The sequence below is a fragment of the Calothrix sp. FACHB-168 genome (genome assembly GCF_963889195.1).
Lineage (GTDB): Bacteria > Cyanobacteriota > Cyanobacteriia > Cyanobacteriales > Nostocaceae > Aulosira > Aulosira anomala_A.
In genome coordinates this window covers 1-56,113 of the sequence record NZ_CAWPNJ010000054.1, presented here as the reverse complement: position 1 = coordinate 56,113, position 56,113 = coordinate 1, and the positions used below count along the sequence as shown (strand labels likewise).

Below are 56,113 nucleotides of genomic sequence, written 5' to 3'. Positions count from 1 at the left end.
ACCACAATCTACTTAATTCGTTGATTTTTCCATTTTTGGGTGTAAAGCTTGTCACTCAGTTATCCTGAGTTACTTTGTCATGTGTTTAGTCTAAACTCCAGACCCTAACCCACCCCAATTTTTACACTTTTATAGTATATATGTACCATTATTTCTACTATCTAGAACAACTAAAAAACCCCTGAAAGTCTTTGCTCTCAAGGGTTTTACCTAGTAAGCGGGCGGCGGGAATCGAACCCGCATTAATAGCTTGGAAGGCTATAGTTTTACCACTAAACTACGCCCGCAGATTTATAACTTTATAATAATAGCACAGCGATCGCGATAATTCAAGTACTCAATCTCAGCTATCGGCGTTCTATTCGCAACCGCACAAATCGATTGGTGAATTCTGGCGGAGTTTTGCCGTCAGGATAATAGGCTGGCTGAAATTTCTCCCCTTGAAAAACATCATTAGCATATTGCTCATAATCACTTCTTTGTGCTTTGGGGATTGCTGGGTCTATTACCTTAGCTTCGATAAACTTACCAGTGTTATCAATGATTAATGATACTAAAAACTCGACTACAGGCAAATCCAAGTTGCTGTTGATATAAATTGATTCAACCTTTTTTTCGTTCGTCCCAATATGTTCAGCTAGTTTCAAATCCTCTGGTATGGGCGATCGCGATCGCATTCCTCTCTGTTCTGCTTCACTCAAAGGAACCCAACGCGCAAACAACCCTCCACTAGAATGAGGTGTAGGTGGAGGTGGTAGCTTTTCTTGACCTCCTTGTGGACTTTGTGAGGCTAATTCTTGTTGACGTTGCTGTTCAGCTAATTCTCTTTGGCGTTGCTGTTCGGCTAGTTCACGCTGTTTTTGTGCAGCTAATTCTTGTTGGCGCTGTTGTGCAGCTAATTCGCGCTGTTTTTGTGCGGCTAATTCTTGTTGGCGCTGTTGTGCAGCTAATTCGCGCTGTTTTTGTGCGGCTAATTCCTGTTGGCGCTGTTGTGCAGCTAATTCGCGCTGTTTTTGTGCAGCTAATTCTTGCTGGCGCTGTTGTGCGGCTAATTCGCGCTGTTTTTGTGCGGCTAATTCTTGTTGGCGTTGCTGTGCGATCGCTACAGCATTTTTCTCTTCAGTATTATTAGCGGTGGGTGTTGTTGTAACTGGTAATTTTTGCTTGCTAGATAAAGGCTTTGATGGTACTGATTTTGGTGGAGAGGTAGCAGGTTGTACTTTTACTCTTGGTTTAATTGTTGATTTCGGTTGCGGCGCAATTTCGACAATTTCAATCGGAATCGCGGCTTGACTTTGCTGTCGCCGCAATAAACTTGATTGATAAGAGAGAATCAACCAGAACGCTATTAAGTGCAGGCTCAATGAACCTATGACTACAGCCACCCACAAACCAGGTGGGTCTGTATGTCGTCTCCAGTCCTTTGCTAGAGTTGAAGTTTGATCTGCAACCGATGGTGTCATATTAAATTTCAAACTGGATCTGATTGGGCGCTATTATCCTTTACCAGAGTAACGCTTCCAAATCCAGTTTAATTTTAGCGATTAGCCATAACATCCGCCGAGACAGAGAAGGTAAGAACTGTTTCATCTACTCCTTTAAGTTCTAAGGGACTGACTTTGGTAATTTCTTCATCCTGTAAATAATCGGCTACAGCCGCAGAAACTAAGATTGTACCCGGAATAGCCGCAGCTTGTAACCGCGCTGCAATATTGACACTCGGCCCAATAGCAGTGTAATCAGCACGTTCAGCACTCCCAAACATACCTACCACGGCTGTACCTTGGTGGATACCACAACGGAATTTGACACCAGAATGTCCATTAGACTCAAAGATACCGCGATCGCGCCAGCGTTGATTCAACTGATCTAAAGAACGATGCATTGCTCTAGCTGTATTAATTGCACGGCGCACCTGCTCGTTGGGTGTTAATTCTTCTGGCGCTCCGTATAATGCCAAGATAGCATCTCCCATAAATTTATCTACAGTGCCACCATTATCAAACACAGCCTTGGTCATACCTTCTAAATACTCATTGAGCAACTCGGCTACTCTGCGAGATCTCAGAGTATTTGCTAATTGAGTAAAACCAACTATGTCACTAAACAAAACTGTGATTAAGCGTGGTTCTGGTCGCAAATCTAAAGTTAAATCTCCGGTTGCTGCTTTTTTCACCAATACAGGCGGTAAAAAGCGTTTTAATACAGATTCTGTGAGATAAGTATTTAACTCCAACACCCGACGTTCATTTTCCTTTAAAGCCAAGAGATTCCTAACTTCTGCTAGTAATTCCCTGTCATTAAATGGTTTAGCTAAATAAGCATCTGCACCATGTTCTGTACTTTCAATCCGGGTTTCTTCATCAACTTTAGCCGTCAGCAAAATGATTGGCGTTCCTTTGAGTTTATCTTCCTGACGAATCATCCGAATCATTTCTAATCCGGTCACCAAAGGCATCATTAAATCAGTGATAATCAAACTTGGTAACACTTTTTGCGCTATCTGTAATCCTTCTGCACCGTTACGCGCTGTATGGACTTGATAGCCATTGTTGCGAATAATCTCAGATACGTAGGTGCGCAAGTCTGGGTTATCATCTACTACCAGAATCGTATGTGCAGATTTAGGATGATGACCATTATTACCATTATTATTTACTGATGCTTCCTGAGTATCAGCACTGGGTAATGGTTCTAGTAGTAAATTGTCGATATTGTCTCCAATTGGCTCTACTAGTTCTAAATCAGCCAATTCTACGCTGGCGCGACTGGTATTGACTTCACAAGGTGTATCCTGCACTTGGTCTACTGGTAAGTGAATGCTACCAACCAACAACCGCAGTGTAAAAGTTGTACCTTCACCGTAAACTGATTCTACAGTGACTTTACCGCCGTGCAGTTCTACTAATTCCTTGACTAAAGCCAAACCCAAACCACTACCTTCATAAGAGCGATTTTCCGAACCTTCAGCTTGGCGGAATCGCTCAAACAGATAGGGAATTTGCTCTTTAACAATACCTATTCCCGTGTCTTGTACCTGTAAAATGCAACTATTACCTTGAGATATTAGCCTAACGCCGATTGTCCCTCCTTCGGGAGTAAACTTCATCGCATTTGACAGCAGGTTATAAACAACCTTGTCAAATTTTTCCATGTCTAAATAAACTTCAGGACATTTATCTAAATCAGTAATGAGATGCAGTCCTTTTTTCTCACAGTAGGGGCGAAAAGATTCAACAATTTGACTGACAAATTCGTCTAAATCGTAGGGACGGAAACTAGGCTGCATTCTTCCCGCATCTAGGCGTTGTAGATCTAGTAATTGATTTACTAATCTGAGCAATCGCCGGGAGTTACGCAAAGCGATCGCACTTTGCGCGTAAGATAACCCATCACCATTACTAACTGCTGATTCTAAAGGCCCTTGAATTAAGGTAATTGGTGTCCGAAACTCGTGAGATATATTTTGGAAAAATTCGGTTTTTTGTTTATCTAATTGCAACAAGCGTTCGGCTTGGTCACGGGTTTTTTGATATAAACGTGATTGTTGTACAGCGATCGCTGCTTGTGCAGCTACAGCCTTAGCCAGTTCAATCTCCGAAGCCAACCATCGGCGCGATTTGTTACCTTCTCTGAGGGTAATACTACCGATACATTTACCATCAGCCAATAATGGCACAACCATGAGCGATCGCGCCGGCTTTTTCAAAGGTAAATCAAATCCTCTAATTTCTACAGGGCAATTGCTCATATCAGCAATTACCACAGGTTCTTGTGTGCGCAAAATTTCTTGCAGAATCGGATTTTCCTTAATTGGCGTTTGGGAATTAGGTAATTCTTCCCCTACATAGTGATGGTTTTTACTTAATATTTGCTCCTGGGCAGACTTAATGCTACTGTCTAAATCTTGAGAACTGTCATACAATCCCACACATTGAACAAATTCATCTTCCTCAGTCCACAACGATAAAACACAGCCATTCACCTGTAAGGCTTGTCCTAGTTGTTCGGTAATCGCAGCAAAGATATCTTGCGGATCGAGGCTAGAGCGAATCGCCGTAGTAACTGTATTAATTAGTGCTTCTCGTTTAGCTAAAGCACGTACTTGCTCGTAAGTATAAGCTTGAGATAAAGCTAGCGCCGCCTGATCTGCTACCATCAACACCAACTGTACTTCCTCTTCCTTCCAAATTCGGGATTCGGAGCATTGGTGTAATGCCAATACTGCCATTAGTTCTTGTTGGCAAATCAACGGCACAATCAAACTAGAGTCAATTTTCGCCGCCGTAAAAGCCGCTCTACGTTGTTCTAGTTCAGCGCGATCGCCTTGGATGCGTTCATCATCAGCTACTTGATGAATTACTTGGACTTCGCGAGTTTCCCAGACAGTCTCAGCTAATAAAGATGGCGACAGCAAAGCATCACCAGATAAAGCAGAAGAATTATCTGCTTCCTGCTTTACTTGTGCAGAAGCAGTTTTCTGATAAATAAATCCTTCATCTACCAATTGTCCATCTTGAAAGGGACGCAACAAACATACATCCACTTCCAACATATGACCTACTGTATCGACAATCGCTTGCAAAATTTGCCGATAGTCTAAAGCACTACGAATTGTATTCGTAACAGTATTTAGTAGTGATTCCTGACGCAGTGTACGTGTGAGTTCGCGGGTACGCGCTTTGAGGACATTATGAGTGTCCAAAGCTTGGCGGACTACAGCTTTGAGTTCTTCTGCTTCCCAGGGTTTAGTAACATATTTGAAGACCTTACCAGCGTTGATGGCTTCCACTAAGTCTTCGACATCGGTGTAGCCCGTTAAAATAATCCGGATAATATCTGGATATTGAGTCGCTGTCAGGCTCAAAAATTCTGTACCGCTCATGATTGGCATTCGCTGATCGGAGATGATCACAGAGACCTCTCCCTCTTGTGCCAGCAGATCCAATGCGGCCGGGCCAGAAGTTGCCCTTAGCACCTTGTAATCGCGATAAAAGGTGCGGTAAAGCAAGTCAAGGTTGTCGGGTTCATCATCAACAACCAATATTTTCGGCTTACTGTTTGCTTGTTGGGATTTCATGCACCGCTTTCCTGCTGCAACGGCAGTTGGATAAAGAATAATCTGATCAGACAGGGATGTTTCTGAGTCAGGTAAGAGCAGAGCATTTTGACGAATAAGGCTGTATGGCTACTTGAGTGCTGAGTGTTAAAGCATTTACTCACAATAATTCGCCTCAATGACTGGTAATGATTGCCATTCACTCTGAAGCAAGGCAATTGCTTTGTGATTTAGTTTTAGTTTTACAGAGTCGATGCTTACCAAATCTTTCCTCACCTCCAGCGAGAAGCGTCAAAACACTATACACATACAGCACTCAAGGCTGGCTGAAAAATCCATCTGTAGCTGCATATTAAGTTTTCCCGTTACAGCAGTTGCACTAACACTTTTAGGTAAATTTTATTTATGATTCGCAGGGGAAAGTCAGCAATATTCTCAGAATCAGACAATGCTGATACTCTGATATTAATTTATACCTATATTTAGCATAATTCCTCAAGTTAGTCCCTGACGAGAAAATATCTCTGAAGAGTCAATAGTCAGTAGAGACGCGATTAATCGCGTCTGTACAATAGAGACGCGATCAATCGCGTCTGTACAATAGTCAACGCTATTTTCAAGCTAGTCCCTCATGCAATCAATCACACAACGAGGGCATGAAATTCTTTCTAGTCCCTAGGGACTGTTTTCAAACTCTAAATTAGACTTCAATGTAGGTTGGGTTGAGGAACGAAACCCAACATTTACGTCGCTTGGTTGAGTTGCTTTCACCTCAAGCAACCTACTTTTGTAGTTTGAAAACACGCCCTAGCCCCTAGCTACACTTACTGAAATTTCTGTATGATGGCGATCGCTGTAGTTGAAATATTCTATTTTGGTTAGGATACATTATATTGAGTAAGGAATATGTTCTCTAGTTGACCACTACAATTGATTAGTGGCGAGCTTACAGCAGAATTTGTCCTGTCTTGTGCATCAAAGCGATCGTTTGCTGAGAGTTTCCAGAAAGTTGTAAAGTATTTGAGGATATTTGAGAAAATTTCCCCTAAATGTAATTAATAGTAAACTAGCCTTGACATCCTGGTTTTTTAACACATACCGCCAAGAGCCAGTAATAATGCCTGCGGATCTGTCTGAGTGCCAATTTCAAATCCGTGCAGCGACACCTGCCGATTTATATGGAGTTGCCCAAATCATTACTGAAAGTTTCCACTCACAACAGGGTATCTGGGGATGGGCTTTTCCTTTACTACGTTTGGGTATTTATGAAGATTTGAAGCACCGCTTGGCATCACCTGCGCCCCATCATATTTGCCTAGTTGCTGCTGATACTACTAAAGATACAGTTAATAACCTGGTAGGAACTGTAGAATTAGGTGTACGGTTTAGTCATTCCTGGGCACATACTGGCAGAAGTTTTCCCTATCTGTCTAATTTAGCTGTTCGTCCACAATATCGTCGGCATGGCTTGGCATCAGGATTACTGAAAAATTGCGAAAAAGTTTCTCAAGAATGGGGATTCCAAGACTTATATTTACATGTTTTAGAAAATAATCATCAAGCAAGGCAACTGTATTGCAAGTTAGGGTACAGAGTTCATAAGGTAGAATCTAATTGGAATTTATTTTGGCCAAAATCTGTAAATCAGATTTTATTGCACAAACATCTGAGCAATGATGTTAGCGTTTGAGATTGATAATTAGGGGTTAGGGACTGTTTTCAAGCTCTAAATTAGACTTAATTGTAGTGGACTGACACAGCTAAAATGATGCATTAAGAAAACTGTTGTGGGATGGGCGTCTCGCCCGTCCTGGGCGGACAAGATGTCCACCCCACAAAAAAATTATATTGCAACATTTTAGGCGTGTCAGTCCAGTAGGTTGGGTTGAGGAACGAAACCCAACATTTAGGGAACTCCAAAAAATAAATTATTCCGTTAAACGTTGACAGTTGACAGTTCACTGTTGACGGTTAACAGTCAACCGTCAACAGTGAACAATAGCAATGGAATATTTTTTTACTTGGAAGTCCCTTACGTCACTTCGTTGGGTTGTGTACACTTTCTGCAACCCAGAGCGGCTTAAGGTAGGGTAGACGCAAAACAGAAGTCCAAAACTAATACTTTTGCCAGAAGTCTCATTGACAAATGCCTATCCTCCTTGTCTTCCTTGTCCTTTTTGTTCATCTATAGCTGTAGCCAGATAGATTAGGACATCCAGCTAAGATAAAACCCTGACCATAAAAGGCTTTTCAGTCTGTCAACTGTCAACAGTCAACTGTCAACAGCTATATCGAATAGGATTACTATAGATTTCATTTAGTTGAAACTAGGTTGGAAGCTGATAATTCTCAAGATTTTATCTGCAAATAAAGGTGTTTGCATTAACAATTAGAAACTCTATAATTAGAAATTTTATGATAAATCCTCGGTAATAAAGAGGTTATCAGTAAAATTTTAAAATAGAATTTCTTGATAGGTTCTATTAATTTACTAATAATTTTAAATTATCGTTATTCAAGTTATAGCCGTTAATTTGGGCAAATATCTACTAAAATAGGTAGAATAGACAACTAGCTAAGGTTGAAAATTTTAACTCTTCCTAACGGATAATTTCTTGACTATCTGTTATACTACATAATGGTTATATTAAGATAGATAAAGAATATAAACAGCAAGTTAATTTGACTAAAATATTATTTCCTCATCATAACTTTGTATTTAAGAGATTCATCTTTATAAAAACTTTAAAAAAAGTTCATTATAAACAGGAGACAAATCAAGTTAAATTTCATAGAATGTAATCACTCAATTGTTCAATCTGATTTATTTATTCATAATTTAGTCAAGGCTTCCTAATAATAAGAAAAATCAAAATTTCATTTGATTGAACAACAAGTTACGTTTTTTAGTGCATACTACTACTCAATTATTTGCCAATCTAAAAAAACATGGATAGCGAACAATGCCAACGCTATCAGATTCCTATGGTATCAACTTATTATCCTGAAACCACTTTCATTGACTATCTTGTCATGCCAGATGGAACTGAGCAATCGCAAGGCTCGGATATCCTCACACTACTGCATAGTGGAAAAGTGTTTATCGTCAATAGTCGCAAACGGAATGGTTTAATTCTTTTTAAACGCTATCACGCTGAGTTTGCTGGCCCTGGGGCTGCTGTTGGCGGAGAATATGATTGTGATTGCCAAGGGGTTTTAGCTATTGGTAATTTGTCTTTATTAACTCCCGAATCCTATGATGAGCGCCAGAAAGCTTATTTAATTAGGCGGCAATGGATTCGCTTAATTAAACAAATTACAGAAAATCCCGTACCTCATCAAAGAGTGCAAAAGATTCTCGATCAGTTTGAACAATACTTTCCTCTGGAAACTGTAGCTAGTTTACCAGATATTACTTTTGCTATGTTAGTAGGTGTGTTGCCACAAACGGTGAGTGTGGTACGCCGTTTGGGCGGTGGTATAGAAAGTAGATTAAATTACTAAGTAAGTTGATAATTAAAATGCAAGATTTGTCACAGCAGCCTGTATCCGATTGATGGTACGGGCGTTTTCATCTGGAGTACCGATTGTAATTCTTAATCCTTGGGGAAGTAAGCGAACAAGAGTACCAGATTGTCTCAACTTTTGATGAAGATTTTGTAAAGCTGTATCTTGAGCAATTTGCAGGTAGATAAAGTTAGCGGCGCTAGGTGTGATTTGGAAAGCTGGGTATTGTGACAACGCCTGGATTAATTTTTCGCGTTCAGTTAAGGTTTGAGAAATGGATGCGAGTAATATTTGGCGGTTTTGTAAAGCTACTAAGGCAGCAGCTATAGAGAAGCTAGGGAGATTATAGGGTAAACGGACTTTTTCTAAAATGGCGATCGCATCTGGATGAGCGACACAATAGCCGACACGCAAAGCTGCTAACCGAAAAGCTTTAGAAAATGTGCGTAATATAATCCAATTAGGACGCTGTAATAATTCTGCAACTAAGGTAGTTTGGCTAAATTCAAAGTAAGCTTCATCAATGACTACTAAAATTTCTGGACTCAAACTTCTTAACCAATCTAACTCTGCTGCTGTTAAACAATTGGCAGTGGGAGAATTAGGATGGACGACAAAAACTACACGAATGGCAGGGTTTTGGGTTTGAGCGATTGCAGATTTTGCGGCGGCTAAATCAATTTCAAAATTGGTTGCATTTCTGCCAACTTCTACTACAGAAATACCTAAGGTTTTTGCCAAAATACCATACATAGAAAAGGTGGGATTGGCAACTAAAATACTACCTTCTCCTTTTAAACAGGTAGCTATTAACAAAGAACGAATCAATTCATCCGAACCATTACCCACAGAAATATTCAAAGCAGTGACAGCAGATGAGGAAAGATTTGCTGACTCATTCACATAATCAGCGATCGCGGCTTTGAGTGTTTCATGTCCGCCATCGGGGTAACGATTTGTTTCAATTACTTGCTGATAAGTCCAAGCTAGTTTCTCTTTTAACTCTGGCGGTAAATCGTAAGGACTTTCATTAGTATCTAGCCGATCGAATTGTGTGGCGACTGCATCGGCTGTATCGCTGCTGGGGTGTGGTTTATAAGCTGTAAACTGAGCTAAATCTGACCGAATGAAGGGAAGCATAAGTTTAGTTTATGGGCATTGGGCATTGAGTAAGAGTCAAGAGTCAAAAGTCAATGGTCAATGGTCAATAGTTATTGCTGATGAGTAAAACAATTAACAACTGACAACTGACAACTGACAACTAACAACTGACAACTGACTAATTTTTCAAATTTTACAGCTTTCGGGTAATTGGCAAAAGCGGTGAATTGCTTGCCATATTTCTTCTGTGACATTTCCCAAACTGTGATCGCTGTGGAGTTCGATTAACTCTACCCAAGGACGCGATCGCGCATATTCACGACTAGCTGATATGGGAATGACTTCATCTTCGGTTCCATGCAAAATTAGGGTAGGAATTGGGCGTTTTAATCCATTTTCTTGGTATTGGGCGGCATCTATTAAAAAATCGTAGTGTAATGGCAGTTCTTGTCCTTCTCTATAGTGATACACCGGGAGATATTTCTCTTGTTGCCAACGCTGGATTTTTTCGTCTCCGAGTTTTGCTAACCAATGGGATAAAAACCCAAAGGCTGGTGCTAATAAGACTAAACGCTGTATTTGTAAGGATTTTTGCCCAATGTGGGCTGCGGTTAAACCGCCTAAACTGGAACCAATTAAGGTAATTGGCTGAGAATCAGGGGAAAATTCTGCCCAAATTTGATTTAGCTGACGAGTGATTGTGAGGTGAGAAAAATCACCAGCGTTGAGATCGGGAATTTTGATTGTAGTGTTAATTCTGGCAAAGCGATCGCGCATATCTCGTGCTTTGGCAGAATTTGGGCTAGAAGCAAAGCCGTGTAAGTAGATGTAATGCAAAATTTTGATTTTTGAGTATTTTATATACAGACGCGATCGCGTCTGTACAAAATTTACCGCATCGTGACAAATTCTTCGGCGGCTGAGGGATGGATACCCACAGTAGCATCAAAATCTTTTTTGGTTGCGCCCATTTTTACGGCGATGGCGATACCTTGAATAATTTCGGCGGCGCTATCTCCTACCATGTGTGCGCCCAGAACTTGGTCGGTGTTAGCATCGACTACTAACTTCATCATGGTTCTTTCTTGGGCACCAGTTAAACTGTAGTACATCGGCCGGAAGCGGGTACGGAAAATTTTCACACCTTCATCACCTAGCTTGGCTTTGGCTTCGGCTTCTGTTAAACCAACTGTAGCGGCTTCAGGATTAGCAAAGATGGCTGTGGCGACATTTTCATGGCTAAATTCGCGGCGATTATTGCCAAATTCGCTATCTGCAAAGGCGCGTCCTTCACCAATGGCGACTGGTGTTAAATTTAAGCGATCGGTGACATCACCCACAGCAAAAATATTGGGTTGATTAGTTTGACTGTATTCGTTAACTGCGATCGCTTGTGCGGTGCTGTATCCGGGGCCATCCATTTTACTGGTGACAACTTCTACCCCAGCCTTTTCTAAACCTAAGCCTTCTACATTGGGAATGCGACCGGTAGCAACGAGAAATACATCAGCAATTATTGGTTCTGTATTTTCGTCTGACAATGTTAACTTGATACCTTCCGGCACTTTTTCCACTGCGGTGACTACATTATTTTGGATGATGCGAATACCATGATTGACCATTCCCTCTTGAATTCCCGTGCGGATCTCTTCATCAAAACCTTTCAAAATTAGGTCTTTACGAATAATCTGCGTGACTTGGGAACCTAAACCGCGCATGATACAAGCAAATTCTGTACCAATATAACCAGCGCCAATAATGGCTATATGCTTTGGTTGTTCTTTGAGATGAAAGATTTCGTTAGAGGTAATAGCATATTCCATTCCTGGTAAATCTGGTTTAACAGGTCGCCCACCTACAGCAATTAAGATTTTATCGGCTGTAATTTTGCGATCGCCAACTTCTACAGTATGGGTATCTAATAAAGTAGCGCGATCGGGTATTAGGGTAACTCCGGCTTTTTCTAAAAAGCTGATGTGTAATTGGGATAGCCGCCGTACTTCCTGATCTATGGATGTAATGAAATGCTCCCAATTTAATTTTGTCTCACCGACTTGCCAACCATAACCAGCAGCATGATTAAACAGCGCCGGGAAATGAGAAGCGTACACCATGAGTTTTTTGGGAACGCAACCGCGAATTACACAAGTTCCGCCAACTAGATCGTTTTCTGCGATCGCCACTTTCGCCCCATAACTAGCAGCGCGCTTAGAAGCAGCTAAACCCCCTGAACCCGCACCAATAACAAACAAGTCGTAATCAAATGTCATAAATTTCTGTATCTCTTGGGCAACAATGAAGCTTCCAAAAACTTACACTAAGGATGTAATGTCACTACAACAGGACTTACGCAACTGGCATATTATTCTAAGTTCTTAGTTCTGAGTTTAGTCCGATCAGGGCTGAATCCAACGAACCTCTCCTACAAGGAGAGTTTGGATTAATCAAAATTACAATTTTTACTCCCTTCTAATAATAAAAGCTCCTTCGCAGATAAAGGAATCGCAGAGGATTTGTGATTCCTTTTTGATCTTTTGCTCAGTTAATTTACCAAAAACCTGGGTCTAAAGCCCCGTCCACTTCGGCAAGCTCAGTGCGCCGCTTTAAGGACGGCTTTTTGATAGAATTGTGCAAACAGGCAGGGCATTGTCTGTCGGGCGAGATAGTGTAAGACGGGCTATGCCTGCAACTGTTGTTTGAACCCAGAATCCCCACGCCTTTAGGCTGGGGAGTATGTCAAGTCAAATTTTTATGAGGTAGGTCTATCTGGATCGACCGGCGTTGGATCAATCGGAGTTGGATCGACTGGCTTTGGATCAATCGGAGTGGGATCGACTGGCGTTGGATCAATCGGGGTTGGATCGACTGGCGTTGGATCAATCGGGGTTGGATCGACCGGCTTTGGATCAATCGGGGTTGGATCGACTGGCTTTGGATCAATCGGGGTTGGATCGACCGGCTTTGGATCAATCGGTGTTGGATCGACCGGCTTTGGATCAATCGGTGTTGGATCGACCGGCTTTGGATCAATCGGGGTTGGATCGACTGGCTTTGGATCAATCGGGGTTGGATCGACTGGCTTTGGATCAATCGGAGTGGGATCGACCGGCTTTGGATCAATCGGTGTTGGATCGACTGGCTTTGGCTCAATCGGCGTGGGATTGACTGGCTTTGGATCAATCGGGGTTGGATTGACTGGCTTTGGCTCAATCGGCGTGGGATCGACTGGCTTTGGTGAAGTGTTGTTACTATTATTACCTAGTTGACCACTGACTTGGACTTCCCCTGTGTCCACAAGAGAGTCTACATTCAGATTCTCTTGACTTGGGTTGACGCTAGCTTCCTCTTGATTGCTACTGCTAGTATTTTCGTCATCTTTGCTGGCTGAAGATTCAGCTTCTGATGAAGACGTGGCTGTTAGCTGTAAGAATGCAGGATTTTCTAGGACTCCGTCACCCTTAGCTATTGGGGTTTGTGTAGCTAGGGCGGCTGAGGTTTCGGCTTGAACGCTGGCGATCGCAGGATCGGGAGTAGGTGCAAGATTTTGTCTAGTTAAATCAAGGCCTCTAACTAAATCGCTAGTGTCATAAAAAGTTCTTAAGTCAAAATCGTACAACCCCTGGATTTTGTCTTTGACAATCACCATCAGTTGTCCAGCTTCCAGTACCCGACCTTGAGAATGCTTATTAGATACTTCTATACCACTATTTGTCAATGCACCGATGATTGTGGTATCTGTGGCTTCGTCGTAGCGGACAAATAATGCTGAACCGCGAATTGCAGCAGCTGCATTTGGTGTGTGAATCCGTGTTTGTCCCCTTCCTGGGGGAATTAGCAGTAAAACTGTGCCATTAGATAAGCGAAAATTACGAGTTTTCGGTAAAAACCGAAATATCGCCTGTTCCCCAACTCTGGCTAAAGAACCATCGTTAAAGCGTAAATCTGCTAAGGATGCGCGTCCTGTAGATAATCCATCCCCAGGAGTCATGGGATCTAATTTGCGTGCTGGACGCCTCTTAGGACTATTTTTAGGAATTAGCTGGACTAAGTTTCGCAGGTCTCGAATTTCTGCTCTTGTCAAGGGTGTAGCTGCATTTACTGGTTGTGACCAAGGTAACACTACAACTCCCCATAAACTGATTGCTAAAAGTGGGAAAAATTTAGGCAACATAATTTAGGAACTCAAAAAATTTTCGCTATCAACTTAGTTAAAGACTCATTTTCCGCTGCAATCGATAATTTAGTGATTTTTTATACTTTACTTAAACTTTAAGTCAGTGGCAATGCTCAGTGGGATTAGCGGATTTTAATAAAACAAGCGCATATATTATCATGATAGTTTTAAGCTTAGTATATAAATATCTAGAAATATATAAAAAATTAATATCTTTAAATTTTGAGTTAAATAAGTATAAAGATAATATATAGTATTCTTGAATGTTGCAATTAAGTTTTGAAAACTATTACCGCTAGCTGGTGGTCAAGCCTTATGGGCAACTGCGGCAGTTTAAAGTCCCAAATCAAAACTGGAAAGACTTTGAGCGGCGGATTTTGTTAAGTGTTAAACGATCGGTGTACTTACATCTTGCTGTACTAAAAGCAATTGATTATCAGGGATGAGTTGGTCGGGAATTTAAAATTTAGTATTGGGAATTTCCGAGTCTGCTTGTGAATCTACGTTTGCAAAACGCGATCAACGCCATCAAAGATGCAACCCCAGGGCTGGAAAAGTTTTTTATTTGCGATTTTCTTCACTACTAATGGTGTGGTACAACTAGGCACCAAATTAGATACAGCATGGGCTGACAACACTTATGTAGAGTCGCCAACTGTAGGGAAATCTCCGCAGCTCTTAGCATTGGGAGAAAGCCCACAGAAAGCTGAAGGGCGATGTCAGCAGCAGGGACAAGAGGTAACTAATGTTCTGGGATCGGATTCAGAACTGCGGAATTTAGCACAGACAAATCGCATTTACTCATCTGTCAAGCTAGAACCTAACATTTCGCCTCCTGAGCAGATGAATATGGCAGGATTTAGTCAGGAGGAAAGCTGTTTTGAGCAAGATGATAGGGAGAGTGAGATATCCTTTCAGTCCAATCAGTCTTTAAAGTTGGCTGCTGCTAGCAACTGTCAGGATGATTTATGTCAACAATCTCTTGGCTTGAGAACTTTACTAACACAAAGGGTGAGTGATGAAACACTAGCACAAGCATCACCAGAGCCAAATAATCCCGAAGCAGGTAATCCTCAACCCAATAACCCACAACCCAATACACCCAACGAAGATAATAGTGGCGATTTGCAAAAGCAAAGCGATCCGCCACCGTTAGAATCCTTACCGGGTAATCTTCCTATTCCTTCCCCCGGACAAATAGAGCAACTTTTAGATACTCCCCAGATTGATTACAGTCAAAGACTCCAGAATTTAATCCAGGTATTGCAACAACAAACACAGTCAGTAGCTGATCTAGGGAATTTAGAATTGGGATTGCGGGTAAAACCCAGACAAATACCAACTCCACCACCTTTAGAACAACAGCCACCGCTACCACAGGAAAAGCCTGTAGTTCGGTTTAAACCGATAGGTTCTCTACAAGCCCGTGTGGGTTATTTTTATTCGAGTAATATTTTTTCTGCTAGTGTTGACCCGATACAAGATAGCTTAATTTTTTACGGGCTAACTTTAGCTTCTACTTATTTACCTTTAAATCCTAAGACTTTTATTAGTGGATCGATTGATGCTAATCAGATTCATTACTTTGACCAATCAGTTTATGATTACAATCAATTGCGATTTAACGTGAGTTTGTATCGCCAGCTATCGCGGCGGATGTATGGCGAACTCAGTTGGAGTAATCAATCTTTGTTTTATGCCAAAAATGGGAATAACTTTCAGGCAGGCGATCGCTTTTTGAATGAAAATGCAGTCAGGCTGTCTTTAGGACGACGAGATCCCCTCAGTTCTAAATTATTCCTGGATAGCTTCTATGAATTGAGTTTCAACTTCTCCGATCCCGATAACCGCAGTCGGATCGTTAACTCTTTATGGTTATCTTTAAGCTACTACTTGCAACAACCGCTACAAGTCGGCGTTAACTATCAGTTCAACTTTTCTGATTTTACCAATCGCCCAGATGCGCGAGAAGACGAATTTCATCGGTTATTTGGGCATATAAATTATCGCGTGTCGAAGGATAGTAGTTTGAATCTCCAGGGCGGCGTGAGTTTTGGGGATTCTACATCACAAAATATTAATTTTGATGCTTGGTTCTTTAGTTTGAATTATAGATTGCAATTAGGTCAGTTTTGAAAGTTGTCAGTTGTCAGTTGTCAGTTGTCAGTTGTCAGTAGGGGCGGGTTTATTTAGATCGTCTTTGATCAGTGAAGATTTCTGTGAACCCGCCCCTACAGTTGTTAGTTGTAAAGAGTTTCCCCTAATCCCTAACCGAATTATGCTAGCTAACGCAGCCGCTTACCAAGTTACCTGGGAAAAGTTACCGGATGATTTTGTATTAGACGATGAACCTGTGGACAATATTAATCAGCCGCTTTTAGCCGCAGCGCTTACAGAAAGCTTAGAATTAGCTGGAAAATTATCAGCTAATGCTTTAACAACGACTAATTACGGTATTTGCGCCACTGTTAATGGGCGAATTGTCGTTAAAGCGCCAGATTGGGGGTATGTACCAGCAATTAGAGTACCGCGAGAGGAAATTAAGCGGAGTTATACGCCACAACTTCAGGGCGATATACCAGTAATTGTCATGGAATTTATCTCGGATACGGAAGGTAGCGAGTATTCCAGCAAACCAACCTATCCGCCTGGTAAATGGTTTTATTATGAACAAGTATTAAAAATACCAAATTATGCCATTTTTGAACCAGATGGCGGAGTGTTAGAATTTTATCGCCTTGATAATTCTGGACATTATCAACTGCAACCAGCAGATGCGAATCAGCGTTATTGGATTCCTGAAATGAGTCTGTTTTTGGGTATCTGGGAGGGAGTTCGGGAAAATCGCACGGGTTTCTGGTTGCGTTGGTGGGATGAAGCAGGGGAATTATTGCTTTGGGGTTCGGAGTTAGCAGTTAAGGAACGTCAACAGAAAGAGTTAGCTCAACAGCAAGCTGAACAGGAACGCCAAGAGAAAGAATTAGCTCAACAACGTTTAGAAAAATTAGCCGCCCAATTAAAAGCTTTAGGAGTTGAACCGGATATTTAAGTTGAGGGAAAGAGTTGCGATGTCTACGACAAGACAAGTCTACGCATTTTTCCAAATAAAAAGCCTCATCGAATAGCTTCGGAACAGGAAACTTCGAGTTCAGAACAGGAAACTCCGAGTTCGGAACATGAAACTCCGAGTTCAGAACAGGAACATTCTCGTTTAGAACAGGAACATTCTCATTTCAAACAGGAACATTCTCGTTTTCAGCAAGAAACTTCGAGTTCAGAACAGGAACATTCTCGTTGCAAACAAGAAACTCCGGGTTCAGAACAGAAATTGCCTTGTTAAATTACTAATCGATCGCCTTTTACTCTACATTTATATTCAAATACCCTTGGCGTTCCGACCAATTGTAGGGGCACGGCATTCATAATCTTTCGGTGCATCACATAATTTTATCGGTGCCGTGCCCCTACGACCTATTGCATCCGTGCTTTGCCCCCCTGTCCTCCTTGTCCTCTGTGTCCTCCTTGTCTCCCTCTTCCCCCTACCTCCCCTGACACACCTTCGCCTCATCAGGATGGGTAATAAAATAAACCTTCAGCCAACTGCAACCCTGCGCTAATAAATCATCAAGACTCAGATTCCACAATTTGATACTCCGATCAGAACTTTCCAAGAGAGAATTTTGAATTTTGAATTATGTATGTTTAGCGATAAAAAATGATGAGTGTGAAATTTGAGATAAATCAATGCATGATTTTACTAACTGTAAAAATATTAATAAACTTGAAAATTAGTTAAAAATTTGTATTGTCTTTATTTTTTATTTTGTTGTAAACAGAAACATTAACTATTGATCTATCAGCAAATATTAACAGTGTTTATTACAAAATAAGTCAGTAAAGAAATTGAAATTGCAGTTATTGTATACTATATTTAGCATTGTAACAAAAGGAGCTTGTGATTACTGTGACTCAAGGAATCAACTCACCATTTAGATATGCAGGTGGAAAATTTTATGCACGTAAGTTAATACTAGATTTTATTCCCAAACACAACAGTTATTTAGAACCATTTGCAGGTGGTGGCTCAATCTTTTTTGCTAAAGATAAAGTTAGTAGTAATTGGCTCAATGATATAGATAATGAACTAATTAATTGTTATATGACAATTCGGGATTATCCCGAACTTTTAATTGATAATTTGAAAGACGAAAAAGCTACTAAAGAAAGGCATACATATTATAAAAAAGAGTATAAACCAACTAACAATATAGAAAGAGCTACTAGATGGTACTACCTCAACAGAACTTCATATTCAGGAATAATGAATATGGTTAACTGTTATTGGGGATATGGAGAAAAGTATAGTATGAGACCTGAAAATTGGTCTCGTAATATAATTCGCACATCGGAAAAACTTCAAGGTGTAAATATTACTTGTCTTGATTTTGAAAAAGTAATTTCAGAAGTAGTTGATGGGTCATTTTTATTTATAGATCCGCCATATTATAATGCGGATCAAGATAAGTTTTATACTCATTTTTTTACTAAAGAAGACCACTTTAGACTTTGTAATTTACTAAAGAATAACAGTAAAAGAATAAAGTTTTTGCTGACTTATGATAACACGGAGGATATTAAAGAATTATATAACTGGGCAACAGGTATTCATGAAATGGAATGGAATTATACAATTAATAGAACTGATGACCAGAAAAAAACAAATAAAAAAACAGAAAAAGAAAAAGGTTCCAGATATAAAGGTAAAGAAATATTTATTATAAACTACAACATTGAACCCCTTGAAGATTATGAGCAACTAAGTATAGATTATAATTCAATACTACAAATCACTTAGTTTGGGAGTAAAAAGTTGATTTAATAACTTATTAAATCAACTTTTTACTATGAAAGATGAAAATAAATTAGGGCAATCCTCAATTTCATACCAAGGTTGAAAAGGTTTATAAGTTTCAGGGTTAAACTTAATAATAGGATAATTAGGAATAAAATTACAATCGGTTTTATTTGTACATTTCTTACGAGTACAAGTAATTCCGTTGGTACTATTAATAGTTAAATCTTTAGATTTAGCTATATAAATTTTCCGAAAAGCTAAATCTCTTTGAAAATCAGGATTATTAAAATCTTCACTTAAACTGGGATAAAGTGCTTTTAAAAACTTTAATTCATTTTCTGTCGGTTTCCACTCATATAGACCAGTACTTGTATCTGTTCTGTAAAAAGCATTACCTATTGATGTAACAACAAAGTCAAAATTACTATCTACATATTGATCGTTGTGGGTCTTGAGAACTGCTTCACTTAAACCCAACCTTGGTGCAAGATTTTTAATTTTTTCATCTCCTAAAGTTCGACTACGCATACATTTTACTTTAATACTCTTTCCATCCCTAGAAGAATAACCTTGTTTCTTTGCTAACTTACATTCAATTCTAATTCTTGCAGAACTTGCTATATGAGTAACAGTAATATCCTCATCATGAAGCTCATACTGAGCATTCATTGGAACTTTATTAACCTGCCACTCTTTTTTATCTAAAATATTAGAAAGTATGATCAGCACTGAATACTCAAAAGCTTTACCTCTAATCATTGGGATAACTTTTGGGTCAAGCAAAATTTCAGCTAAATATTCTATAGGTATGTTATATTTTTTGGAAAATGACTGAACTTTGTCACTCCACAAGTTAGCTTTATTTATTGTCATTATCGGTAAATAATTCTGATACTTCTATATTTAGAGCGATCGCAATTTTTTCTATATTGAGCAACGTGATGTTTTTTTCAGCACGCTCTACCATTCCTATATATGTCCTATGGACACCTGCTATCTCAGCGAGTTTTTCCTGAGATAAGCCTTTCTTTAACCTTTCTTTCCTAACTTTTTTCCCAAAATTGACCAAAATTTGCTCTTTCATGGCTTATTCTAGCCATATTTAGAGATGATAATGAGTCAAAATAATTGCTAACTATTGGTCTACAGACTATAGTTAGCAATTTTGATTCCTAGAACCTGCTATTAGTATAAATTGCTAATTAATTACTAGTTATAATTGCTTAGACTCTGATTTTGAGGTTACTAACTAGTTCAACGTTGAAATGTATAATTAATACAGGTAAGCTGAACAAAAAAGTTATCGGGTTTTTGACAGTAAATCAAAGCTTGTTGATTTACATATATAATTACAGCAACCTCGTTGATTTAATGTCTAGTTTTCTGTAAACGATTCAAGTGGGAGTTTAAACTGGGGCGATCGCTTGCTTCTAGTACTTGTGTATTGATAACTGCTGATTGTGCGATCGCTAAATTTTTCCCAGCTAATGCTAAAGTACCTAAAGTAGCGAGTCCGAAGACAAAACCTTTTTTTCTACTTTTAACAGCAGCCGTTAAAGTTTCTAAAGCAGTACCATTACCAATTGCTGCAATCGGTTTCAAAGCTGTTAAGGCTGCGGCTGCATTTGCATAGCGATGCTGGCGTTTATGTGCCACCATTTTCAACAACCAAGCTTTAAAGTATGGGCTGATTTTAGGCGATAATTTTTGCTGGAAATTCCCGCGATATTCAGGATTAATTAATTTATGAATATCTCCCGCGCGGGTATGAGTGAGTAAACAAATTAAAGTTACTCCTAAACTATATAAATCTGAGGCTACAGTCAGAGAATAACCAAAATGTTCTTCAGGTGATATGAAACCTGGTGTTCCTTCTATTAAACTGCTGAGAGACATTTTTTCACCTTGGTTCTGTGCCAAACCAAAATCTACTAAATAAGCATTAAGCTTCTCATCAACTAAAATATTTTCTGGTTTAATATCCCGATGAATAATTGGGTTAACTCGCTGTTGCAGATAAATTAAAATCTCTAATAGAGAAATCGCTATTTGCTTTACTTCTTCCGGTTCAAAGTTGCGTTGTAATCCTAAAGATAAAGCGTTTTTATATTCTTGCAACATATAAAAATTCCCTGCTGTTGCAAAACAATCGATATAGCGGGGAATCTGGGGATGATTTAATTGTTGCAGAATTTGAATTTCCCTTTCATAAGCTTTGACACCAGACAAATCAGGAATTGCATGGGTAAGCCGAAACTCTTTGATTACTACTTTTTGATTAGTCTTGATTGTCTGCGCTAAATAAGTAGTACGTCCTGCTTCCCGGTTGCGTCCTAATTCTTGGAGAACTTGATAGCCATGCTGAGAAAAGTCTGGATATTTATTAAAGGGTATATCCCCTCGATATCCATTGCGCACATCAAGTTCCATAGATAAATTCCACACTCATTTAATTTGATAAATAAAGACTGAAGTGATTGTTTGTTGGAGAGGGGACTTACAAGAAATAAATTACCCAAATTCCGTAGTGCGTTCGCGTAGCGTGTCCGAAGGACAAACATCTTGCTCGCTGGTGTTCAAAAGCGAGCAAGATGCTCGCACTACAAATTGATTGGGGATTTAAAAAAATGGATGTCCCGATACTTCAGACTTTTTTGGTGAATGTGGATTGACAAAAGTTAAGAAAATTCCAATTAAAAAATATTCCCTTATTATTGTTCACAGTCAACAGTCAACAGTCAACCGTCAACCGTCAACAAAACAGAATAATTCATTTTTTGGAGTTCCCTCAGACTTAATATCACAAAGACGCATAGACATCTAAAAGATATCTATGCGCGGAAATCATCACCTTTGCGCTAGCCAATCCACAATTTGGGAATTGACAATATCAGGAACTTCATCATGGGGACAATGACCAGCGTTGGGAATGGGGATAATTGTGATGGTTTTACCATTCTCCCGCGCTTCTTCGTAAATCTTTGCTCCCGTAATTGGTGTCCAAGGATCATCAGCACCCCAAATTACTAATAAAGGACGTTCGACTTTGGGCAAAAGTTCCCCAGGAGTAGGCCCAGGAGGCGCTGTGAGAATTGATGCAAAGACTTGTTGCGCACCTGGGTCACAAGCTGGGGTATAAAGTAAATCGACTAATTCATCGGTAACAGCTTCGCGGTTGCGGTACACCTGGTAAAGGGTGCGGCGAATTTGGGATTTTTGACGGATGCGGTTAAAGACAAATTTGCCTGTGATCGGCGATCGCACTACTCTATTAAAAGCTGCCATCACCACCCTTAGCGGTGGGTTCAATTCATGGGGACGATGACTCAAACCCCCAGCCGAGTTAATTAAAACACCACCGGCTGCAATTTCTGGATGTTCTGCCAGTACCATTAAGCTAATTAATGCACCAATGGAATTACCGATAAATACGGCAGGTTGTTTGATGTGTGCTATCCAAAAATCCTTGAGAAGTTCTACCCAAAGTTCCAGGGTGTAATTAATCGGTGCTTTCTCCGAACCACCAAAACCCAACAAATCCACCGCAAAGACTTGGTAACCTGCGTTTGCTAAAACGGGAATATTTTTGCGCCAGTGTCCAATAGAAGCGCCAAAGCCATGAACCAACACCAAAGGTTGTCCTGAACCCATGACAGTGTACTGAATTTTATAGCCGCGCCAAGTCCAAAAGTATTTTTCCAAAGTCACAGAAGGCGACTGCTGGGTCGTTAAATTCATTATTAAGATTCCTAAAGTATTGTCTTTATAGTAATATCTCCCGCCTGCGAGAATTTTAAACAACATTCTAGTCTTCATTGCGATCGCTGAAATTAAGACTGCTGTTATCATCTGTCAATTTCTGTATTAACCCAGATGAGCAGATTAAATTTTAGTTGCAATTAGCACTTAAATAAAAATCAAATTATATTGCAATATTTGTGGCTATAACTGGAACAATGTTATGCATTTTGCTTATAAGTAGTAAGTAAAAATCCTGTGCATAAAGTGTGTCTTTTTTAGGCTATCTTAATGGTGTCCTCAACAAGGGATAAGCATTAACAGCCTAATTTAGGCTTTTGTAACCTAGTAGCCATTGGTATGAACTGAGATGAAACACACAAATCGGAGTTATTTAGCTTACTGGAGTAAATTTGTTATAGCTGCTGTTGTAGTGACATTTTTACCGATATCGCCAACTTTTGCGACATCAGGGTTATCTAATTCTGGTGAGTCAAATGTCAGCAATTATGCAGAGAAACAATTGGTAGCTGATAATTCTCGTGATGATGACGACGATGATGACGACGATGACGATGATGACGACGACGATGATGACGATGACGATGACGACGATGACAAAAACCGCATTCACAAGAAAAATAAAGGTGTGACCCTGAAAATTTGGCAACCTGCGGGTAAGATGTCCGAAGTCATCACCCGTGTTTCTGTGAAAAGTAAACGTGGTAAAGGCTATTTAAAAGAAAGGTTTTTAGGCGATTACAAGTACAAAATTCAGCAAAAAGCCAAATTTGTGAAGGGTTTAAAAGCAGGCGATCGCGTCGTCGTGCGGTTGTATGATAATCAAAACCGCTTTATTGGCTATAGCGAATTTGAATGTTTAGCAGCCAAAACCACAGTGAATTTAATTCTGGCTGCTAACCCCAGCGAATACAAAGTTGTGCGTACTATATATGGTGCTGATGCCAACTCCGATGGCAAAATTGATGCAGGTAGCACCACTTACGACTATTTCAGCCAAGTCAGCAATCAGCGCGTTACCTTCTTTAGAAATTCCCGCAACATCAACGTTAGCCAATTTAAAGTTCAAGGTTGGTCAACAATTCCCGCAAACTGTGTTTATCCTACCTCCTTTACTCAAGGTGAATACAGCGTTTTGCGTCAATCAAGTACTATCTTCAGTTCCTCTATGGCTTCCGCGTTGAAATCTACACCAGGGGAACTGGTGGAACTCATTGAAGTTGGCAATAATAACAATTCTGTTTATAATGTCAGCCAGATGATGTTGAAATATCGCGAAATCGGCTTAGACAACAGCGTTCAAGTTAGGTTTAACGATGTTCCACAAAGCCACTGGGCGAGAGAATTTATTGCTGAATTAGCCGCCTTACAAATTATCCAAGGCTTTCCCAATGGTGATTTCCGTCCTGATGAACAGTTGACTCGCGCCCAATTTGCAGCGATGTTGAGTCAGGCTTTTGAAAAAGTTACAGTGCGCAATCCCATCAGTTTTCGCGATGTTTCTACCAAGCACTGGGCTTATAGCGCTATCCGCGAAGCTTATTCTACAGGTTTTATTTCCGTTTCCGGTAATCAATTCAATCCAGCCCAAAGTCTTTCTCGCTTAGAAGTATTGCTAGCCATAGCCAAAGGACTCAACTATACATTTACTGGTTCTAGCGAAACAATTTTAGCAGCCTATAGTGATGCTACTGCAATTCGTAGCGATGTACGAAATGCGATCGCAGCACTTACACAACGGGGTATTGTTGTGAACTATCCCGACGTTCAAACCCTGAATACTGATAAAGTAGCAACCAGAGCGGAAGTGACTGCTTTGATATATAAATCATTAGTCAGCACTGGTGAAGTAGCCGATATCTCCTCTCAGTATGCAGTAGAAAGAGTGCAACGTTCTCAAGTCCTCAACCAAGGCGCAATTGAGAGAGACGATAAAAAACCACGCCCTAATTGTAACCAAGGTATAGGAAATGGTGCAGAAGGTTGCGACCCTGGTAATTCTCGTCCTCACGGCGGTAGCAATGATGAAGGTGGACGCATCCCAGGTAAGAAATAATTATTAAAATCACGTGAAAGCCTTTGTCTCGCAAGGAACTGAAGTTCCTTGCTTATAGCGAAAGTCATCTCAAGATGACTAAATTCCTTTGCAATAGCTCTGGGATTGAACTCCAAGGTGAGTGATAATGCTAAGACAGAGGCTATTTTTACTGAGTGCGATCGCAAAAAACCAGAAAGTGTAGCTGCTATGTAGCTTGTTCTTCAACATTACACTTTTTGAGCAACTAATCAACCCAAACACTTGCGCAAAACACCCAAATGATTGCGCGATTTACCGAAATGAGTCAGCAATAAGGCTTTTTATCTGCGGAAAACACCAAAATGAGTGCGTGATTCACCGAAATGAGTAAGCAATAAAGCTTTTTGAGTAAGTGAAATGGCTTTTTGCTTGCGGAAAACACCAAAATTAGAAAGCAATAAGGCTTTTTGAGTAAGCGATAAGGCTTTTTAAGTAAGTGAAATGGCTTTTGGCCTACTTAAAACATCTAAATGAGCAAGTAATCAGCTTTTTCGTTTACTCAAAATTTAAAAATGAGTCCCTAATTTAAAGAAATCGTCAAGCGATATCTACGACAGGCTAGGGACATCCAATTTTTTAAATACCGAATAAATTTGTAGTGCGAGCATCTTGCTCGCTAATGTTAAAAAGCGAGCAAGATGTTTGTCCTTCCCTGCGGGAGGCTGCGCCAACGGACACGCTACGCGAACGCACTAAGGAATTTGGGTAATTTATTTTTTGTAAGTCCCCTAAAACTACGGGCTTTTGAGAAAGCAATCATTTAGCGCGGAAACCCCACCTTAATACCACTAAATGGTGAGAATATTTCGATTAACCTTCAATTCTGGCAGAATTCTCTTGCATATATAATTCCCTAGCTGGAAAAGGTATTTTAATTCCCTCTTGTTGATAGCGTTTGTGTAACTTCTTAATAAATAAATGTCTGCCAATGCGCTGGTCAAAAAATTCATTAACGCGCATATAAAGAGTAAAATCTATACTAAAATCGCCAAATTTGTGAAATCTGATATAAGGTTCATTAGCGATTAATTGTGGTGCAATCTCCTGCATTACTTCTTTAGCAACTTGCACAGTCACTTTTTCTACATGTTCCAAATCACTCTCGTAATCAACCCCAACATTCAGCGTTAAAGTAATTTCCTTAACTGGTAAATGATAATTAATAAAAATTGCCGACCCTAATTTAGAATTAGGCACAATTATCACATTATTAGAAAGTTCTCTAATAGTCGTATTGCGCCAAGAAATATCTATCACATATCCTTCATGATTATCTGCTAGCTTGACGTAATCTCCAGTTCGCACCTGCTTAGAGATTATTAAATAGAATCCAGAAAATAAATTTTCTAAAGTATCCTTAAGCGCTAAACCAACTGCCAAACCGCTAATACCTAATGTAGTGACAATCGGTGTAATTTCCACACCAACAGTTTGCAATAAAATTAATGAACCGAGAACAATCACAGAAACCTTAGCGATATTAGAAAGTAGTGAAGCGGATACGCCTTCAGTTCTGTGGGTAAATACATTGACAAACCCAGCACTCAACCTTGCCAAAACTAGCGTGACTGAGTAAAGTACAATTACAGTAATAGATTTTTGCAGTAAATTAGCAATATCTGGCTTAATTGGCGCACTCAGAATCGCTGCCGAAAATCCTGCAAGGGCAAACCAAATAAAAGTCATGCGATGCAGTGAGGAAAATATAATTTCACTTCCAGGAATCTTGGTATTGCTGACAAATACTTTCAATTTCTTGAAGATAAACTTTTCCCCAATTACTCCCGCTAGTAAGCCAGCAAGAAGAAATACAATCGGCAGAATCCATTGCATCATCATCATCAATTTGCAAGTAGCTATTTAAGATTAGGGTACTTAGTTAGGGTAACTCACAATGGATAAATTTTACCTTGTAAGTTCGCTCAGTAACTGTGTAATATTTTATGGATTTATAGAACTTCTACCTCTGGCTGTAGCATCGCATCTTATAAAGCGACGATATAGTTCACACCAGCTACATGATATAAATACTGGGGATTTGTAAGTCGGTTGCTACCATGAAAGATATCTTGTTAGGGCTGTCAATGGTCAATGGTCATTAGTCATTGGTAGCAGTTTAAAATTTATTTACGTTTCGTAATATATTTAGGTTGATTTCGACCAATTTACATAACCCTACCGTGATGACTAGTTTTCTAAGTGACTGGGCGATGAGGGACAGAAAATGGGACAAGTAAATGAATAACAACTAAATCATGCCCCATGCCCAATGCCCCATGCCCCACTACAATGTACTTACCAATTATTTATCACCCAGATTATATTGCGCCCTTACCTCCAGGACATCGCTTCCCGATGTTAAAGTTCCGCCAACTATACGAATTACTACTAGCTGATGGAGTAGCGCAAATCGAACAATTTCACACACCGCAAGCACCACCAGCAGAATTGATAGAATTAGTTCACAGTAGCGATTATGTCCAAGCTTACTGTCAGGGAACCTTAGATGCCAAAGCACAACGGCGGATTGGCTTACCTTGGAGTCCAGCTTTAGCGAATCGTACCTGTGTAGCGGTTGGTGGTACAATACTCACTGCCCAATTAGCACTGACTCATGGTTTAGCTTGCAATACAGCTGGTGGAACACATCATGCCTTTCCTGATTATGGATCTGGTTTTTGTATTTTCAACGATTTAGCGATCGCATCTCGCGTATTACAAAAACTCGGATTAGCGCAAAAAATCTTAATAGTAGATTTAGATGTCCATCAAGGCGACGGTACAGCGTTTATTTTCCAAGACGACGACAGCGTATTTACCTTTTCGATGCATTGCGAAGTCAACTTTCCCGGTACCAAACAGCAAAGCGATTTAGACGTACCCCTACCAGTGGGAATGGAAGACGATGCTTATTTACAAACCTTAGCTAACTATTTACCAGATTTATTATCCCAAGTCCAACCAGATATAGTATTTTATGATGCTGGCGTAGATCCTCATATAGGCGATCGTCTGGGAAAATTAGCATTAACCGACACTGGCATATTCCGTCGCGAAATGCAAGTTTTAACCACCTGCGTCAGCGCCGGTTACCCCGTCGCTTGCGTCATCGGTGGTGGTTACGCCGATGACTTAAAATCTCTCGTCTGGCGACACTCCCTCATACATCGCGCCGCTAGCGAAGTGTACCAACAATACAAACTCTAAATCTCTCTGCGTCTCTGCGCCTCTGCGTGAGATGTTTATAAATATAACTTCCGCGCAAGTAACCCAAGTTACTGAATGAACAAAACCAAAGTCAGAATCTACGAACTAGCAAGCGAACTAAAACTAGACAGCAAAAAGCTACTAGTAATTTGCGATCAACTCAACATTACCGCCAAAAGCCCCAGCAGCACCATCTCCGAATTCGAGGCGGAAAGAGTTCGCAAAGTCGCCAAACCACCAGCAGCAAAAGTTGCATCAAATTCCTCCCGGCTAAAAAAAGCCTCCGAAGATTGGGGTTACATATTCGTAGGTTCGACAGTTGATAACTTAATCCGCCATCTCGAAGACGCATCCACCCTCAAAGCATATCCCGAATTCAACGAACGCCGAGAATACGCCCATGAATTATTGTATGAATGTGTCGGACAAAGACCTTGTTTATTTCACATCCGGCGTAAAGGTGCAGGAAAAGCTGCAAAAGAAGAAATTTGGGAATTAATCATCGCCACAGACTCCCCAGAAAGTAAATTACCAAGCAGATTGCAAAAACTCGGTAAAACCTTAGCATTTAAAGCCGCAGTTCAACAAAATAGCGACACCGGTTTAAAGCTACTCTCCGTTTACTTACTCCCCATCTCACGGGGACAAGCTGATGCTTACGCCGTACCCTTTAACTTACGCCTGTTACCCAATCACGAACATCATATCGGCATTCCTTCCTCAGTATTTCCCCGCATAGCTGAAGCACCAGTTTGTGGAGACTATATACCCACAGAAGAACAACTCAAAGCTTGGAAAGCATTTTTACAAATTGAAGAAAAAATTGCTCAAGCACGCCAATTCTGTATTTCTTATACCAGATATCACTACAACTTTAAAAGACGCATCAGTTTTGAAATTGATATTACCTCAGCAACTCTAGACGGTTCCCCCGAAAATCCTTTAGATGAAGACAATTTTTGGGTAAGGGTAAGAAAAGCGAAAAACGACGATTTAAAATTATTTGAAACTGCGCCTACTGGTAGAAATTGGCAAGAAGGACGGTTAATAGGTTCGATTGCAGAAATTGACCAAAAACGCTGCACAATTAGCCTCAACCTAGAACGAGATTTAGCTGATTATCTAACTAGCGGACGTTATCAACTTCCCACCATCGGCTTTTTATGTTTTGAAGCCTTGGGTGATATTAAACAAATTCAACGTAAGAAAAAAGCCTTAGATGATTTAAATAATGGACGCACCCAAAATCCTTATTTAGGTAATTTTTTATTCGATGCTTCCCAAGCTAGACCAATTCAAAAAACTGTAGAATTAGAACCAGAAGAATTATTATTATCTACTGCAAATCCCGGACAAAAAGCAGCAGTAGAAACCGTACTTTCTGCCGAAGATTTAGTTTTAATTCAAGGGCCGCCAGGGACAGGTAAAACTACAGTAATTGCTGAAATTTGCTATCAAATTGCATTACGTGGTGGGCGGACTCTCATCGCTTCTCAAGCAAATTTAGCAGTAGATAACGCCCTCAGTCGTTTAGTTCATAATCCCGTAATTCGGGCGATACGTAAAGGACGCGCTGAAAAAGTTGGCGAAGAAGGACAGCCTTTTTTAGAAGATCAAGTAATCGGTACTTGGTTAGAAAATACGGCGCATGATTGCGAAACTAATCTCAGTAAACGCCGTGAAAATGTAGAATTTTACCGTCAATTACTCGCCTCAACAGCAAAGTTTAATGCTTACTTTCAAGCAGAAGCAGAATTTCAACAAAGTCAACAAGATGTAAATCAACGTTTACCAAAGTTAGAAGGTAATGTTACCAAGCAAGAAGCACTTTATCAGGAAGCTGTAGCGAAAAAAAATCAAATTGAAACTCTCGTGTCGGGGTTAGAAAATCTTTTAAAAGCCCCAAATATCGTCAATTGGGAAGCCCCAGAAGTTACTAATTTCCTCCCCCATCTTAAACCCTATACAGAAAATAATCATTTAGTTAAAACCTTTTTAGTTAATGTCAGTAAAGCCATCAGCTTAACCGATGGACTCGGTTTACTTCGTCCACAATGCGGTGCTTTTGGGTTAGCTGTATGGTTAAGAGAAACTGTAGTTTCAGGAATTCCCGACTTTAGAACCGCCTTAATTTACGCCCAAAGTGCAACTGTAGCCATGTTAGAAGTTGCAGCCGCAGTAGAAGTTTTTAAACAACATTCGCACAATTTACAGCAATTAGAAAAGAATCATCAACAATTCTTTAGTAAACAGCATAGTTTACAACAAACAATTCAAACTTGGGAAACTCGCAAGCAAGAAATTGAAGCAGTCATCAACGCTGTTAAAGAGTGGAAATCTACAGCAAATCATCGCGTGGCGGAAATCTTAGCTAATTCTCGCCAATCCTCCCAATTATTAACAGTAGATTTACTGCAATTACCACCAGAATTACTGACACTGGCTAATTCTCAAAAAATATCATTGATGCCAGCTAACTATATAGTTAATCTACCAGATTGGGAGTTATTAACAAAAGCCATAACTTATGAAATTGAGGGTAATTTTACAGATAGAAAAGGTAGACAGCATAGTTTTAGCTACTTTTTACAGCAAAATTTTAGCCAGATTCCGCTATTATTAGAAAATAGCGATATCATCAAATGGCAAGAAATCCATAAACAATTTAATAACTATCAATATCTCGAAATCAATCAGCGCCAAACTCTAGTCGAAACCACACGGATTTTTCTCCAGAGAATCCAACAAACTTATAGCAATGTCTGGGAACCGAATAACAGCCCATCTACTCTGAATAAAATTACTCAAGAACTGATAGATATTATCTTAACTAATGCGCGTCAGTGCGTTTTCCAAGTAAAAACTGAAGCAGAAAAACAACTACAACATCTGCAAGCACAGCTAAACGAACTGCACAACAATGAAGTTGCACAAACTCAAATATTAAAAACTCAAACCCAGATAGAAACAGCGAGACAAGATGCTAATCTAAAACTCGAAAGAGCAATTAATATCTTACAAGAACTAAATCAACAGTCAAACGTACCCAATCAATTGCGGACTTTAGCTGAAAAATATTTAACAAATCAAGCTAAAATTTGGGAACATCCTCAAGAATTTTCCCAGCACGTACATACTTGGATAAATCACCTCAGTCAACTGGAAAATTTAATTTCATCTATCGAACCTTTCGCTGTATTAGCAAACATTCAAATTTCTCTTGAAGAACAACTAGCAACCGTAGCGGCAGAAATTACAATTTTTCAGCAACAGCTTGAAACTTTAAAAATCAAAATAGCTGAATTAGCTGAAAGAAATCAACCCCAACCACCAGATACTTTATTATCCCAGCGTCAATGGTGGGAAAGAGAATGGCAAATTTTACCAGATAAATTTAAGCCTAAATCTCCCCCAGCTAACTTATACGATTTAGAATTTTTACGCAGCATCAAAAATCAGTTTGAGTCAGGCGAACAGCAACTCAGTCAAGATGAAAACCATCTGCAAAAATATCAAGGCTTTATCCAAGATTGGATTGCAAAAGTCCGTAACCCTTCAGAACGCGATCGCAACGATTTAAGACAAATCTATTTAGACAATTGTAACGTCGTTGGTATTACTTGTGTCCAAGCAGCCGGACGAGATTTTTCCGAAGAATTTCAATCCTTTGATGTCGTCATTATCGATGAAGTTAGTAAATGTACCCCACCAGAATTACTCATCCCAGCCTTGAAAGGTAAAAAGTTAGTTATGGTAGGCGATCATCGTCAACTACCACCAATGATGGATACTAATACTTTAGAGGAAGTTGTGCAAGAAATTGGCAGTAGTAGAGAAGAATTGCAATTTTTAGAAGAATCACTATTTAAAAGCCAATTTGAAGAAGCAGATTCCAGCATTAAACAAATGCTAACTACCCAATATCGAATGCACCCTCATATTATGGGCGCAATCAATCAATTTTATCAAGGTAAACTAGAATGCGGAATTCTACAACCAGATATTAAACGCGCTCATGATTTAGCGGGAGAACTTATTCAACCACAACATCATTTAATCTGGGTAAAAATGCCCAAAGAAACTGAATTTCAAGAACAGTGCGAAGGAACTTCTTTATATAATCTCCAAGAAATTGATGTAATTGAACGTATCTGTCAGCAATTTGAAAATACTTGGGCTGCAAAAGTCGCTTGTGGCGAACCCAAAAAAGAAATAGCTGTAATTACATTTTACGGCGCACAACTGCGAAAAATTGATGAACGTTTGCAATCAGAACTTTTCCCTTCCTTACAAATTCGTACTGGTACAGTCGATAGATTTCAAGGTATGGAACGCCCAATAGTAATTGTGAGTATGGTACGCAATAATAATAAAGGCGATGTCGGATTTGCGAAAAAGTCAGAACGGGTGAATGTCGCCTTTTCTCGCGCCCAAGAATTACTAGTAATTGTCGGTTGTCACGATTTATTTACCCAACAATCAGGTAAAGTTGGCAGTATGTATTCCGAAGTTGCTAATATTGTCAGTCATCATGGAGGTTTCATAGATGTTTCTCGCATCTTCAGCTAAACCAATTGATGAAAGTCTGCAAAATATAGTCATAGAAATTGAAACGCAAAATCCTGATTTATTAGTTGTCGCCGCCCGTCAATTACGCTATAGTTTGCAGCAAACAAATATAGAACTAACAATTACCGAACCTCGTCCATTTAACGTACTCGAAGAATTTATTATTCGTGCAGGAATTGAATTTGAACCAGCACCAACAGCCCAGGAATTAGCATCTTTATTGGGTTTAGATCAAATATTCGTTCAAAGTACAATTAAAAATTTACAAAAACTACAAACACTCGCCCCAAAATCATCAATTACAGTTACCGAACAAGGGCGATTATTTTACGATAAAGGCGCAGTACCTCAGCCTCCCTATGCTGTGCAAATTTATGCGATCGCAGATTCTTTAGGTGAAACAGTAACCTTTCAAGCCGAGCCATTAAATGAAGTAGTAATTAATCTCCCAAGTTTGACAAGTATTTTACAGCTTAATGAGTCAAACAATATAATTTCTACTTTGAATTTAGAACAAGTCCAAAAAAATCTCCAAGCTTCCGGTTTAGGGTTTCATGTACCAGAAACAGGAAAGATTGTCACTGCTTTTAGAAGTATAGGTTCTACACAAATTATTTGGCGAAAAATCTCTCTATTTCTCATTTTTGATTCTACTACGGAGAAATTAACTATCCAACTGCGCAGAGGAAAGCAGATTTTAGATTCCCTCTCAAAATGGCTAGACTTACTGCTATCTGAAGGTAAAATATCCTTAGATACATTATGTAAATTACCCAATGAAAGCTTAAATTTTGAGCGTGAAGCCGCCAAAAAATATCAAAATGCCGAAACAGCAGCCAGATTAGAAAATATTTACCAACAGGCTTTAGGTAATAGTCATAAAAAAGACGTAATTCAATTACGCGATCGCGAAATTAATCAAAAGTTTTTAGAAATTATTAGTACAGCCAAACAAAAAATTATTATTTATGCAACTTGGCTACATCATTTAAATATAAACTCCGAATTTATCGCTGTGTTGGAAGCATTAGCAAAGCGTGGCGTTTCGACAATCATTAGCTATGGATTAGAATGGGAGCCAGAAAATTTATTAGATATCAAAGAAAAAATACAAGCGATTAAAACACCCGAAGATTTACCATCAGTACAGCTTTTAGGCTTGGAAGAAGATGTTTATATTCAAGAAATCATAATTGATCAAGAAATTTACCAATGTGGTTTTTATCACTGGCGCAATTATCAGGAATCACAGATACCATTAGGTGAATTAGTTTATCAGGTAAGAAAATTCCAAATAATCCAAGAAGCCTACGAAATTTTATCTACTCGCTGCCAAAATCATGCCCAAAAACTATGGCAACAAGCTGTAGAAAAACGCGATATTCAATTAGCCAGAGAATGTTTATGTATTTGGGGTACCCTGGGTAAGCTAGAAATCGCACTCAAGCAAATACAGGAAAATAATTGGCTAGAATTACTGCCAATATATATAAACGTGGTAATTCATAATTTAAAATCCCATAATTTAGCAGATGATTCCCCAATTTTACAATCATCGCTATTATTACTGAGTCAGGTGGAAGAATCAGCAGCTTTTATTGAGCAATTACGCCTAGCATACCCTCAATTGCTCAGTGCGATCGCGCAACAAAACCCCGATACTGCTCTCAATTTACTCAACAATGAAGTGTGGGCGCAGTTTCTCCGGCTTCATATAGCTGCTGAGACTGATTCACCTACCGAGTTTATTTCCCAAAAAACTTCACAACCAAAAACAAAGCGCAAAGCCGCAGCACCTTCCACCAGAAAGAAAAAGACAAAGCCTTAAGAAAACAAATCGCCAAGGTACAAAGTGAAAGAACCACAAAAAATTCCTCTCTGTCAACAGTCAACCGTCAACAGTCAACCATCAACAAATTGTTAAGTAAAAATTTATAGAGAATGAGTATAAGTTTATGAGAATATGAAATCAGAGGGAACTATTAACCTTTATCCGAAATTGGTCTTTAGCCCCTTGTAAGCAATCACTCAAGGAAATTAACAGCAATTAATAACTGTTATTTTCTATCGGCAAATGCAGGTTATTTAATTAACAACAGTTAATGTTCAAAAACTCTAATTATCCTTGCTAGTTATGGGAAATGGGGAAGGAATTACCAATGTCTCATCTACCATGCAGCAGGTAACATCCTCTACCCAAGGAGTTGGAGTTTGCAATATTTGTAATGAATTCCTAATACTAAGGGCATAAATTATTTATGCCTTTAGTATTCTTGATTGGTTGAAAAATCATTGAAATACTGATGATGGTTGGTTTTTTGGGAAAAATTGCCTAGAAAAACTTAACACCAACATCCATGCAGAAAATCGTGTCATTGGCTACAATTTAGAGGCTAGGAGAGCCGAGGAGATAAAAGTGACCTTATCAAAAGGGTTTGAAATTGAGATGTACACTGGCACACCTCAAGGTGAAATTGTCGGACTCTCTGACAAAATTGTCGAGGCTTTAGATGGATTTGTGCGCGAGCCAGATAGCCGCAATGTAGAATACATAACTAAACCTTTGCATAGTTATGAACAGCTATTGTGTGCCTTGGTGCGCCCTCGGCAAAAGTTGCGCCAATATATCAAGCAACTAGGCGATTATACTTTAATTCCCGGCAGTACCCTATCTTTGGGTAGGAGCGATCGCTTCTTCCGTTCCGATCCCACCAATCCTTATCACGATTATATTGAGCGCAGCTACGGCACAAAAGTAGTCACAGCTAGCGTACATATCAACGTTGGTATTAGCGATCCTGAACTATTAATGCGGGCTTGTCGCGTAATTCGGGCAGAAGCACCCTTATTCCTCGCCCTCAGCGCTTCCTCGCCTTTTTTAGATGGTAAAGCCACTGGCTATCACTCTACCCGTTGGGGGCTATTTCCCCATACACCAGCCCGTGTACCTTTATTTGCCAGCCACGCCGATCATATTCAATGGGTAGAAGAGCAACTAGCGACGGGTACAATGCAAAATGTCCGCCATTTGTGGGCATCAGTACGCCCAAATGGCGATCGCCGTCCCCACGACTTAAATCGGCTAGAATTAAGAATTTGCGATTTAGTTACAGATCCTGTAGCTCTACTCGCCATTACAGCCTTGTTAGAAGCACGGTTGTTACAAATCTTAGAAAATCCAGAAATAGATCCCTTAACCCAAAGTCAACTTTCCCATGAAGAATTGCTCGATTTAATTGCCAGCAACGAAGCAGCAGCAGCAGCGAATAGTTTAGATGCACCGCTTCAACATTGGCAAGATGGCAGAACCATCATCGCTAGAGATTGGGTAGAACAAATGTATCAAGATGTATGGGCGATCGCTAAACAACAAGGATTTAGTTGTTTCCTGTCTCCCTTACACAAAATTCTCCGCGAAGGAAATGAAGCTCAACAATGGTTACAGCTACACGGCGTGGGATTTGATTCTCAGCGCGTGATTTCCCAAGCAATTGTTGCTATCCAAGAACGGGAATTGGAATTAGAAGATAAATTGTGTTCCCCCTCAGTGGTGTAGCACTACACCCCATAACATCTAGCAAATGATAGATTTTTGTGGAGGTAGAAACAAACCCTCTAGTAAGCAGCAGATCGCTGTGATAGAAAAAAATTATTATTACCTTCAGCTGAGTTAATCAAACTCTCAAAATAATGTTTTGAGGGATACATTTCTTTGTTTTAAAAATCTAATCATTTGCTAGAGCTTGATAATTATTAACAAAACCTATAGATTGTTGCTCTTCCTTTGGTAGAATGTTACAAGGTGATACATTGTTTTTGAGAATACATTCTAACCACTGAATAATGCCCCAGGTAGTTTTAGTTAATCCCCTAATTCCCCCAAATACAGGCAATATAGCCCGTACTTGTGCAGCCACAGGTACGGAATTACATTTGGTAGGGCCTTTAGGGTTTGAAATTAGCGATCGCTACCTCAAAAGAGCAGGTTTAGATTATTGGCCTTACGTTAAACTCACCTATCACGAATCTATAGAAGCCTTTAAAGACGCGCATCAGCAACGTGGTGGGAGATTATTGGGTTTTTCTGTCAGAGGTACCGCTAATTACGCCCAATTTCAGTTTCAAGCAGATGATTGGCTGCTGTATGGTAGCGAAACTACAGGCTTACCTCCAACAGTAATATCCGCTTGCGATCGCACTCTTTACATCCCCATGACAGAACCTCACGTGCGCAGCTTGAATCTTTCCGTGAGTGTCGCCGTCAGCTTATTTGAAGCCCGTCGCCAACTGGGTTATTTACAATAAACCTCTGTGCTAGAAAAACTTCAGTAAAAATACTTAAATAAAATCTATAATTTCCTAGTTCAATTTAAAGATTTAACTAAATTGAGCAAATATTAGCGATTGTTACAGCCAAATTCCAGTGAATGGTTATACTTGAGTCTGTAAGCTTTTACGAAGTTGAGTAAACAATACTTACAAACCTCGGACAGCTTATATAAGAAATTTGTATCTAAAATCCAGGTCAATCCGCAAATTGAATGATAGATTTTGATGAATTTCAATTATCTCTAAACTTGGGAACAAAAGGACAAAAACCTAGTCTTATAGGGCATTTAGTCATTTTTGACTCAAGCTTGATTTACCAAAAAGAAAAAAGTAGCTGGGAGATAATACGGTTGTCTTTTAGGGAATAATCAACGTAAAGTCTCGTGTTGGGTAGACGGATTGGTTAAATATCTCTTGAAGATATCTACAGCAGGGAGATTGGCTTTTTCAGAAGTAATAGCGAATCGATTGCTGACAGCAAAAGTGGACATAACAAAGCTTATACTTTGGTTCAGTCCCAGCTACAACAGCAAAAACGTTAAAAACAACTGTAAACGGCAAAAAATCTTCAGGTGTGAGGAATGGAACGGACAAGTCAGCACAGCAAGTTAAGTTTTGCTAATGAGTGTGAACTTGTCTAAATCAGAGAAGCAGGTTAATCTTGCGTAAGTATCTCTGGTGGGTGTGATCTCGATCAATCTGCGGATGTGATCTAAATCATTGACTAGTATCAGACTGAAAAAACAATTGAGGTCAGTTAAGCGCTAGTGATCATAGGAGGTCGTCTTTGAAACGAGCATTGAAAAAGAGAGAGAAGGCTGTGCTGAACAATACCCCTAACAGTGATAGTGCCCCGGTAGAACAGTCAAACACGAATAATTCTGGGGTAAATCACCGGGCAGGGACAAGAGCCGCCATGATTGGCTTGGCAATATCGATGGGAGCAACCAGTCTTTTGGTGACTCGACAAAGCGATCAAGCCCAAGCAGCTGCTCCTGTAGGCAGTCAAAAAGCAGCCTCAAGTACTCCGGCTGTTCCTGACACTGAAATGAAATTTGCCCCCACAAAGCTGGAAAACCAAACCGCCTCATTCGTGAGCGTGCCAGAAAATCCCGCGATCGTGGAACCTACAGCAATTTCACAACTGCCTGGGCTTGAAGCTAAATTACAAGTTGCAGCCAGTGGAGTGTCTGTACCAGTTCCGACAACAGATGCAACAGCTAAAGCCACAACAACTTATACAAGTTCTTTCTATCAGCAGCCTCAACTAATAGAGAGTTTGCAAGCAGCCAAAAAAGTAAAACAATTACAGAAAGTTTCTATTGCTAACAGTGTAGTTAACTCGCCAACTACATCCCTGACACCACTAGCAACAGAAAATCAGGCTGCAGACAGCGAAGTAACTGCACAGTTGAAAGCGCAGCAAGAGTTTGCTCTTAATCGCTTACAAGAAAAATCGAACCGTTTAAAACAAAGTCTGGCGGAGTTGCGGTCTGAGGAGACCCAAAATTCATCACCAACTAACACTGAGTTAGCTCCCAACCAATCTGTAGTTGAGAAAACGCCACAACTCAACGCAAGCAAGATTACAACAGAGCAAAAAGCAACCAATACCAATTCTAGTCAAGCTAGTCTGATATCGAAATTAAAACAGGCAAGACCTAGTACCACTAATAATGCCACGACTGCGACGACTGCGACTAATGTACCTGTAGTCACACCCGTAGCACCCACAATCAAAACAGCAGCACCATCAGCGGCTGTAGACTACGAAGTCAAACCAGGAGATACCCTAGCAGCGATCGCTAAAAAGTACGGTACTTCGGTTTCAGAATTAGCTCAAACAAATCATCTCAACAACCCCAACCAACTGCAAATCAGTCAAAAATTGGTAGTTCCTGCCGCTAAGGTTGACAGCAGCACAGCTAACCAATCGACTGAAGCCACTAACCCCATTGTAGAACAGCCTGATGTTACTGCCACAGTAGCACCATCCCCTGTTAACACCCCTGTTGTTACCCCGACCGTAGCTGCTACACCACAGTTACCAGTCGTCAACAACAACAGTGTGACCGTACCAACACCAGTCACTGCTGAAAATCAAATTTCCACCAACACCGCAGTCTCAGAAACCAACACCCAGCCTGATAACTCTTACGGCATGGGTGGCGATTCTCCAGTGCCCAAAGTGATTGTGGAAATGCAATCGAACAAAAAACCGCAAAAGCTAGCCAACGCTAAAAGTAATGAGCGTCTCCAAAGCTTACAAGCGGAAATTCAAAGATTGCGGGAAAAATATCGCGCTCAACAAGCAGGCGTAGTCACACCAGCTGTCAGCGAAAATAAAAATCCTGCGGCTGTATCAGTTCCTGTTCTCAATCCCAGCAATTTCGCGGTATCTAGCCCGACTACACCACGGAATTCTGTACAGATTCCTGTACCTGCGCCCATTGGAACTGGTAACTATTCCACCCAACCCATCAAGCCTGCATATCGGGCGACACAGCCTACTGAGCCAGTCAACCCAGAGTTCTTCTCTAACCAAAATCCTGGACGTAACACGCCTAATACCAGAATTGCTGCCCCTCCCAGAGGTGTCAATGCTTCTGATTCCTTAGGCAAAATGCGGGGAACTACAGTTTCTCCCAGTGGCTTACCAGCTTTGTCAGCAGTAGACCGCTATCTACCCAAACCAATTGATGAAGCTATCCCCCCACCATCCACCTCAACCGCAGCTTATATTTGGCCGGCAAAAGGTGTACTGACCTCTGGTTATGGTTGGCGCTGGGGAAGAATGCACAAAGGGATTGACGTTGCTAACTCCACCGGTACGCCGATTTACGCCTCAGCAGATGGTGTGGTAGTAAAAGCAGGCTGGAACAACGGCGGCTACGGTAATTTGGTAGATATCCGCCATGCTGATGGCAGCATGACTCGCTATGGTCATAACAGCAGGATATTTGTGCAGGTGGGTCAGCAAGTCAAGCAAGGCGAAACAATTGCGGCAATGGGTAGTACTGGTTTTAGTACAGGGCCACACACCCACTTTGAAATCCATCCCCCAGGAAAGGGAGCAGTGAATCCTATTGCCTTACTAGCAAGTCGGGTTTAATTGCTGATTGTCTACAATTAAGCCATTGCTTGATGATTGGAGGGAGTTCAACTCCCTCTTTTGCTTGCTGATTAGTCATTGGTCATTTGTCATTGGACTATTGACCTTTGACCTTTGACTCAAAAAATTATTTGTCAGATAGACTAGCAACGACGAAGTTTTTCTGTTATATTTAGAAATGTGAAAAAACACGGCTCAGTAGCTCAGTTGGTTAGAGCACGGGACTCATAAGCCTGGGGTCGTCTGTTCAAGTCAGACCTGAGCCATTGAAAGAATACTATGTTTTTCAAAATTGAAAGCGATCGCACTCTGCGTTTTAGAAAGTGCGATCGCTTAATTGTTGCCACAAAAATCAAGAAATACTATTCAATTTTAGGGCGGACAATCAATTAATTGTTAATGCCTCTGCTAACACCTGACGGTGCATCAAAGCTTGGTTTACCAAAGACTGAAGTTTCTCAGACGACAACCGAGAACCATGATTGTAATGCTCAATCCAAGCCTGACTAATCACATGAGGATCGTCTGGTAAATTCCCTAAATCCCATCCCGGCATTTCTAATTCTTCCATGAGGCGATTTACCTTAGGATCGTAGCTGAGAGCAAAACAGCGACAACCTTCAGCAGCAGCCATAATTAAGCTGTGCAGACGCATTCCAATGGTCATTTCTACACCGCGATATACGCCTTTTAAAAGCTGGGGATCTTCCAAACAGATAATTTGGCTCACATCTTGCAGATGGGGTTGAATCGCTTCCGCAATGCCTAAATCTTCACTTTTTTGAAACGGCAACAGTAAGATAAAAGCTTGGGTGGCTTTTTGGAAATCAACCACAGCGCGAGTTAAATTTGCCAAGCGCGTTTCTGTCAGTTGAGAATGCGATCGCAACGTCACCGCCACTCTAGGGGTTGGTAAATCGCTAATTCCGGGTACAGGCTGAGATTCTAGCGCCCAAACCGGATCGGGTGCCAGAATACAGGAAATTTGCCAATCAGATAACAAAGCCGCACTAGCGCGATCGCGTACACTAACCTTGGTACAACCTGCAAAATTCTGTCGTGCTAACCAACGAGTTTGTGGACGCTTTAGCGGCCCTATTCCTTGACCCCAAGCTACAGTTTTTAAACCCATCTGCTGTGCCAAAGTCATCAATCCCCCATAATAAAAAGGATTAATGGCACTAGTAACATCTTGGATTAAAGAGCCACCGCCCCAAATAAAAGCATCGCAAGAACGCATAGCTTGAATTATAGGTAAAAAAGCCATGCGATTCACAGTTTCAACACCATAGCGATCGCGCGTTTCCTGCGGATTACCAGAAAGCACCACAGGTGTCACATGGGGCGGTAACATTTGCAACAGCGTTGCCAATAAAGCTTCGTCACCACCATTACCTTTTCCGTAATACCCAGATAATAACGCCCGCATCGGTTTCATTTGTGATTTGAGATTTTGCTAATTTTTGCTAATTGACTTTCTTTGCACCTGATTATCTATTACTTATACAGAAGTTAGGTGAGGCGGCTGGCATACTTGCCAAAAAATCCGATTTTTCTTATGGGAAGATGGGAAGAAGCAGGGGAGCAGGGAGCAGGGAGCAGGGGAGAAATAACTAATAAGTTTTGACCCTTAACTGTTGACTGTTGACTGTTGACTGCGATCGCTTAAGCTCACTCGAAGTGTTGACTCTTGACTCTTGACTTTTGACTTTTAACTTATTTATGCACGCCCTTTCAATTCCCACCTGGATAATTCACGTTTCTAGCGTCATTGAGTGGATGGCCGCCATTTGGTTAATCTGGACTTACGGCGAACTCACTGGTAACCGCACTTGGTGGGGATTATCCTTCGCCATGTTACCTGCTTTAGTCAGTGCTATGTGTGCTTGCACTTGGCATTATTTCGATAATCCAGAATCTTTAGAATGGCTGGTAACGCTTCAAGCTACCATGACCTTAGTTGGTAATTTTACCCTTTGGGCAGCTGCGGTATGGATTTGGCGTTCTTCCAAATCTGCCCATAAGGGAATAGACTCTGTTGCAGCCCAACCTATCAAATCAGAGCGATGATCTCAAAAGACGCCCTTTTTGCCCTGTCACTATTTCCTTACTTGGGTTTCTTGTGGTTTATCAGCCGCAGTCAACAAATGCCACGTTTGGCTTTGTATGGATTTTACGGCACTTTAGTGTTTGTTGGTGTTACCATCCCAGCTGGAATTTATGCCAAAGTACATTATGGTAAAGCTTTAGCCAATGTCGATTGGTTGCACGGTGGTGCAGAAGTGTTTTTGACTCTGGCGAATATTCTGATCGTGTTAGGTTTTTGGCAAGCTGTAAAGCAATTAAAACAGAAAATTGCCACAGAGAAAAACCACTTATAGCTAGCTTTGGATTGGATTGAGGACAAGGTAAATGGATGTAATTCCAGCAATTGATTTATTAGCAGGGCGCTGTGTACGACTTTATCAGGGGGACTACGATCGCTCGCAAGTTTTTAGCGAGAACCCTGCTGATGTTGCTCAACAATGGGTAGATAATGGTGCATCTAGGCTACATGTGGTGGATCTTGATGGAGCCAAAGCCGGTAAAATTGTCAATTTAGCCGCAATTGAGGCGATCGCGCAAGCTGTATCCGTACCCATTCAAGTTGGTGGGGGATTGCGCGATCGCACCAGCGTTCAGCAGCTATTCAATACAGGCGTACAACGGGCGATTCTCGGAACTGTCGCCGTAGAACAACCCCAATTAGTACAGCAACTCTGCCAAGAATTCCCTGGACAGATTATTATCGGCATTGACGCACGTAACGGACTCGTAGCCACTCGCGGTTGGTTAGAAACCTCAGAAGTTTTAGCCACTCAATTAGCCGTACAAATGCAAGAATTAGGAGCCGCAGCCATTATCTACACCGATATCCATCGTGATGGTACACTCTCCGGCCCCAATATAGAAGCATTGCGAGAACTAGCCAGCACAATCTCAATTCCAGTCATAGCTTCTGGTGGCGTCAGTTCTGTTACCGACTTGTTAAGCTTATTAGCCTTAGAACCCCAAGGTGTAACTGGTGTAATTGTTGGTCGTGCCTTGTATACTGGCGATGTTGACCTTAAAGAAGCATTACGCGCGATCGGGCCAGGAAGAATTCAAGATATTCCCCCCAATCTGGATTTCTCCTCATTTGCTTAATATGTCCTCTCCTCTCTAAAAACAGATACAGCAGATTGCCAGTTGCTGAGGTACAGATTATCGTTCATTGTAGGGGCACTGGCACTGCCATGCCCCGACGCTGCCATGCCCCGAAGCGCGTACCTCATTTACCTGAAATATGCTGTAAATGCATTTGTCAGGCCGATAAAACCCAGCCTGACAAGTGAATTAGACTTTAAATTTTCCGGATTCATAATTTATACACTTGTAGTCCAATGTGTAGCGAGTTAACCATCAATCATTGTGTCCAATGAAACGTCCTCGTCCCAAACCTCCCAAAATTGGTAAGCCAACCAAAACTGAACCTGGCGCTATCAGGTTCAACAGCAACCTCAAAAGCTTGATACAACAAACTAAGTTTCTATTTGTGAGAGTTTTTAAACATTAATTTGAAATTTTTCAATTTTATTTTCAATTTTATTTTTAATAAGTAATGGGTTTCCTCTGTTCTAGAGACGTACAATCATAAGGCGTCTCTTTTTTTTGAATTTATGTTACAAACTTAATTTTATAGCTCATTCTATGCTTTGCTTCTCATCCCGCCAAAGCATGAATTACAAGCATTTTCATCATCTGAAATCATACAACCTAAGCAGATTGCGGATTAGCTATTTTTATTTGACTAAATTATAAATCCTTAAAATATTTTGCGGAAATAACCTGACATATCATGTAGATTAAAACTGTAGACAAATTACACTTCTTCACAGGGTTAAAATCATGTCCAATAAATCAAACAAATCTCAGCAATCAGCCAATCAAAAAAACCAAGATCGTCAAACACCAGGTAGAAAAAAACCAATGGATAATGGAATTCCACCTAAAAGAGATCAATAAATCTGATTGTAGATAAATTATTTGTATTCCCAATTGTCTATCTAGAGTTTGCAGCAATATAGTATTTACAGAAAAACCATCAGCATTAATGATGATGGGTATATAATTCTCTAGTCAGTTCTTTAGCCTCAAATTAGGCAAAAACAACCTGCTGACTACTAACTCATCATCATTAATAATGAAGGAAAATCAATTAACTAGACTCGCTTTCTACCTCAAAAAGCCTCATCTTTGTAGGTTGGGTTGAGGAACGAAACCCAACATAATATTCTGTTACAGCAGTTTTCACCTATTTGAACAATATCTGTTGTAGGGGTACGCCAGTATTAAAATTATTGTATATAGCAAAAGATTGTCGATGTTCCCTACAGCGTTGTCTATTTACCTGAAAATAGCTGTAAGTACTAATGCTTGTCTAAATTACATAACTACTTATATGGGCTGTCAACAGTCAACTGTTAACAGCCCTCACGATTGATTATGCAACTTAAAAGCAGAATAATTTATTTATTCTTCACCTGACTTTTCGCTTGTTCTAAAGCGATTTCTTTAATTGCTTGATAAGAATTCACATTAGCAGTACCTTCAATAGCTTTAACCGCTAAATCTTGGACTTGTTTAAGTGCAGATTCTAGTTGTTTAGAAAGATTTTGCAGACGATTATCTTGATTACTAATAGTCTGTTCTAAAGACTGTAATCTCTGTTCATAAAAACGCTTTTGTCCTTCAACTTCCTTATTGTATAAATCTGATTTAACCTTAGCTTGATAGTAAGCAATTCCCTTACCTTCTTCCGTGGCTTTTTTAATTGCGGTTTCTTTCTCTTTAGGAAATGCTTCTACTTTCGCTTTAGACTCTTCAAATTGCTTTTCTCGTTCTGCAATTGTTTTTTCCTTTTCCGCCCAAGCTTTCTCTGTTTCTTGTTGAAATTCTTCTAATTGTTTATTTAGCCCTTTTTGCTGTTGTTCATATTCATCTTGCGTCAACTTTCGCTGAAGTTCCAAATTATATTTATATTCTGCTTCATCTCTTTGGCGAGTTTTCTTGAGATTTTCATCTCGTTCTTTGACTAATCGATGATTTTCATCTTGTTCTTTCAGCCAAGTTTTTCTTTGTTCATCTAACTCTTGAAATAAAACTTCCTTCTGTTGGCTAAATTCTTCTTGATAATTCTTAGAATTATCTTCATAACTAGCAATCAGATTATCCAAAATATCTGCGGTAATTTCTAAATTATGTAGTTGCTTTAATTCTTGGACTTCTTTCTCTACATTTTCTCTAATTTCTCCTAATTTCGATGCTTGTGTAGTTAGCTGTTCAGATAATTCATTTGCCGCACTACCAAAGCCCAATTGAATTTTAGCCAAGCTTTCAATGGTATAATTCATTTTTTGTTGTACGGTAGATGGCTGATTCATAGTAGTTTTTGGTTCTATTTTGGGCTTATCTTTACTAGGAGATTGGCTAAGAGATTGATTTTCTTTCACAACTTGATTCAGTTGCGTTTTTACAGATGCTGCTTCTTTGGCTAACTCTTCATAAGCCTGAAGAATTTCCGCTTTAGTACTCTTATCAGTTGGTTTTTTCGCTACCACAACAACCCTCCATTATTTACAAAAGCACTTTTCAATTAATTTCTATTTAGCATTAGAACTATCAAAAGCTCTCATCGCTAAGTCTTGAGCCTGTTTTAATGCAGTTTGCAATTGAGTAGTAATACCTTCAATTTGCTCGGTTTGTTTTTTAATCGTTTCTTCTAAAGACTGAATTTTGAGTTCGTAACTTTGTTTGCTAGATTCCCACTCTTTCTCAAACAAATCAGCCTCAACCTTAGCTTTTTGGTTCGTTTCTTTAATGGCTTCTTCTCTGGCTTTCTTAATAGCCTCTTCCAACTCTGTGGGGAAAGCCGCAATTTTCTTCTGGTTTTCTGCAAATAGAGACTGGTTTGCACTCAGAACTTTTTCTCGTTCCGCCCAATTTTTCTCTTTCTGTTGAGTGTTTTCTTGAATTTCTCTTTCTAAATTGCGTTTTCTGGCTTCATAAGCATCTGTAGTTAGCTTTCTTGTAGTTTCTAACTTATATTGATATTCTTCCGCTTCAGTATTGCGTTGTTTCCCTATTAATTCATTGTAGGCTTGTAGGGCTTCTTCATATTCTGCTTGTTCTTTTTGCCATTCTTTACGCCTAATGGTAATTTCTTTTTCTAAAGCTTCGCGCTTACTAGATATTTCTTGTTCTAAGAACTTTAACTTTTCTTGATGTTCTTGAGTTAAAATATCTAAAGCATCAGCAACAATTCTGATTTGTTGCAGTTCTTGTAAATGCTGAGTTTCAATTTCTCTAGCTCGATTTAATTCATCTAATTTAGCGGTTTCCTTTGCTAACTTTTCTGACAAAGAAGTGACAATGCTACCAAATTCTAATTGTAAATCAGCTAAACCTTTAACAATACTATCTACCGTATATGTAGAAGCAGCAGCTAAGATTTCTTGATTTTTTGCCTTTTCTGCTTCCTCTTGCTTCGTAGCTATTTTTAAATCTAATTTTTTTCGTTCGGCGAGAATTTGTTGAAAAGCTTGTACTATCTGTTGTTTGCTGTCTTTGACTGCAACTGTAGTCATACTTCAACTCCTTTCAAGATGGAACCATGTAGCGAGTAGCAAGTCATACCAAAAACTACCCTATGCAGACATCAGACTAGCCTGAAAATAAGGGTTTTCAGCACAGTGTAAATACTGAAAGGCAAAATCAAAAATCACTTCTTATTTTTCAAAGCGATCTGAAACCTTTCTCTTGCTAGGTAAAGCCTTTTTTACTTTGTAATACCTTAATAGTACTATTGTACTAAATTAAATTTGTTCTTGTCAAGATGCAAATCTAGTTATAGATAAACTTCCAGATATAAATTTACTGCAAACATTCTTGGCAGTATGTAGCGTTGATACTTATAATAAATTGGGTAATGTTACCGATGTAAAGTTTTATAAACTAAGTCAGCAGATTTAGGTTTGCAGCTACATTCAGGCAAGATAATCGATTTAATTGCCATAGCGATCGCAGAACAGACCCAATATTTTGTGATATCAACAAATGTATACCAGTGAATCAACCAAGTTTTCTGCCAAAGCAGATATAGGGCAAACTAGCCGCATTCTCATAGTCGAAGATGAAGAACTGATCCGAGAAATGGTAGTAGTAGCCTTGGAGGAAGAAGGCTATGAGGTGGTGACTTCTACAGATGGGCGATCGGCTGTAGAATACCTCAAAAGCTCTGAACCCAACTCAGGGGAAGATTCCTTTGACTTGGTAATCCTTGATTTAATGCTGCCACAGATTAATGGATTAGATATTTGTCGCTTACTGCGTCATCAAGGTAACCCAGTACCAATTTTAATGATTAGTGCCAAGGGTAGCGAAACTGACCGGGTTCTGGGTTTAGAGGTGGGTGCAGATGATTATCTCACCAAACCCTTTAGTATGCGGGAATTAGTAGCTCGCTGTCGCGCTTTATTGCGTCGTCAACGGTTTAGTACTGTTACCCAACTACCAATTTTAAAGTACAAGGATGTCAGCTTAAATCCCCAAGAGTGTCGTGTACTAGTTCGTGGTCAAGAAGTCAATCTTTCTCCTAAGGAGTTTCGCCTTCTGGAACTGTTTATGAGTTATGCGCGCCGAGTCTGGTCGCGGGAACAACTGCTAGATCAAGTCTGGGGGCCAGATTTTGTCGGAGATAGTAAAACTGTCGATGTTCACATCCGTTGGTTAAGAGAAAAATTAGAGTTAGATCCTAGTCGTCCCGAATATATTGTCACTGTCCGAGGATTTGGTTATCGATTTGGATAAAAGGGGACGATACTTGTTAGTTTTTAGTTGTGATCAAGCAACTAAATAACTTCAATGTTCTTATTGGGATTTTCTCTGGGTTTAGGGTTAGGTATTGGGTTTTGGATGTGGCAACAGGTACAGCTAGAGCATTACCTGAAGCGAATCTTCAAACCTTTAAATTCTCATTATACTGAGGTGGCGCTGCCGTTGATGCCTCGTCTGCGGGAGCAGATTGGTGTGCTGATGCAAAAACGGCAGAATTTACAAGATTCACTAGAAACGTACCAAGAACTACTAAATGTTGCACCATTGGGATATTTGCAGGTAGATGAAGAAAATCAACTGCTGTGGTGCAATAAGCTGGCTAAGGAGATATTGTATTTGGAGCGGTGGCAACCAGGACAAGTGAGATTGTTACTGGAGTTAGTCCGGTCTTATGAACTTGACCGCTTAATTGAGCAAACTCGCGATTGTCAACAACCAAGAGTGAAAGAGTGGGTGTTTCACCCCTCTTTTGAGAATGCGGCAGCAATGTTAGAAGTAAAGTCTCTGGCTTTACGTGCATCTAGTTTCCCTTTACCTCAGGGACAAGTGGGGGTATTTTTAGAAAATCGCCAACCACTGCTAGATATGAATCAAGCTAGAGAGCGTTCTTTTTCCGATTTAGCACACGAACTGAGAACACCCTTAACTTCAATTCGTTTGGTTGTGGAAACTTTACAAAACCGCTTAGAACCACCGTTAAATCGTTGGGTTAACCGCCTGATGCAAGAAGTCGATCGCTTGATTAACTTAGTACAAGGTTGGTTAGATCTAACTCAGATGGAAACAGATCCAACCATTCAATTAAATCCGGAAACGGTGGAAGTGCGATCGCTCATTACTTCTGTTTGGGAAACTTTAGAACCTTTAGCGCAACAACAAAACCTGAATCTGAACTATTCGGGAATAGAATCTGTGTTCATCAAAGCAGATCGTTCCCGCATGTACCAAGTTTTTCTGAATTTGCTAGACAACTGCATTAAATACAGTCCTGCTGACACAACTATTCAAGTTAACGCCAAAATCATACCTGCAGAAGCTACTGAAATTACCAATTCTACTTCCTCTAGTTTAGAAATCGATATCATCGACGCTGGTGTTGGTTTTTCATCAGCAGATTTACCCCATGTTTTTGAGCGATTTTACCGAGGGGATAAAGCAAGAGCGCGTAATCAAGTACCAGATTCTCATTCCACACCTACAACTATAGGTAGTGGTTTAGGCTTGGCAATAGTTAAACAAATTATTCTGGCTCATGGTGGTTGGATCAAAGCTATGAATCACCCCGAAACCGGTGGTGCTTGGATACAATTCCAACTACCAGAAGTCATGGCAAATAACTCCAGCCAAGATTATAGTTAAAAAATTAACATCCAGTTTAACAAGATAAGTGTGAACGCTGCCCTTGATAGCCATAATTCCGATGGAAACCAGCTAGCACGCGCTATGCGGCGCTTGGAGCGGGATGTATTACGCATGGGTGCTTTAGTGGAACAATCGTTTCGTCTCAGCCACCAAGCTTTATTTTCCCGCAATCTCACAGCAGCTGAAGCACTTCCACAATTAGATAAAAAAATCGATCGCTTTTACAGACAGATAGAGTCAGACTGTACAGCGATTATGACATCGCAAGAGCCTACACCACAAGATTTGCGCTGTTTGAGTGCTTTTATGCAATTAGTGCGAGATTTAGAAAGAATTGGGGATTATGCGGAAGATATTGCCGAAATTGCCATTAAAATCTTTCCTTATCCCCCTCATCCATCTTTACCAGAGATTGCAGTTATGTCCCATCACGCGCAAGCGATGTTAGCTACTAGCTTAGTAGCTTTAGCTGATTTAGATGAAGCTGGCGGGCGCAGTATTAAGCGTTTGGATGATACTGTTGATAATGCTTATGAACGTCTCTATCAAACTTTAGCGTTTCAAAAAGATGTTCAGGGTGTGGTAGAACCGATTGTGCTGTTAGCTTTAGCTATTCGCTACCTAGAGCGCATGGCGGATCACGCTACGAATATTGGACAAAGAGTGGCATATATTGTGACTGGTCAACATTATTGATTCAAGGGACTAAAATTTAGATTTGGATGGTCAAAACTCTATAGTCAATAGTCAATTTAGCCTTGTCTACATCTAGCCACAACTCAAAATCAAATATGAAAGTTTTGTGAACTAGCATACATTTCACTAAATGCTTACCTCTTCTTAAACTTGCAAATTTAAAATTAAGCCAACAATAAAAAGTGATACTTTCAAGACTTAAAACTCATAAGTATCACTTTTTTGATGTTTATTTGATGTTTAGAGGGGAAACTCAAAAAATACAGTATAAAACAGAGCTATTATCAGGCTGAAATCAAGCTATTAAATATTTACAAATTAAAGTTTCGAGAGAAAAATTACGCAAGAACAAATTGTATAAAAAACAATCTAATTATACTTAAGTTTTCAGTAGAAAAATGTATGGAGCATAACAGATTTCTCTATGAGGAAATTCAAAAATATCTGTCAAATATTTCTAGGTTGCTAAAATGCCGATAAATTCAAAGCTTGATTATTACAATATGGCAAACAGCCAAATTTAAATTGCATAATACAAATTATATATTTTTATAATAGATATCAATCACCAATCAGCATTGAACATAAAGCAAATCATTGCTTATTATCTATATAGATAATTAGATATTTAAATATATTATGTAGGAATATTTATAATTTTATGTTCGAGGATGTAATGCAAGAATGTAATATAAATATTACTTAGCGATCGCACATTTAATTGCAGTTAGATCCAACAAAGTTAAAGTGTAAGGTTAATTGAAGATTCTGGGCAAATTATTGTGGAAATATATGTAAAATTTATCAAAAATCCGTAATTTGTATAAAAGAAACTCAGGATAAATAATTTTCAGCGCCTATCCCCATATTTATTCAGTATTTTTACAGTATTCTCCTATCCTTATTCTACTAAACTTACCTCTGAATGTATTTCACAAGTCCTAACACAGAATCTGCTAGTACATTGAATCATGCTCTGATCAATGGACAGTTACCTCAAAGAATATTTGCTCGTGGGGAAATAATTCCCCCACGCAATGAAGTACTTTGGCGCATTGAACAGGGAGCGGTTCGTACTTTAACTTGGAGTGAAGATGGAACATATATTACTCTAGGTTATTGGGGGCCGGGTGATATCATTGGCTATCCCTTATCTAGAGTTAAACCTTATCAAATTGAATCGTTAACTAAAGTAGAAGTCACTGTTGTACCACCTCATCTTTGGTCTGAAGATATCGGTGCTTTATTAGCTCATATTCAACAGGCTGAGGAATTACTAAGTATAGTTCATCGTAAACCAATGTCAGTACGCCTGTGGTATTTTCTGTTGTGGTTAAGTGAAAAATTTGGTATTGATGTAGAACAGGGCAAATTGCTCGATCTAAATATCACCCATCAGGAAATAGCAGAAGTTTTAAATACTACAAGGGTGACGATTACAAGACTTTTACAGCAATTTGAAGAAGAGGGAAAGCTGTTGCGTCAAAAAAGACGAATGATAATTTGTTTACCTCAGAAAATTTTCAAATAATAGGGTAAAATAATTTTGGTTTATTCGTGAAAACTGCCAACTAACCTTGGTAAAATCATGAATGAATTAATCTAAGTAAATTCCTTAATGAAAAAATTTATTTTAGGGAAAATTTACTGATGAATCAACTAATTCTAGGTGTGTGTGAGAGTAAAAGTAATGAAAAAAGCATTGTGGGAGCTAGTAAAGATTGGCCCTTTGGTTGTTGCTGCTACATTTTTGGCTGCTAACAGCACCTTAGCGGCTGAAACCAATGAGAAGTTAACTGGTGTAAGCCAGTTGGCGCAAGACTCTGACAGTATGGGTCAGGTGACATCTGTTTCCCAATTTTCGGATGTACAGCCTACAGACTGGGCATTCCAGGCATTACAATCTCTAGTTGAGCGTTATGGCTGTATTGCAGGTTATCCAAATGGTACTTATCGGGGTAACCGTGCTTTAACCCGTTATGAATTTGCTGCTGGGTTGAATGCTTGTTTAGATCGAGTTAACGAACTGATTGCTACAGCTACTGCTGATTTAGTAACTAAACAAGATTTAGCGACTTTACAGCGTTTACAAGAAGAATTTTCTGCGGAATTAGCAACTTTGCGCGGTCGTGTTGATTCTTTAGAAGCACGTACTGCTGAATTAGAAGCAAATCAATTCTCTACTACTACCAAGTTACAAGGGGAAGCGATTTTCAACGTTGGTCAGGCTTTTGGTGATACCAGAGCTGACAATGGTGCTAACTTAGAATCGAATACTGTTTTTTCCGATCGCGTTCGCTTAACCTTAAATAGCAGTTTTACCGGAAAAGATCAGTTGCAAATCCGTTTGCAAGGTCGCAACACTATCTCTAATTCCAGTGTAACTGGTACCAACATGACCCGTTTGGGCTTTGATGGTGGCACTAATAACAGTGTTGAAATTGATAAAATTAACTATGCTTTCAACTTCGGCGATGGAATTAGGGTCAAAGTTGATGCGACTGGGGCTGAGTTGAACGAGAACTTTTATACCTTTAATCCTGATTTTGCTAGTTCTGGTAGAGGTGCTTTATCTCGTTACGGACGCTTCAGCCCTATCTATCGTCAAGGTGCTGACGGTGCTGGTATAAGTGTGAATGTCAATCCTAACGGGCCTTTGAGCTTCGGTGCAGCTTATATTTCCCAAGGTAATAATGCTAGCAATCCGGCTGATGGTAGCGGATTATTTGGTGGTAGTAACACATTTTTTGGTCAGATAACTTTCAAGCCCAACAAAGCTTTAAATGTGGGCTTTAGCTATGCTCGTACTTACCAAAGCGTTCCTAGCTTATTCCAAGGTACAGGTAGTACATTTGCTAACAGACCTTTTGGTAGTAACACTCGGATTGAAGCTAACCATTATGGTATACAAGCTACCTTCCAACCTAGTGCTAAGTTGGCTTTGAGTGGTTGGGCTGGTTATACTGAGGCCGATTCTGCAACTGATAACAGAAGTGCAGATGCTTGGTATTGGGCTGCTTCACTGGGCGTGAGAGACTTAGGTGCAAAAGGTAACGTTCTCGGTGTTATCTTCGGTCAACCACCAAAAATCACCGGTGGTAGCGGTATTGCTTCAGAATCTGGCACATCATACCATTTAGAAGGTCTATACAAAGTAAGGGTTTCTGATAATATTCAGGTTACCCCTGGTTTGTTAGTGATTTTCAATCCCGAACACAACGACAATAATAACAGTATCTACGTAGGCACTCTACGTACTACCTTCAGTTTCTAAAGTCGATTATAGGTTGTCAAGGGTGGGAAAATCCTGCCCTGACTGACTTATTGTTTAATTTTTCTAAATAGAGAAAATGAACCCGCTTCAATGCGGGTTTTTGTTTGTGTATAAATAATTACAAAGGATTAATATTTTGTTGACTAGATAGATCGGTTGGCGGGCGATCGCTACTCCAAGCCCACCAAGCACAACTACAGTGACAATTGTAGAATTCTTGCCATTTACGGCGACGGTCTTCTGTAATTACAGGCGATCGCCTATTTAGCCAAACTTCTGTAGCTTCTCGGCTACTGGCTTTGCAGTTAGGACAGCAAAACTGATAAGCATGAATTGCTTTGTTTGTCCATTCAGGCGGGGTAGGAGCGAAAGCGTCCATGTATCTGGGAGATTATCACACATCAAAGGTTAGCATGAAAAGTGATTTTTTTGTCAATGGTCAATGGTCAATGGTCAATGGTCAATGGTCAATGGTCAATGGTCAATAGTCATTTGTCCTCCTTGTCTTCCTTTTTTTCCTTGTCCTCCTTCCCTTGTCATTGGTCATTGGCAGGAGATAATCAGATAACCAACTATTTCAGCGAATAATAGATTAATTTTATGGAGCCTATTGTTGAGATTCGCCGTTTATTAGATGTTATGCCGGCTGCGGCTAGAATGCTGACAAAAATCGTTAGCAAACCGGAACAGCCAAGGGTGATTGAGGTATCTTTCCCGCTTCCCTGGAATCAAGAACGACCGATATATATTAATTTTGATTTATGGTTTCGTATGTCGAAATCGCAAAGAGATTTACTACTGTTACAAAAAGTTAGCTGGTTAACAGGGGTGAAGTGGTTTAAACCAGATATTTATCAAGGGGTAGTGCTACTCGGTTTACTGGGTGGTGTAGTGGAATCAGCACAGTCAGATGTGGTAGGTGTAGCTATTGGTGTAGGCTTAAGTGCGATCGCCTGCTTTCGGATTTGGCGTCATAATCAATCTCCAGAGTTAGAATTAACTGCTGATGCTGCTGCAATTCGGATTGCGGGGAGACGGGGTTATTCTGAAGCTGAAGCAGCAGAGTATTTGTTATCTGCTATCGAAGCTACCGCTAAGATTGAGGGACGTAGTGGCTTAAATTTTAGCGAGTTAATTCGTTGTCAAAATTTAAGAGCGATCGCGGGTTTGTCACCTGTGGGTGTACCAGAAAATTATACAAGATAGGAAAAACAGCGAAAAATCGTTGTTAATTTTGGTAATTGTTGATCAACTTCACTATTTCACATCAGTGACTCGCCAGCTAAGTTTGAGGTTTACCCAAAAATTCCAGATGGTAGCAACTGCGATCGCAATTAGGTTGGCAATGTAGCGGTTGGGAATGAGAAAATTAAATACTAGGTTCAAAATCAGTACATTTAATATCAATCCCGCCAAACAAATTAAATTAAATTTGAGAAAGCGCTTCAAGCGTTGACGCCATTCTTGCTGCTTCATTGAGACATCAGCAAAAGTCCAAGCGTCATTCCATAAAAAATTATTGAAAATGGCAATTTCCCCGGCAATTATTTTACTACGGGTTAAAGGTAAAGCTAAGGTTGTGGGGTCACTCAGTAAATAAAGTATTGCCATATCTACAAATACTCCACTGAGTCCGACTAATCCAAACCGGAGAAATCTACCAAGGGGAAAACCTATGTTTTGACTCAATTGTTCTAAATGTCCTGTAGCTTGGCTAACTCGTCGCCAACCGCCTGTAGTTAGTCGCAAGCGCAAAAGGTGGTGGATATAATCGACATATTGCTTCCATGTCACCTTGCTTTCGCCTTCTTTGCGTTCACAGAATACATAGCCGACTTCCGCAATTTCATCGACATTTCCCCGTCCAATTACCTCTAGGAGAATTTTGTAACCTACAGGATTGAGTATTGCCCCAGCGATCGCATTTCGTCGTACCATAAAATAACCGCTCATGGGGTCAGAAACTCTTCCCAAGACTCTGGGTAAGATAATCAATCCTAAAACTTGCGCCCCACGGGATAGAAAACGTCTGATAACACTCCAACTGCTAACACCACCGCCTTCTACGTGACGACTCGCTACTGCTAAATCTGCACCCTGCTGAATTTGAGTTAACAATTGTGTTAATACTTCTGGTGGATGCTGTAAATCTCCATCAATAACGCCTAAAATACTTCCTCTTGCGGCTTGCCAACCTCGAATTACTGCTGAAGATAGTCCTCGCTCCTGTTTTCGCCGCATTACTTGCAATTGTGGGTATTCTTCTGTTAAAGATTGTGCTACTTCCCAAGTGCGATCGGGACTATCATCATCTACTACAATTAGTTCATATTGTCCAGGAATCGACTCATCTAACAACTGACTCAAAATCTTGACAACTTGATGAATATTGTCACGTTCTTTATAAGTGGGAATTACTAGGGAAAGGATAATATTTTCTCTTGTTATTGATGTAATTTGCGGCGGAAATTCTGGTATTTGTAATTCACCAGTTGGTACGGGTAATAATGACATGGGTTGGCGTTGAATCATTAGTGTAAACTTCCACGGAATTGATTTAGGATTTTCATTATTTTTCTGAATTTAGTTGATATTTAAATATTTTTATACCAATTTAATATCAAGATGCACGTAATTATTTTGAGAGATATGGAACTGAAAAAACTCTGCCTAACTTGGCGTTAACTTTAGCGTCTCCTTGCGTTCAATAAAGATATAGTTTTGTGCAATTCACAAATAAATGGTATTAGATTTTAAATTTTTCCGACATATTCAAATTTTAAAATTACCCGACATAAAAGTATAGCAATCTTCTTTGATATATGAACAAAAATGACAAATCAGATAATGTTTGTAACTCATTTTCAGATTGCTATATACCCATTAGTTAGGAATTAGACTTAATTAACACTATCATTCCTCAGTATTTTTACTAATCTAAGGCTGGAATCTTGATTTTTGTATAAGGGATTAAAATCATAATTTTTTTGCATGTTTCTTGCTAAATCTGCTGATGGTTTAACCTAACTTGCGGGAAGTCCCCAGGTGTAGTTTACGGAACCTGGGGATGAAAGCAAGGGCTGCGACGATTGCATCTTTGACCGTCAACAACCGTAGG

Annotated in this window: 37 protein-coding genes and 2 tRNA genes; 22 read left to right on the top strand and 17 right to left on the bottom strand. The window is 39.8% G+C overall.

Features of this window, described 5'->3' with window-relative positions; translation table 11 throughout:
* Positions 1–216 precede the first annotated feature (216 nt).
* The 3 genes from AACW45_RS29085 to AACW45_RS29075 form a co-directional block, all read right to left on the bottom strand.
* Positions 217–287, bottom strand: a tRNA-Gly gene (locus tag AACW45_RS29085).
* Between the two features lie 60 nt (positions 288–347).
* Complete coding sequence (locus AACW45_RS29080; protein ID WP_190636416.1) at positions 348–1,463, bottom strand: hypothetical protein; 1,116 nt, start codon at positions 1,461–1,463, stop codon at positions 348–350.
* Between the two features lie 74 nt (positions 1,464–1,537).
* A complete protein-coding gene (locus AACW45_RS29075) occupies positions 1,538–5,080 on the bottom strand; it encodes a response regulator (protein WP_190636414.1) in 3,543 nt (1,180 codons plus the stop codon).
* A 1,051-nt stretch (positions 5,081–6,131) separates the two neighbouring features.
* Here AACW45_RS29075 and AACW45_RS29070 point away from each other — a divergent pair.
* Together AACW45_RS29070 and AACW45_RS29065 are read left to right on the top strand one after the other, a co-directional pair.
* Positions 6,132–6,749 (top strand): GNAT family N-acetyltransferase, encoded by a 618-nt coding sequence (locus AACW45_RS29070; protein ID WP_242045784.1) that lies wholly within the window; start codon positions 6,132–6,134, stop codon positions 6,747–6,749.
* Between the two features lie 1,259 nt (positions 6,750–8,008).
* Complete coding sequence (locus tag AACW45_RS29065; RefSeq protein ID WP_190636410.1) at positions 8,009–8,563, top strand: hypothetical protein; 555 nt, start codon at positions 8,009–8,011, stop codon at positions 8,561–8,563.
* 12 nt (positions 8,564–8,575) lie between these two features.
* On the opposite strand, the gene AACW45_RS29060 is transcribed toward AACW45_RS29065, so the two are convergent.
* The 4 genes from AACW45_RS29060 to AACW45_RS29045 all read right to left on the bottom strand — a co-directional run bounded on the left by AACW45_RS29060 (position 8,576) and on the right by AACW45_RS29045 (position 13,838).
* Positions 8,576–9,706, bottom strand: coding sequence for a histidinol-phosphate transaminase (locus AACW45_RS29060; RefSeq protein WP_190636408.1), 1,131 nt, complete (start codon positions 9,704–9,706; stop codon positions 8,576–8,578).
* Positions 9,707–9,853: 147 nt separating this feature from the next.
* Complete coding sequence (locus tag AACW45_RS29055) at positions 9,854–10,507, bottom strand: YqiA/YcfP family alpha/beta fold hydrolase (RefSeq protein WP_190636426.1); 654 nt, start codon at positions 10,505–10,507, stop codon at positions 9,854–9,856.
* 50 nt (positions 10,508–10,557) lie between these two features.
* On the bottom strand, positions 10,558–11,937 hold the full coding sequence (gor, locus tag AACW45_RS29050) for a glutathione-disulfide reductase (protein WP_190636406.1): 1,380 nt from the start codon (positions 11,935–11,937) through the stop codon (positions 10,558–10,560).
* A gap of 479 nt (positions 11,938–12,416) precedes the next feature.
* Positions 12,417–13,838, bottom strand: coding sequence for a FecR family protein (locus AACW45_RS29045; protein WP_190636404.1), 1,422 nt, complete (start codon positions 13,836–13,838; stop codon positions 12,417–12,419).
* A gap of 537 nt (positions 13,839–14,375) precedes the next feature.
* Here AACW45_RS29045 and AACW45_RS29040 point away from each other — a divergent pair.
* The 3 genes from AACW45_RS29040 (at position 14,376) to AACW45_RS29030 (ending at position 18,696) form a co-directional block, all read left to right on the top strand.
* On the top strand, positions 14,376–15,977 hold the full coding sequence (locus tag AACW45_RS29040; RefSeq protein WP_190636402.1) for a hypothetical protein: 1,602 nt from the start codon (positions 14,376–14,378) through the stop codon (positions 15,975–15,977).
* A gap of 142 nt (positions 15,978–16,119) precedes the next feature.
* The gene (locus tag AACW45_RS29035) at positions 16,120–16,890 is read left to right on the top strand and encodes a Uma2 family endonuclease (RefSeq protein WP_190636400.1); all 771 of its coding nucleotides are present in this window, start codon (positions 16,120–16,122) and stop codon (positions 16,888–16,890) included.
* 915 nt (positions 16,891–17,805) lie between these two features.
* The gene (locus AACW45_RS29030; RefSeq protein ID WP_313933814.1) at positions 17,806–18,696 is read left to right on the top strand and encodes a DNA adenine methylase; all 891 of its coding nucleotides are present in this window, start codon (positions 17,806–17,808) and stop codon (positions 18,694–18,696) included.
* Positions 18,697–18,732: 36 nt separating this feature from the next.
* Here the strand turns inward: AACW45_RS29030 and AACW45_RS29025 are convergent, their stop codons facing one another.
* From AACW45_RS29025 to AACW45_RS29010, 4 genes are all read right to left on the bottom strand, one after another.
* On the bottom strand, positions 18,733–19,569 hold the full coding sequence (locus tag AACW45_RS29025) for a restriction endonuclease (protein ID WP_190636396.1): 837 nt from the start codon (positions 19,567–19,569) through the stop codon (positions 18,733–18,735).
* Positions 19,556–19,780 (bottom strand): helix-turn-helix domain-containing protein, encoded by a 225-nt coding sequence (locus AACW45_RS29020; RefSeq protein ID WP_096644334.1) that lies wholly within the window; start codon positions 19,778–19,780, stop codon positions 19,556–19,558. The genes AACW45_RS29025 and AACW45_RS29020 overlap by 14 nt, the downstream gene beginning before the upstream one ends.
* Positions 19,781–20,064: 284 nt before the next feature.
* Entirely contained in the window at positions 20,065–21,126 is a 1,062-nt protein-coding gene (locus AACW45_RS29015; RefSeq protein WP_190636392.1) for a serine/threonine protein kinase, read from the bottom strand.
* A gap of 417 nt (positions 21,127–21,543) precedes the next feature.
* A complete protein-coding gene (locus AACW45_RS29010; protein ID WP_190636390.1) occupies positions 21,544–22,434 on the bottom strand; it encodes an alpha/beta fold hydrolase in 891 nt (296 codons plus the stop codon).
* Positions 22,435–22,804: 370 nt separating this feature from the next.
* On the opposite strand from AACW45_RS29010, the gene AACW45_RS29005 reads away from it, so the two are divergent.
* Complete coding sequence (locus AACW45_RS29005; protein ID WP_190636388.1) at positions 22,805–24,511, top strand: S-layer homology domain-containing protein; 1,707 nt, start codon at positions 22,805–22,807, stop codon at positions 24,509–24,511.
* A gap of 831 nt (positions 24,512–25,342) precedes the next feature.
* Here AACW45_RS29005 and AACW45_RS29000 read toward each other — a convergent pair.
* Positions 25,343–26,368, bottom strand: coding sequence for a mechanosensitive ion channel family protein (locus AACW45_RS29000; protein WP_190636425.1), 1,026 nt, complete (start codon positions 26,366–26,368; stop codon positions 25,343–25,345).
* Positions 26,369–26,821: 453 nt separating this feature from the next.
* On the opposite strand from AACW45_RS29000, the gene AACW45_RS28995 reads away from it, so the two are divergent.
* The 7 genes from AACW45_RS28995 (at position 26,822) to AACW45_RS28965 (ending at position 40,015) form a co-directional block, all read left to right on the top strand.
* A complete protein-coding gene (locus AACW45_RS28995; RefSeq protein ID WP_190636422.1) occupies positions 26,822–27,739 on the top strand; it encodes a histone deacetylase family protein in 918 nt (305 codons plus the stop codon).
* Between the two features lie 75 nt (positions 27,740–27,814).
* Positions 27,815–32,308: a translation initiation factor IF-2 N-terminal domain-containing protein gene (locus AACW45_RS28990; protein WP_190636386.1), complete on the top strand. Its 4,494-nt coding sequence runs from the start codon at positions 27,815–27,817 to the stop codon at positions 32,306–32,308.
* Complete coding sequence (locus tag AACW45_RS28985; RefSeq protein ID WP_190636384.1) at positions 32,286–34,136, top strand: hypothetical protein; 1,851 nt, start codon at positions 32,286–32,288, stop codon at positions 34,134–34,136. Before AACW45_RS28990 ends, AACW45_RS28985 begins: the two co-directional genes overlap by 23 nt.
* Positions 34,137–34,724: 588 nt before the next feature.
* The gene (gene gshA, locus AACW45_RS28980) at positions 34,725–35,864 is read left to right on the top strand and encodes a glutamate--cysteine ligase (protein ID WP_190636382.1); all 1,140 of its coding nucleotides are present in this window, start codon (positions 34,725–34,727) and stop codon (positions 35,862–35,864) included.
* Between the two features lie 287 nt (positions 35,865–36,151).
* Positions 36,152–36,613 (top strand): tRNA (uridine(34)/cytosine(34)/5-carboxymethylaminomethyluridine(34)-2'-O)-methyltransferase TrmL, encoded by a 462-nt coding sequence (trmL, locus tag AACW45_RS28975; protein ID WP_190539597.1) that lies wholly within the window; start codon positions 36,152–36,154, stop codon positions 36,611–36,613.
* A gap of 844 nt (positions 36,614–37,457) precedes the next feature.
* Positions 37,458–39,749, top strand: a complete 2,292-nt coding sequence (locus AACW45_RS28970) for a peptidoglycan DD-metalloendopeptidase family protein (protein ID WP_313933813.1) — start codon at positions 37,458–37,460, stop codon at positions 39,747–39,749.
* Positions 39,750–39,941: 192 nt separating this feature from the next.
* Positions 39,942–40,015 (top strand) — tRNA-Met (locus AACW45_RS28965).
* A 119-nt stretch (positions 40,016–40,134) separates the two neighbouring features.
* On the opposite strand, the gene csaB is transcribed toward AACW45_RS28965, so the two are convergent.
* Positions 40,135–41,178, bottom strand: a complete 1,044-nt coding sequence (gene csaB / locus AACW45_RS28960; RefSeq protein ID WP_190636420.1) for a polysaccharide pyruvyl transferase CsaB — start codon at positions 41,176–41,178, stop codon at positions 40,135–40,137.
* A gap of 293 nt (positions 41,179–41,471) precedes the next feature.
* On the opposite strand from csaB, the gene AACW45_RS28955 reads away from it, so the two are divergent.
* Genes AACW45_RS28955 through hisA form a run of 3 tightly spaced genes read left to right on the top strand, consistent with a single transcriptional unit; the run spans position 41,472 to position 42,935 of the window.
* Positions 41,472–41,819, top strand: a complete 348-nt coding sequence (locus tag AACW45_RS28955) for a DUF2499 domain-containing protein (protein ID WP_096644344.1) — start codon at positions 41,472–41,474, stop codon at positions 41,817–41,819.
* Entirely contained in the window at positions 41,816–42,130 is a 315-nt protein-coding gene (locus tag AACW45_RS28950; RefSeq protein WP_190539589.1) for a DUF3593 domain-containing protein, read from the top strand. The genes AACW45_RS28955 and AACW45_RS28950 overlap by 4 nt, the downstream gene beginning before the upstream one ends.
* A gap of 31 nt (positions 42,131–42,161) precedes the next feature.
* Positions 42,162–42,935: a 1-(5-phosphoribosyl)-5-[(5-phosphoribosylamino)methylideneamino]imidazole-4-carboxamide isomerase gene (hisA, locus tag AACW45_RS28945; protein ID WP_190636379.1), complete on the top strand. Its 774-nt coding sequence runs from the start codon at positions 42,162–42,164 to the stop codon at positions 42,933–42,935.
* A gap of 1,361 nt (positions 42,936–44,296) precedes the next feature.
* Here the strand turns inward: hisA and AACW45_RS28940 are convergent.
* Positions 44,297–45,388 carry a hypothetical protein gene (locus AACW45_RS28940; protein ID WP_190636377.1) on the bottom strand — a complete coding sequence of 364 codons (1,092 nt, stop codon included), beginning with the start codon at positions 45,386–45,388 and terminating at the stop codon, positions 44,297–44,299.
* 42 nt (positions 45,389–45,430) lie between these two features.
* Positions 45,431–46,414, bottom strand: a complete 984-nt coding sequence (locus tag AACW45_RS28935) for a hypothetical protein (protein ID WP_190636375.1) — start codon at positions 46,412–46,414, stop codon at positions 45,431–45,433.
* A 469-nt stretch (positions 46,415–46,883) separates the two neighbouring features.
* Here AACW45_RS28935 and AACW45_RS28930 point away from each other — a divergent pair, with 469 nt between their 5' ends.
* The 5 genes from AACW45_RS28930 (at position 46,884) to AACW45_RS28910 (ending at position 52,995) form a co-directional block, all read left to right on the top strand.
* Positions 46,884–47,636 carry a winged helix-turn-helix domain-containing protein gene (locus tag AACW45_RS28930; protein ID WP_096644349.1) on the top strand — a complete coding sequence of 251 codons (753 nt, stop codon included), beginning with the start codon at positions 46,884–46,886 and terminating at the stop codon, positions 47,634–47,636.
* A gap of 54 nt (positions 47,637–47,690) precedes the next feature.
* Positions 47,691–49,022 (top strand): sensor histidine kinase, encoded by a 1,332-nt coding sequence (locus AACW45_RS28925; RefSeq protein ID WP_190636373.1) that lies wholly within the window; start codon positions 47,691–47,693, stop codon positions 49,020–49,022.
* A gap of 30 nt (positions 49,023–49,052) precedes the next feature.
* Positions 49,053–49,721 carry a phosphate signaling complex protein PhoU gene (gene phoU / locus AACW45_RS28920; protein ID WP_313933812.1) on the top strand — a complete coding sequence of 223 codons (669 nt, stop codon included), beginning with the start codon at positions 49,053–49,055 and terminating at the stop codon, positions 49,719–49,721.
* Between the two features lie 925 nt (positions 49,722–50,646).
* Positions 50,647–51,252, top strand: a complete 606-nt coding sequence (locus tag AACW45_RS28915) for a Crp/Fnr family transcriptional regulator (protein ID WP_190636371.1) — start codon at positions 50,647–50,649, stop codon at positions 51,250–51,252.
* Positions 51,253–51,411: 159 nt separating this feature from the next.
* Positions 51,412–52,995 carry an iron uptake porin gene (locus AACW45_RS28910; protein WP_190636369.1) on the top strand — a complete coding sequence of 528 codons (1,584 nt, stop codon included), beginning with the start codon at positions 51,412–51,414 and terminating at the stop codon, positions 52,993–52,995.
* Positions 52,996–53,113: 118 nt separating this feature from the next.
* Here the strand turns inward: AACW45_RS28910 and AACW45_RS28905 are convergent, their stop codons facing one another.
* Complete coding sequence (locus tag AACW45_RS28905) at positions 53,114–53,374, bottom strand: hypothetical protein (RefSeq protein WP_096644353.1); 261 nt, start codon at positions 53,372–53,374, stop codon at positions 53,114–53,116.
* A 221-nt stretch (positions 53,375–53,595) separates the two neighbouring features.
* Here AACW45_RS28905 and AACW45_RS28900 point away from each other — a divergent pair, with 221 nt between their 5' ends.
* Complete coding sequence (locus AACW45_RS28900; protein WP_190636367.1) at positions 53,596–54,201, top strand: DUF3318 domain-containing protein; 606 nt, start codon at positions 53,596–53,598, stop codon at positions 54,199–54,201.
* Positions 54,202–54,252: 51 nt separating this feature from the next.
* On the opposite strand, the gene AACW45_RS28895 is transcribed toward AACW45_RS28900, so the two are convergent.
* Complete coding sequence (locus tag AACW45_RS28895) at positions 54,253–55,527, bottom strand: glycosyltransferase (RefSeq protein WP_190636365.1); 1,275 nt, start codon at positions 55,525–55,527, stop codon at positions 54,253–54,255.
* Between the last annotated feature and the right edge of the window lie 586 nt (positions 55,528–56,113).

Excerpts from the sequence above, each read along its gene's own strand:
- AACW45_RS29080 (WP_190636416.1), bottom strand. The coding sequence starts at position 1,463 with ATGACACCATCGGTTGCAGATCAAACTTCAACTCTAGCAAAGGACTGG.
- AACW45_RS29075 (WP_190636414.1), bottom strand. The coding sequence starts at position 5,080 with ATGAAATCCCAACAAGCAAACAGTAAGCCGAAAATATTGGTTGTTGAT.
- AACW45_RS29065 (WP_190636410.1), top strand. The coding sequence starts at position 8,009 with ATGGATAGCGAACAATGCCAACGCTATCAGATTCCTATGGTATCAACT.
- AACW45_RS29060 (WP_190636408.1), bottom strand. The coding sequence starts at position 9,706 with ATGCTTCCCTTCATTCGGTCAGATTTAGCTCAGTTTACAGCTTATAAA.
- gor (WP_190636406.1), bottom strand. The coding sequence starts at position 11,937 with ATGACATTTGATTACGACTTGTTTGTTATTGGTGCGGGTTCAGGGGGT.
- AACW45_RS29045 (WP_190636404.1), bottom strand. The coding sequence starts at position 13,838 with ATGTTGCCTAAATTTTTCCCACTTTTAGCAATCAGTTTATGGGGAGTT.
- AACW45_RS29040 (WP_190636402.1), top strand. The coding sequence starts at position 14,376 with ATGCAACCCCAGGGCTGGAAAAGTTTTTTATTTGCGATTTTCTTCACT.
- AACW45_RS29035 (WP_190636400.1), top strand. The coding sequence starts at position 16,120 with ATGCTAGCTAACGCAGCCGCTTACCAAGTTACCTGGGAAAAGTTACCG.
- AACW45_RS29025 (WP_190636396.1), bottom strand. The coding sequence starts at position 19,569 with ATGACAATAAATAAAGCTAACTTGTGGAGTGACAAAGTTCAGTCATTT.
- AACW45_RS29020 (WP_096644334.1), bottom strand. The coding sequence starts at position 19,780 with ATGAAAGAGCAAATTTTGGTCAATTTTGGGAAAAAAGTTAGGAAAGAA.
- AACW45_RS29015 (WP_190636392.1), bottom strand. The coding sequence starts at position 21,126 with ATGGAACTTGATGTGCGCAATGGATATCGAGGGGATATACCCTTTAAT.
- AACW45_RS29010 (WP_190636390.1), bottom strand. The coding sequence starts at position 22,434 with ATGAATTTAACGACCCAGCAGTCGCCTTCTGTGACTTTGGAAAAATAC.
- AACW45_RS29005 (WP_190636388.1), top strand. The coding sequence starts at position 22,805 with ATGAAACACACAAATCGGAGTTATTTAGCTTACTGGAGTAAATTTGTT.
- AACW45_RS29000 (WP_190636425.1), bottom strand. The coding sequence starts at position 26,368 with ATGATGCAATGGATTCTGCCGATTGTATTTCTTCTTGCTGGCTTACTA.
- AACW45_RS28995 (WP_190636422.1), top strand. The coding sequence starts at position 26,822 with ATGTACTTACCAATTATTTATCACCCAGATTATATTGCGCCCTTACCT.
- AACW45_RS28990 (WP_190636386.1), top strand. The coding sequence starts at position 27,815 with ATGAACAAAACCAAAGTCAGAATCTACGAACTAGCAAGCGAACTAAAA.
- AACW45_RS28985 (WP_190636384.1), top strand. The coding sequence starts at position 32,286 with ATGTTTCTCGCATCTTCAGCTAAACCAATTGATGAAAGTCTGCAAAAT.
- trmL (WP_190539597.1), top strand. The coding sequence starts at position 36,152 with ATGCCCCAGGTAGTTTTAGTTAATCCCCTAATTCCCCCAAATACAGGC.
- csaB (WP_190636420.1), bottom strand. The coding sequence starts at position 41,178 with ATGCGGGCGTTATTATCTGGGTATTACGGAAAAGGTAATGGTGGTGAC.
- AACW45_RS28955 (WP_096644344.1), top strand. The coding sequence starts at position 41,472 with ATGCACGCCCTTTCAATTCCCACCTGGATAATTCACGTTTCTAGCGTC.
- AACW45_RS28950 (WP_190539589.1), top strand. The coding sequence starts at position 41,816 with ATGATCTCAAAAGACGCCCTTTTTGCCCTGTCACTATTTCCTTACTTG.
- hisA (WP_190636379.1), top strand. The coding sequence starts at position 42,162 with ATGGATGTAATTCCAGCAATTGATTTATTAGCAGGGCGCTGTGTACGA.
- AACW45_RS28935 (WP_190636375.1), bottom strand. The coding sequence starts at position 46,414 with ATGACTACAGTTGCAGTCAAAGACAGCAAACAACAGATAGTACAAGCT.
- AACW45_RS28930 (WP_096644349.1), top strand. The coding sequence starts at position 46,884 with ATGTATACCAGTGAATCAACCAAGTTTTCTGCCAAAGCAGATATAGGG.
- AACW45_RS28925 (WP_190636373.1), top strand. The coding sequence starts at position 47,691 with ATGTTCTTATTGGGATTTTCTCTGGGTTTAGGGTTAGGTATTGGGTTT.
- AACW45_RS28915 (WP_190636371.1), top strand. The coding sequence starts at position 50,647 with ATGTATTTCACAAGTCCTAACACAGAATCTGCTAGTACATTGAATCAT.
- AACW45_RS28910 (WP_190636369.1), top strand. The coding sequence starts at position 51,412 with ATGAAAAAAGCATTGTGGGAGCTAGTAAAGATTGGCCCTTTGGTTGTT.
- AACW45_RS28905 (WP_096644353.1), bottom strand. The coding sequence starts at position 53,374 with ATGGACGCTTTCGCTCCTACCCCGCCTGAATGGACAAACAAAGCAATT.
- AACW45_RS28900 (WP_190636367.1), top strand. The coding sequence starts at position 53,596 with ATGGAGCCTATTGTTGAGATTCGCCGTTTATTAGATGTTATGCCGGCT.
- AACW45_RS28895 (WP_190636365.1), bottom strand. The coding sequence starts at position 55,527 with ATGATTCAACGCCAACCCATGTCATTATTACCCGTACCAACTGGTGAA.